Source organism: Methylophaga sp. UBA2496 (genome assembly GCF_002341635.1).
In the GTDB taxonomy this organism is placed as follows: Bacteria; Pseudomonadota; Gammaproteobacteria; order Nitrosococcales; family Methylophagaceae; genus Methylophaga.
This window is the reverse complement of sequence record NZ_DDOK01000003.1, coordinates 1-57,671: the sequence shown is the minus strand read 5'-3', so window position 1 is coordinate 57,671 and position 57,671 is coordinate 1. Positions and strand designations below refer to the sequence as shown.

The 57,671-nt window shown below is 45.5% G+C and carries 62 protein-coding genes, 1 other RNA gene, 1 pseudogene and 1 riboswitch (1 of these 65 running past the window's edge); of the genes and pseudogenes, 28 read left to right on the top strand and 36 right to left on the bottom strand.

Annotated elements, in window-relative coordinates; all coding sequences use genetic code 11:
- The 9 genes in view from ftsW to mraZ are tightly spaced (at most 9 nt apart) and all read right to left on the bottom strand, a layout consistent with a single transcriptional unit that may run on beyond the window.
- On the bottom strand, positions 1-240 hold the 5' end (the start) of the coding sequence (gene ftsW / locus B2W60_RS01080; protein ID WP_292361884.1) for a putative lipid II flippase FtsW. Its footprint begins 900 nt before the window's first position; the window shows 240 of its 1,140 coding nt (coding positions 1-240); the start codon lies at positions 238-240; the stop codon falls past the left edge of the window.
- Positions 237-1,592: a UDP-N-acetylmuramoyl-L-alanine--D-glutamate ligase gene (murD, locus tag B2W60_RS01075; RefSeq protein WP_292361883.1), complete on the bottom strand. Its 1,356-nt coding sequence runs from the start codon at positions 1,590-1,592 to the stop codon at positions 237-239. The genes ftsW and murD overlap by 4 nt, the downstream gene beginning before the upstream one ends.
- A complete protein-coding gene (gene mraY / locus B2W60_RS01070) occupies positions 1,589-2,671 on the bottom strand; it encodes a phospho-N-acetylmuramoyl-pentapeptide-transferase (RefSeq protein WP_292361882.1) in 1,083 nt (360 codons plus the stop codon). The genes murD and mraY overlap by 4 nt, the downstream gene beginning before the upstream one ends.
- On the bottom strand, positions 2,671-4,026 hold the full coding sequence (locus tag B2W60_RS01065) for a UDP-N-acetylmuramoyl-tripeptide--D-alanyl-D-alanine ligase (RefSeq protein WP_292361881.1): 1,356 nt from the start codon (positions 4,024-4,026) through the stop codon (positions 2,671-2,673). Before B2W60_RS01065 ends, mraY begins: the two co-directional genes overlap by 1 nt.
- Positions 4,023-5,543: a UDP-N-acetylmuramoyl-L-alanyl-D-glutamate--2,6-diaminopimelate ligase gene (locus tag B2W60_RS01060; protein WP_292363954.1), complete on the bottom strand. Its 1,521-nt coding sequence runs from the start codon at positions 5,541-5,543 to the stop codon at positions 4,023-4,025. Before B2W60_RS01060 ends, B2W60_RS01065 begins: the two co-directional genes overlap by 4 nt.
- Complete coding sequence (locus tag B2W60_RS01055) at positions 5,540-7,249, bottom strand: peptidoglycan D,D-transpeptidase FtsI family protein (protein ID WP_292361879.1); 1,710 nt, start codon at positions 7,247-7,249, stop codon at positions 5,540-5,542. Before B2W60_RS01055 ends, B2W60_RS01060 begins: the two co-directional genes overlap by 4 nt.
- Positions 7,246-7,539 (bottom strand): cell division protein FtsL, encoded by a 294-nt coding sequence (ftsL, locus tag B2W60_RS01050; protein ID WP_292361878.1) that lies wholly within the window; start codon positions 7,537-7,539, stop codon positions 7,246-7,248. Before ftsL ends, B2W60_RS01055 begins: the two co-directional genes overlap by 4 nt.
- Positions 7,536-8,474: a 16S rRNA (cytosine(1402)-N(4))-methyltransferase RsmH gene (gene rsmH, locus B2W60_RS01045; protein ID WP_292361877.1), complete on the bottom strand. Its 939-nt coding sequence runs from the start codon at positions 8,472-8,474 to the stop codon at positions 7,536-7,538. The genes ftsL and rsmH overlap by 4 nt, the downstream gene beginning before the upstream one ends.
- A gap of 9 nt (positions 8,475-8,483) precedes the next feature.
- On the bottom strand, positions 8,484-8,936 hold the full coding sequence (gene mraZ / locus B2W60_RS01040; RefSeq protein ID WP_292361876.1) for a division/cell wall cluster transcriptional repressor MraZ: 453 nt from the start codon (positions 8,934-8,936) through the stop codon (positions 8,484-8,486).
- A gap of 153 nt (positions 8,937-9,089) precedes the next feature.
- On the opposite strand from mraZ, the gene B2W60_RS01035 reads away from it, so the two are divergent.
- Positions 9,090-9,224, top strand: coding sequence for a hypothetical protein (locus B2W60_RS01035; protein WP_292361875.1), 135 nt, complete (start codon positions 9,090-9,092; stop codon positions 9,222-9,224).
- Here the strand turns inward: B2W60_RS01035 and rnpB are convergent.
- Positions 9,218-9,584, bottom strand: an RNA gene (gene rnpB, locus B2W60_RS01030) — RNase P RNA component class A. The genes B2W60_RS01035 and rnpB overlap by 7 nt on opposite strands.
- 24 nt (positions 9,585-9,608) lie before the next feature.
- A complete protein-coding gene (rsmI, locus tag B2W60_RS01025; protein ID WP_292361874.1) occupies positions 9,609-10,454 on the bottom strand; it encodes a 16S rRNA (cytidine(1402)-2'-O)-methyltransferase in 846 nt (281 codons plus the stop codon).
- 92 nt (positions 10,455-10,546) lie between these two features.
- Here rsmI and B2W60_RS01020 point away from each other — a divergent pair, with 92 nt between their 5' ends.
- From B2W60_RS01020 to B2W60_RS01010, 3 genes are read left to right on the top strand one after another with little or no spacing between them, the layout of a single operon-like run.
- On the top strand, positions 10,547-12,406 hold the full coding sequence (locus B2W60_RS01020) for a penicillin-binding protein activator (RefSeq protein WP_292361873.1): 1,860 nt from the start codon (positions 10,547-10,549) through the stop codon (positions 12,404-12,406).
- A 6-nt stretch (positions 12,407-12,412) separates the two neighbouring features.
- Positions 12,413-12,769, top strand: coding sequence for a YraN family protein (locus B2W60_RS01015; protein WP_292361872.1), 357 nt, complete (start codon positions 12,413-12,415; stop codon positions 12,767-12,769).
- Positions 12,770-12,810: 41 nt separating this feature from the next.
- Entirely contained in the window at positions 12,811-13,386 is a 576-nt protein-coding gene (locus B2W60_RS01010; protein ID WP_292361871.1) for a BON domain-containing protein, read from the top strand.
- Positions 13,387-13,428: 42 nt separating this feature from the next.
- On the opposite strand, the gene hemJ is transcribed toward B2W60_RS01010, so the two are convergent.
- Entirely contained in the window at positions 13,429-13,860 is a 432-nt protein-coding gene (gene hemJ, locus B2W60_RS01005; RefSeq protein WP_339612297.1) for a protoporphyrinogen oxidase HemJ, read from the bottom strand.
- A 57-nt stretch (positions 13,861-13,917) separates the two neighbouring features.
- Between hemJ and B2W60_RS01000 the strand changes: the two genes are divergently transcribed.
- Positions 13,918-14,295 (top strand): PilZ domain-containing protein, encoded by a 378-nt coding sequence (locus B2W60_RS01000; RefSeq protein WP_292361869.1) that lies wholly within the window; start codon positions 13,918-13,920, stop codon positions 14,293-14,295.
- 12 nt (positions 14,296-14,307) lie between these two features.
- On the opposite strand, the gene radA is transcribed toward B2W60_RS01000, so the two are convergent.
- The 9 genes and pseudogenes from radA to B2W60_RS00955 form a co-directional block, all read right to left on the bottom strand.
- On the bottom strand, positions 14,308-15,696 hold the full coding sequence (gene radA / locus B2W60_RS00995) for a DNA repair protein RadA (protein ID WP_292361868.1): 1,389 nt from the start codon (positions 15,694-15,696) through the stop codon (positions 14,308-14,310).
- Positions 15,689-16,777, bottom strand: coding sequence for an alanine racemase (gene alr / locus B2W60_RS00990; protein WP_292361867.1), 1,089 nt, complete (start codon positions 16,775-16,777; stop codon positions 15,689-15,691). The genes radA and alr overlap by 8 nt, the downstream gene beginning before the upstream one ends.
- Positions 16,774-18,186: a replicative DNA helicase gene (gene dnaB / locus B2W60_RS00985; RefSeq protein ID WP_292361866.1), complete on the bottom strand. Its 1,413-nt coding sequence runs from the start codon at positions 18,184-18,186 to the stop codon at positions 16,774-16,776. The genes alr and dnaB overlap by 4 nt, the downstream gene beginning before the upstream one ends.
- Before the next feature lie 207 nt (positions 18,187-18,393).
- Positions 18,394-18,837, bottom strand: a pseudogene (gene rplI, locus B2W60_RS00980) (50S ribosomal protein L9); the annotation flags it as partial.
- Between the two features lie 47 nt (positions 18,838-18,884).
- Entirely contained in the window at positions 18,885-19,793 is a 909-nt protein-coding gene (locus tag B2W60_RS00975; protein ID WP_292361865.1) for a DUF2232 domain-containing protein, read from the bottom strand.
- Positions 19,794-19,830: 37 nt separating this feature from the next.
- A complete protein-coding gene (gene rpsR / locus B2W60_RS00970; RefSeq protein ID WP_292357806.1) occupies positions 19,831-20,058 on the bottom strand; it encodes a 30S ribosomal protein S18 in 228 nt (75 codons plus the stop codon).
- A 15-nt stretch (positions 20,059-20,073) separates the two neighbouring features.
- On the bottom strand, positions 20,074-20,418 hold the full coding sequence (gene rpsF, locus B2W60_RS00965; RefSeq protein WP_292361864.1) for a 30S ribosomal protein S6: 345 nt from the start codon (positions 20,416-20,418) through the stop codon (positions 20,074-20,076).
- A gap of 103 nt (positions 20,419-20,521) precedes the next feature.
- Complete coding sequence (gene rlmB / locus B2W60_RS00960; protein ID WP_292361913.1) at positions 20,522-21,250, bottom strand: 23S rRNA (guanosine(2251)-2'-O)-methyltransferase RlmB; 729 nt, start codon at positions 21,248-21,250, stop codon at positions 20,522-20,524.
- Between the two features lie 37 nt (positions 21,251-21,287).
- Positions 21,288-21,968, bottom strand: a complete 681-nt coding sequence (locus B2W60_RS00955) for an OmpA family protein (protein ID WP_292361863.1) — start codon at positions 21,966-21,968, stop codon at positions 21,288-21,290.
- Between the two features lie 94 nt (positions 21,969-22,062).
- On the opposite strand from B2W60_RS00955, the gene moaB reads away from it, so the two are divergent.
- From moaB to B2W60_RS00930, 5 genes are read left to right on the top strand one after another with little or no spacing between them, the layout of a single operon-like run.
- Positions 22,063-22,578 (top strand): molybdenum cofactor biosynthesis protein B, encoded by a 516-nt coding sequence (gene moaB, locus B2W60_RS00950; protein ID WP_292361862.1) that lies wholly within the window; start codon positions 22,063-22,065, stop codon positions 22,576-22,578.
- Positions 22,575-22,826, top strand: coding sequence for a glutaredoxin family protein (locus B2W60_RS00945; protein ID WP_292361861.1), 252 nt, complete (start codon positions 22,575-22,577; stop codon positions 22,824-22,826). The genes moaB and B2W60_RS00945 overlap by 4 nt, the downstream gene beginning before the upstream one ends.
- A gap of 54 nt (positions 22,827-22,880) precedes the next feature.
- On the top strand, positions 22,881-23,771 hold the full coding sequence (locus B2W60_RS00940; RefSeq protein ID WP_292361860.1) for an alpha/beta fold hydrolase: 891 nt from the start codon (positions 22,881-22,883) through the stop codon (positions 23,769-23,771).
- Between the two features lie 38 nt (positions 23,772-23,809).
- The gene (gene rnd / locus B2W60_RS00935; protein WP_292361859.1) at positions 23,810-24,958 is read left to right on the top strand and encodes a ribonuclease D; all 1,149 of its coding nucleotides are present in this window, start codon (positions 23,810-23,812) and stop codon (positions 24,956-24,958) included.
- 6 nt (positions 24,959-24,964) lie between these two features.
- Positions 24,965-25,900 (top strand): carbohydrate kinase family protein, encoded by a 936-nt coding sequence (locus tag B2W60_RS00930; RefSeq protein WP_292361858.1) that lies wholly within the window; start codon positions 24,965-24,967, stop codon positions 25,898-25,900.
- Between the two features lie 36 nt (positions 25,901-25,936).
- Here the strand turns inward: B2W60_RS00930 and B2W60_RS00925 are convergent, their stop codons facing one another.
- The 7 genes from B2W60_RS00925 to B2W60_RS00895 all read right to left on the bottom strand — a co-directional run bounded on the left by B2W60_RS00925 (position 25,937) and on the right by B2W60_RS00895 (position 31,457).
- Complete coding sequence (locus B2W60_RS00925; RefSeq protein ID WP_292361857.1) at positions 25,937-26,425, bottom strand: phosphatidylglycerophosphatase A family protein; 489 nt, start codon at positions 26,423-26,425, stop codon at positions 25,937-25,939.
- The gene (gene thiL / locus B2W60_RS00920; RefSeq protein ID WP_292361856.1) at positions 26,406-27,383 is read right to left on the bottom strand and encodes a thiamine-phosphate kinase; all 978 of its coding nucleotides are present in this window, start codon (positions 27,381-27,383) and stop codon (positions 26,406-26,408) included. Before thiL ends, B2W60_RS00925 begins: the two co-directional genes overlap by 20 nt.
- 46 nt (positions 27,384-27,429) lie before the next feature.
- The gene (nusB, locus tag B2W60_RS00915) at positions 27,430-27,891 is read right to left on the bottom strand and encodes a transcription antitermination factor NusB (protein WP_292361855.1); all 462 of its coding nucleotides are present in this window, start codon (positions 27,889-27,891) and stop codon (positions 27,430-27,432) included.
- Positions 27,892-28,374: a 6,7-dimethyl-8-ribityllumazine synthase gene (gene ribE / locus B2W60_RS00910; protein WP_292361854.1), complete on the bottom strand. Its 483-nt coding sequence runs from the start codon at positions 28,372-28,374 to the stop codon at positions 27,892-27,894. It lies immediately after the preceding gene.
- Between the two features lie 70 nt (positions 28,375-28,444).
- The gene (locus B2W60_RS00905) at positions 28,445-29,320 is read right to left on the bottom strand and encodes a symmetrical bis(5'-nucleosyl)-tetraphosphatase (RefSeq protein WP_292361853.1); all 876 of its coding nucleotides are present in this window, start codon (positions 29,318-29,320) and stop codon (positions 28,445-28,447) included.
- A gap of 12 nt (positions 29,321-29,332) precedes the next feature.
- A complete protein-coding gene (locus tag B2W60_RS00900; protein ID WP_292361852.1) occupies positions 29,333-29,815 on the bottom strand; it encodes a DUF934 domain-containing protein in 483 nt (160 codons plus the stop codon).
- Positions 29,799-31,457, bottom strand: coding sequence for a nitrite/sulfite reductase (locus B2W60_RS00895; protein ID WP_292361851.1), 1,659 nt, complete (start codon positions 31,455-31,457; stop codon positions 29,799-29,801). The genes B2W60_RS00900 and B2W60_RS00895 overlap by 17 nt, the downstream gene beginning before the upstream one ends.
- A 286-nt stretch (positions 31,458-31,743) precedes the next feature.
- On the opposite strand from B2W60_RS00895, the gene B2W60_RS00890 reads away from it, so the two are divergent.
- From B2W60_RS00890 to B2W60_RS00870, 5 genes are read left to right on the top strand one after another with little or no spacing between them, the layout of a single operon-like run.
- Complete coding sequence (locus tag B2W60_RS00890) at positions 31,744-33,189, top strand: FAD-linked oxidase C-terminal domain-containing protein (RefSeq protein WP_292361850.1); 1,446 nt, start codon at positions 31,744-31,746, stop codon at positions 33,187-33,189.
- Positions 33,189-34,244 carry a glycolate oxidase subunit GlcE gene (glcE, locus tag B2W60_RS00885; RefSeq protein WP_292361849.1) on the top strand — a complete coding sequence of 352 codons (1,056 nt, stop codon included), beginning with the start codon at positions 33,189-33,191 and terminating at the stop codon, positions 34,242-34,244. The genes B2W60_RS00890 and glcE overlap by 1 nt, the downstream gene beginning before the upstream one ends.
- A gap of 2 nt (positions 34,245-34,246) precedes the next feature.
- Positions 34,247-35,467 carry a glycolate oxidase subunit GlcF gene (glcF, locus tag B2W60_RS00880; protein ID WP_292361848.1) on the top strand — a complete coding sequence of 407 codons (1,221 nt, stop codon included), beginning with the start codon at positions 34,247-34,249 and terminating at the stop codon, positions 35,465-35,467.
- Positions 35,460-35,903, top strand: a complete 444-nt coding sequence (locus tag B2W60_RS00875; RefSeq protein ID WP_292361847.1) for a DUF3465 domain-containing protein — start codon at positions 35,460-35,462, stop codon at positions 35,901-35,903. The genes glcF and B2W60_RS00875 overlap by 8 nt, the downstream gene beginning before the upstream one ends.
- Before the next feature lie 43 nt (positions 35,904-35,946).
- Positions 35,947-36,483, top strand: a complete 537-nt coding sequence (locus B2W60_RS00870) for a DNA-deoxyinosine glycosylase (protein ID WP_292361846.1) — start codon at positions 35,947-35,949, stop codon at positions 36,481-36,483.
- On the opposite strand, the gene B2W60_RS00865 is transcribed toward B2W60_RS00870, so the two are convergent.
- From B2W60_RS00865 to B2W60_RS00845, 5 genes are all read right to left on the bottom strand, one after another.
- Positions 36,463-37,230, bottom strand: a complete 768-nt coding sequence (locus B2W60_RS00865; RefSeq protein ID WP_292361845.1) for an EAL domain-containing protein — start codon at positions 37,228-37,230, stop codon at positions 36,463-36,465. The two genes, B2W60_RS00870 and B2W60_RS00865, sit on opposite strands and share 21 nt — an antisense overlap.
- Before the next feature lie 253 nt (positions 37,231-37,483).
- Entirely contained in the window at positions 37,484-38,911 is a 1,428-nt protein-coding gene (cysN, locus tag B2W60_RS00860) for a sulfate adenylyltransferase subunit CysN (protein ID WP_292361844.1), read from the bottom strand.
- Between the two features lie 116 nt (positions 38,912-39,027).
- Positions 39,028-39,930 (bottom strand): sulfate adenylyltransferase subunit CysD, encoded by a 903-nt coding sequence (gene cysD, locus B2W60_RS00855; protein ID WP_292361843.1) that lies wholly within the window; start codon positions 39,928-39,930, stop codon positions 39,028-39,030.
- Between the two features lie 274 nt (positions 39,931-40,204).
- The gene (locus tag B2W60_RS00850; protein WP_292361842.1) at positions 40,205-40,906 is read right to left on the bottom strand and encodes a phosphoadenylyl-sulfate reductase; all 702 of its coding nucleotides are present in this window, start codon (positions 40,904-40,906) and stop codon (positions 40,205-40,207) included.
- A gap of 33 nt (positions 40,907-40,939) precedes the next feature.
- Positions 40,940-41,740, bottom strand: a complete 801-nt coding sequence (locus B2W60_RS00845; RefSeq protein WP_292361841.1) for a sulfite exporter TauE/SafE family protein — start codon at positions 41,738-41,740, stop codon at positions 40,940-40,942.
- A gap of 250 nt (positions 41,741-41,990) precedes the next feature.
- On the opposite strand from B2W60_RS00845, the gene B2W60_RS00840 reads away from it, so the two are divergent.
- From B2W60_RS00840 to pnuC, 6 genes are all read left to right on the top strand, one after another.
- Positions 41,991-42,335: a hypothetical protein gene (locus tag B2W60_RS00840; protein WP_292361840.1), complete on the top strand. Its 345-nt coding sequence runs from the start codon at positions 41,991-41,993 to the stop codon at positions 42,333-42,335.
- 82 nt (positions 42,336-42,417) lie between these two features.
- Positions 42,418-43,338 carry an HTH-type transcriptional regulator CysB gene (cysB, locus tag B2W60_RS00835; RefSeq protein WP_292361839.1) on the top strand — a complete coding sequence of 307 codons (921 nt, stop codon included), beginning with the start codon at positions 42,418-42,420 and terminating at the stop codon, positions 43,336-43,338.
- Positions 43,339-43,425: 87 nt separating this feature from the next.
- A complete protein-coding gene (locus B2W60_RS00830; protein ID WP_292361838.1) occupies positions 43,426-43,995 on the top strand; it encodes an SRPBCC family protein in 570 nt (189 codons plus the stop codon).
- A gap of 113 nt (positions 43,996-44,108) precedes the next feature.
- Positions 44,109-44,215: riboswitch (TPP riboswitch) on the top strand.
- 61 nt (positions 44,216-44,276) lie between these two features.
- The gene (locus B2W60_RS00825) at positions 44,277-46,433 is read left to right on the top strand and encodes a TonB-dependent receptor (RefSeq protein ID WP_292361837.1); all 2,157 of its coding nucleotides are present in this window, start codon (positions 44,277-44,279) and stop codon (positions 46,431-46,433) included.
- Positions 46,434-46,477: 44 nt separating this feature from the next.
- Positions 46,478-46,735, top strand: coding sequence for a YkoF family thiamine/hydroxymethylpyrimidine-binding protein (locus B2W60_RS00820; RefSeq protein WP_292361836.1), 258 nt, complete (start codon positions 46,478-46,480; stop codon positions 46,733-46,735).
- Positions 46,735-47,358: a nicotinamide riboside transporter PnuC gene (gene pnuC / locus B2W60_RS00815; protein WP_292361835.1), complete on the top strand. Its 624-nt coding sequence runs from the start codon at positions 46,735-46,737 to the stop codon at positions 47,356-47,358. Before B2W60_RS00820 ends, pnuC begins: the two co-directional genes overlap by 1 nt.
- On the opposite strand, the gene B2W60_RS00810 is transcribed toward pnuC, so the two are convergent.
- Genes B2W60_RS00810 through mtnA form a run of 3 tightly spaced genes read right to left on the bottom strand, consistent with a single transcriptional unit; the run spans position 47,355 to position 49,973 of the window.
- Positions 47,355-48,242 carry a phosphotransferase gene (locus B2W60_RS00810; protein WP_292361834.1) on the bottom strand — a complete coding sequence of 296 codons (888 nt, stop codon included), beginning with the start codon at positions 48,240-48,242 and terminating at the stop codon, positions 47,355-47,357. The genes pnuC and B2W60_RS00810 overlap by 4 nt on opposite strands.
- Positions 48,236-48,910, bottom strand: a complete 675-nt coding sequence (locus tag B2W60_RS00805) for an SDR family oxidoreductase (protein ID WP_292361833.1) — start codon at positions 48,908-48,910, stop codon at positions 48,236-48,238. Before B2W60_RS00805 ends, B2W60_RS00810 begins: the two co-directional genes overlap by 7 nt.
- Before the next feature lie 10 nt (positions 48,911-48,920).
- Positions 48,921-49,973 carry an S-methyl-5-thioribose-1-phosphate isomerase gene (gene mtnA, locus B2W60_RS00800; protein ID WP_292361832.1) on the bottom strand — a complete coding sequence of 351 codons (1,053 nt, stop codon included), beginning with the start codon at positions 49,971-49,973 and terminating at the stop codon, positions 48,921-48,923.
- A gap of 37 nt (positions 49,974-50,010) precedes the next feature.
- On the opposite strand from mtnA, the gene B2W60_RS00795 reads away from it, so the two are divergent.
- The 7 genes from B2W60_RS00795 (at position 50,011) to B2W60_RS00765 (ending at position 57,180) form a co-directional block, all read left to right on the top strand.
- Entirely contained in the window at positions 50,011-51,330 is a 1,320-nt protein-coding gene (locus B2W60_RS00795) for a TRZ/ATZ family hydrolase (protein ID WP_292361831.1), read from the top strand.
- Positions 51,327-52,028: a bifunctional 2-polyprenyl-6-hydroxyphenol methylase/3-demethylubiquinol 3-O-methyltransferase UbiG gene (gene ubiG / locus B2W60_RS00790; protein ID WP_292361830.1), complete on the top strand. Its 702-nt coding sequence runs from the start codon at positions 51,327-51,329 to the stop codon at positions 52,026-52,028. Before B2W60_RS00795 ends, ubiG begins: the two co-directional genes overlap by 4 nt.
- The gene (locus B2W60_RS00785) at positions 52,028-52,687 is read left to right on the top strand and encodes an HAD family hydrolase (protein ID WP_292361829.1); all 660 of its coding nucleotides are present in this window, start codon (positions 52,028-52,030) and stop codon (positions 52,685-52,687) included. The genes ubiG and B2W60_RS00785 overlap by 1 nt, the downstream gene beginning before the upstream one ends.
- A complete protein-coding gene (locus B2W60_RS00780; protein ID WP_292361828.1) occupies positions 52,678-53,964 on the top strand; it encodes a DNA recombination protein RmuC in 1,287 nt (428 codons plus the stop codon). The genes B2W60_RS00785 and B2W60_RS00780 overlap by 10 nt, the downstream gene beginning before the upstream one ends.
- A gap of 37 nt (positions 53,965-54,001) precedes the next feature.
- Positions 54,002-54,847 (top strand): squalene synthase HpnC, encoded by an 846-nt coding sequence (hpnC, locus tag B2W60_RS00775; RefSeq protein ID WP_292361827.1) that lies wholly within the window; start codon positions 54,002-54,004, stop codon positions 54,845-54,847.
- A 321-nt stretch (positions 54,848-55,168) separates the two neighbouring features.
- On the top strand, positions 55,169-56,263 hold the full coding sequence (locus B2W60_RS00770) for an endonuclease/exonuclease/phosphatase family protein (RefSeq protein ID WP_292361826.1): 1,095 nt from the start codon (positions 55,169-55,171) through the stop codon (positions 56,261-56,263).
- Between the two features lie 533 nt (positions 56,264-56,796).
- Positions 56,797-57,180 (top strand): cupin domain-containing protein, encoded by a 384-nt coding sequence (locus tag B2W60_RS00765; RefSeq protein ID WP_292361825.1) that lies wholly within the window; start codon positions 56,797-56,799, stop codon positions 57,178-57,180.
- Positions 57,181-57,671 lie beyond the last annotated feature (491 nt).

Genomic DNA, 57,671 nt, shown 5'->3' with positions numbered 1-57,671 from the left:
CATCAACAACATTGGCGCCATTTGTTGCCAATGAGATAAACGGATAGAAATAACACACCATGCAAAGAATAATCCCAGCATCGCAAAAGCGGCCTGACGGATAAAGAAATATAAGGGTTGGCCGGTTTTATTCTCAGCAATAGTAATTGATGCTGAACAGACCATAATAAGGCCAATAAGCAGCAAAGCTAATGTTGCCATTATTAGCTTGGAATCAAAGTGGGCACTTACACGACTCATGCCGCCAACTCCCTTACAGCCTGTTCAAATCGTTCACCGCGATCCACATAATTGGCAAACTGATCAAAGCTGGCACAAGCTGGAGATAACAATACTTGCTGGCCTGACTCTGCTGAACTGTTTGCCAGCTGTACAGCCGCTTTCATATCTGCAGCAAAATGTACCTGCACCGATTTCGGCACATTCCTGGCAATTTCTTCAGCAGACTGGCCAATTAAGATAATCGTACTGACATACTCGTTTAAGGTTGATGCCAATGGGGCAAAATTCTGACCTTTCCCTACACCACCTGCAATCAAGACGATCTTGCCATTGTCAGCCAGGCCTTCAATTGCTGCGATACTGGCACCTACATTGGTCGCTTTTGAATCATTGAACCAGCGCACACCATGTAATTCACGTACAAACCGACACCGGTGCGGTAAACCTTTAAATTCTCTTAATGCTTTGAGCATGGCATCCATGGGCAAGCCCATGACGGAGCCTAATGCCAACGCTGCCAAGGCATTAGCAATATTATGTCTGCCAGCAATTTTCATTTCACTGACCAGCATTAATGGCGCATCCCCTTCGGCTAGCCACAAATGGCCGCGCTGAGTAAGTACGCCAAATTCATAACCCTGTGATTCATGCAAACTGAAGCCAAGCTGATTACGCCCAGGAATTGCCATCGATGAAACGATAGGATCGTCGCGGTTGATAACCATGACACCATTTCCCTGATAAACCTTTTGTTTCGCCCGCTGGTAATCTTCAATTGAATCATAACGATCCAGATGATCGGCACTGACATTCAGAATCACCGATGCAAAAGCGTTCAGTGACTTTACGGTTTCCATTTGGAAACTGGATAATTCGAGTACATAAAAATCGGGGGCAGGATCAGTAAGCAGATCCAACGCCGGGATACCCAGGTTACCGCCAATAGCCACGTTTTTACCGGCCATTTTTGCCATCAATCCGACTAAGGTTGTGACGGTACTCTTACCATTTGAACCGGTAATCGCGATAATCGGCGCATTTGCATGCCGGGCGAACAACTCAATATCACCAACGATTTCAATACCTGCTTCAGATGCCTGGCGAATTTGCGGTAATCGTGGGTCGACCCCTGGACTCAATACAATACTATCTGCACGCATCAGCCAATCGGCAGGAATACCTCCCGTTTTCACAACCACTTCCGGGAAGTCTTTTTGCAACGCGTTCAGGCAGGATGGCTTTTCACTGCTATCAATTACCGCCACCGCATTGCCCTGCTGCAATAAAAATCGAGCGCACGACAAACCAGTCTGGCCTAATCCAATGATCAGGCTGTAATGTGAGCTATGCTGTTGTAATTCTGCTGTCATCGTATTTTCAACGTCGCTAAACCGACCAATACCAAAAACACGGTAATGATCCAGAATCGAACAATAATGCGAGGTTCAGGCCAGCCCTTTAATTCATAATGATGATGAATCGGTGCCATTAAAAACACCCGCTTACCACGTAATTTATAGGATGCCACCTGAATCATTACTGATAGCGTTTCAATAACAAATACGCCGCCCATAATCAGCAACACCAATTCCTGACGTACTAACACCGCTACGGTTCCAAGCGCCGCCCCTAATGCCAACGCCCCGACATCCCCCATAAATACTTGTGCCGGATAAGTGTTGAACCAGAGAAATCCTAATCCCGCTCCAACCATGGCCGCACAGAACACGGTTAATTCACCTGCTCCCGGTATATGCGGGATTTGTAAATAACGGGCAAACTCAAAGTGACCGGCAACATAACTGAATAAGCCTAATGCGGCGGCAACCATGACCGTTGGCATAATAGCCAAACCATCTAACCCATCTGTCAGATTCACAGCATTACTGCTGCCAACAATAACCAGATAGACCACCAGCAAATACCAGGCGCCTAAAGGAATAACGATTTCTTTAAAAAATGGCACGATAAGCTGTGTTTCAGCAGGTGTTTGCACTGTCATATAAAGAAATATGGCTGCGCCTACCCCGACCACGGATTGCCAGAAATATTTATATCGGCTTAACAATCCTTTCGGATCCTGACGAACCAGTTTGATATAGTCATCAATAAACCCGATGAGCCCAAACAGCAGCGTCACCAGCAAAACGACCCAGACATAACGGTTAGCTAAATCGGCCCACAGCAATGTGCTGACAGCAATGGCTACCAGAATCAATGAACCACCCATTGTTGGGGTGCCCGTTTTACTGAAGTGTGATTCAGGTCCATCATTTCTGACGACTTGACCGATCTGCCTGAAGCTCAAGTGACGAATCATTGTCGGTCCGACAATCAAGGCAATACCCAATGCGGTCATCACCCCGAGAATGGCGCGTAATGTCAGATATTGAAAGACATTAAAGCCGGTGTAATACTGGCTTAAATATTCACTCAGCATTAACAACATCAGGCTTCTCCTCCAACGGCAAGCGCATCCGCCAGCTGGTCCAGCTTCATAAAACGTGAACCTTTAATCAGACATGCCACATCCTTGGTTAGGATGCGTTTTAGTTCAGCTTCCAGTTCTGCTTTATCATTGAAATGCCTGGCGTTATCACCAAAGGCTGCTGAAGCCAGCTTACTTTGCTGCCCCACAGTGAATAATCTATTCACTCCCGCCGTTCTGGCATCACGACCCAATTGCTGATGAATGGACGTGCTTTCCGGTCCCAGCTCTCCAAAATCTCCCAATACCAGCCAATGTTCTCCGGGAAACTGCATTAACGTCTTTAACGCCTGGCGAAAGGAACCCGGATTAGCGTTATATGTATCATCAATTACTAATGCATTATTGACCGCCTGACGCAGTTGCAAGCGATGCGGCACTGATTTGATTGAGGCCAAACCTTTGACAATGGCTTCAGGAGCAATCTTCAAGGCTGAACACACGGCAATAGCCGCCAGTGCATTACTTACATTATGAATCCCGGGTAACGGTAAAAAGATAAAATGACAGACACCTTCCAGACGCACCATAAAGTGACTTCCGGTAATTGCTGGCTGTAGGTCAAGTGCTGCAATATCTGCCGGTTGCTGAAGACCGAACGTCAGGGACTGGCGGGCACCAAGTATGTGTTTCCATAAATCAACGTAGGGCATATCCGCATTAATGACGCCGATACCTTCCGCTTTAAGTCCGGCAAAGATTTCACCTTTTGCTTCAGCTATACCCTGTAATGATCCGAATCCTTCTAGATGCGCAGCCCCAACGTTATTTATTACCGCTACATCCGGTTCCGCCATGGCAACCAGAGTGGCTATTTCACCAGCATGGTTAGCGCCCATTTCGATGACAGCAAAATCATAATTTTCATTGAGCCGTGTCAGCGTAAGTGGCACACCCAGCTCATTATTCAAATTACCAGCTGTTGCTAAAACTTTTCCGCATTGCCCGAGAATGGAAGCGATCATTTCTTTAAGGGTTGTCTTGCCATTACTGCCTGTTACAGCAATGATTCTGGCCTGACTTTTTTCACGACACAATCTGGCAATTTGCCCATAAGCACTGATCACATTCTTCACTACAATCTGTGGTAATTCGCTGGGTATATATCGATTGACTAATGCCCCACAGGCTCCTGCCTTATAGGCTTGATCGATATAATCATGGCCATCTGTATTTTCTCCCGGCAATGCTATAAACAAATCACCTGCTTCAATTTTACGACTATCAATTTTGCTGCCCGTCATAATGGCATCATTGCCATGCAACTCTGCATTCAGCAGATCAGCAATTTCGGTCAGGCGAATGTTCCACGTCATACTGTTACCCTTGTTGCTGAATGGCGTTTCTGTAAGGCTTGCATAGCTATCTCATAATCATTAAAAGGTGTCTTCACACCGGAGACTTCCTGATACTGTTCGTGACCTTTTCCTGCAATTAACACCATGTCTTCCAGCGCGGAATCAAGAACGGCATACTCAATCGCCCGCTGTCTGTCTGCTTCAATATGAATGTCAGTACCTACAGGACAACCGGCCTGAATCTGTTCAATAATCTGCATGCTGCTCTCGCCACGCGGATTATCGTCCGTCAGCACGATTTTATCGGCCATCTCACTGGCGATTTGCCCCATCAATGGCCGCTTACCACTATCACGATCACCTCCACAGCCAAATACACACCACAGTCTGGAAGTGCTATCCATATGCTGTCGCATACCATGTAAAGCTTTGGAAAGTGCATCCGGGGTATGAGCAAAATCAATCACTACGGAAGGTTTCAGACTGCTCGCCAACAGTTGCATACGACCATTCACACCAACTAGTTGGTTGAGTCCCTGAGCAATTTCGCTCGCTGACCAGCCAAGTAGTGATAACACCGCGGCAGTTGCCAACATATTTTCGACATTGAATTTGCCGAGCAATCGACTTTGTATGGATAACTGTTGCTGCTGGATATGCAGGTTAAATTGCAAACCACGGGCAGTTGACGTTATATCGGTTGCATAAAGGTTTGCCTGCGCGTCTTTGCAGCTATATTCAATACATGTCATTTGATGATTATTGAGATATAGCAGCAAGGCCTGACCGAATTCATCATCTGCATTGACCACAGCAGCCTGTAGCGAAGTAAAGCTGAATAAACGTTGTTTAGCGGCAGCGTATTCCGCCATATTTTGGTGATAATCAAGATGATCGCGGCTTAAATTAGTCAGGATGCCGTAATTGATATCGACGAAATTCAACCGGCCTTGTTCCAGTGCGTGTGAAGAAGCTTCCAACGCAATATATTCAATTCCGGCATCGCGCATTTCCGCTAATGTGGCCTGTAAGGAAACCGGATCAGGCGTTGTCATGCCATTGTGTTTAAGCTCAGTTACTCTTCCACAGCCCAAGGTTCCAATCACACCACATGGCTGACCGGCATTTTCCAGTGCCTGTGCAATAAACTGGGTAACAGATGTTTTGCCGTTGGTTCCTGTGACCGCAATAACCGTCATAACCGCTGATGGATATTGATAAAAAGCAGCGGCCAGACGAGCTGTTTTGTCTTTTAAGTTAGTGACAGCAACCCTTTCAATATTCCGATCTTTCAGCTGTTTGCTGAGTTCTGGATCCAACGATAATTCAGCTGAATAACAGACCGCGGCAATACCTGACGCCATAGCCTGCCTGATATGCTGTTCACGGACTGTCGGGGTCGTCGCTAAGGCTATAAACAAATCACCCGGCTTAAGCTGGCGACTGTCCAGGCTCATGCCGGTGATTTCAGTAGTTGAAACCGTGTCACTTTCAACCAGACTCATTATGTCAATAAGGCGCATTTGATATTTCATTGATGCGCCACCTGTAATTGCGTTTGCGGAAGGGCATCCGGGGCGATATTCAATAACCGCATTGCTCCCACCATGACATCTGCAAATACTGGTGCCGCTACCGCACCGCCGTAATATTCTTCACCAGTAGGATTATCCACAACCACGACCATTGCCAGTCGGGGATTACTGGCAGGAATCAAACCAGCAAATAAAGATTGATATTCACTTTCGGTATACCCACCCGCCATGGCTTTTTTTACGGTTCCGGTTTTTGCAGCAACACTGTAATTTGGCACCGCTGCACGTTGTGCCGTTCCGCCTGGAAGCACGACCAGTTCCATCATGCCGCGAACGGTTTCCATCAGATCTTTGGAGAACACTCGACGGCCTTTAGGTGTTTTATCCTGTTTGATAAAAGTAACATCGCGCATGATGCCACCATTGCCGATAATGGTGTAGGCTCTGGCGAGCTGCAGGGTGTTGGTTGCCAAACCATAACCATAAGCGAGCGTTGCTCGATCCAGGGTCCGCCATGTACGCGGGTCCGGTAAACGCCCCATTGCTTCGCCGGGGAAATAGGCACCACTGTCAACGCCCATACCAAAACTGGCAAAATCCTGCCATAACGCCATCGGTTCTAGTTCCAGCGCAATTTTGCTGGCTGCCACATTACTGGACTTTTGAATCGACGTTGCCAGGTTGATGATGCCGTAATCGCGGAAATCGCGGATATTATGCCCACTGACCCGCATCGTGCCGGGGTGCGTATTGATCATGGTTGTAAGATCAAATTTGCCTGATTTCAAACCGCTCACCACCGTGAATGGTTTGACTGTTGAGCCGGGTTCAAACAAATCGGTAACTGCACGGTTACGCAAATCAGTTGAGCGCACGCCATTACGGTTGTTTGGGTTAAAAGCAGGCTGATTAACCATCGCCAGTACTTCACCAGTCTGTACATCCAGAATAACCGCAGAGCCAGATTGCGCCCCATGCTTTTCGACCGCATTTTTCAGTGCGTTATAGCTGAGATATTGCAAGCGTAAATCAATACTCAATTGAATATTTTCACCCGCTTTGGCTGCGCGTATCGGGTCACCTCCGCCGACAAAATTGCCTTTACTGTCCCGCACCATTCGGCGCAGTCCGGGAACACCGGTCAATAATGGTTCATAAGTTAGTTCAAGACCTTCCTGACCAATATCATCAATATTGGTAAAACCGACTACGTGGGCAGCGACTTCACCTGCAGGGTAATAGCGTTTGTATTCACGTTGCAGAGCTACACCGCCAATATTTAATTGTTTCACCTGCACGGAAATTTCGGGGGCTACCCGACGTTTTAAATAAAGAAATTCACGTTCGGGATTCTGATAAATCCGCTCACGAACGTTATTAACATCAATACCTAAAATGGAGGCCAGTTTTGCAAGTTGCGGATGATCTGGATCCGTGGCTTGTGGATTCAACCAGACGGAATGAACCGGCGTACTGATCGCCAGTGGTTCACCCTGACGATCGAGGATCATGCCGCGATGTGCCACAATCGGCACATTACGTAAATGGCGTGCATCACCCTGATTACGCAGAAAGTCTGGATTTAACACTTGAATATCTACCAGACGCCATAACAGTCCCAGTCCAATCAGAATAAAGGACAGCCTGACCAGATTCAGCCGCCAGCCGCCCGTTTGCTGATAACCTCGTTGCTGACGACGACTCATGGTTTGACCACCACAGTCTGTTCATTGTTGGGGACCTGCATATTCAGTCGGGTACGAGACTGAAGTTCTACACGAGCAGGGCTAGCCCAGGTACTTTGCTCGAGCAATAATTTCCCCCATTCTTCATTCAGTTGATCACGTCTGTTTTCCAACTGCTGTAATGCAACGAATTCGCTACGCCCCGCATGCTTGGTGTAAACCACTGCAACGGATGAAACCAGAACCAGTAACGTCATCACCAGCACCGGAAAATCAATACGCATATGCTCAAAAAACGTTGGCCAGCTCATGCCAGTTTCTCCGCAACCCGCAACACGGCACTGCGCGAGCGAACATTCACTGATAATTCAGCTGCATCCGCTTTAATGGCTTTGCCGATAATTTTCAGACGGGGGTTTAATTGATCGGCGGTTATAGGGAAATGGGCTGGTAAATCATCGCCTTTAGCCTGATCACGGAAAAAACGTTTTACGATGCGATCTTCCAGCGAATGAAAACTGATAACGGCCAGTCTGCCGCCTACAGCCAGTACTTCCAATGCCTGTTCAAGTGCGCTGGTTAATTCTTCCAATTCACTGTTGATAAAAATACGGATGGCCTGAAAAGTCCGGGTCGCAGGATGTTTGAACTTGTCCCGAGTTGGACTGGCCTTATCCACCAAATCAGCCAGTTGTTTAGTGGTGGTAATCGGTGTATGTTCGCGGGTTTCCACAATAGCGCAGGCAATACGTTTGCCATAACGTTCCTCGCCCAGTGTTTTGATTACCGTGGCAATTTCATTCATCTCGGCGCTGGCAAGCCATTCGGCTGCACTCATTCCGAAAGTCGGATCCATCCGCATATCCAATGGGCCATCATGTTGAAAACTAAATCCGCGATCAGCTTCATCCAGCTGTGGAGAAGACACACCGATATCCATCAAAATACCGTTTACCTTTCCCTGCCACAGCCGTGAATGAATAACGGTTGAAAGTTCAGAAAAAGCACAATGTTCAATGGCAAAACGTTGATCACTGGCCGCCAGTGCCTCGCCTGCTTTTACAGCAGCTGGATCACGGTCAAGGCCTAATAATCTGCCATTTTCAGAAAGTTTTTCAAGAATAGCTCGGGAATGTCCGCCACGACCAAACGTCGCATCCACATAAAAACCATCTGGCTGAATAAACAGCGCCTCGACGGTCTCTTTGAGAAGAACCGGTTGATGTGTTGGGAGTTGGTTCGTCATTACTCCTCCCTATATCGATAGCGTTTCGAGTTCAGCTGGCAGTATTGCGTCGAAGTCTTCCTGCAAACATTCGTCCATCAAGGTGTTCCAGGTTTGCTCATCCCACAGTTCAAACTTATTCCCCTGACCTATCATCACGATATTTTTATCTAATCCTGCAAATTCACGTAATTTAGCTGGTAATAAAATACGGCCATTACTATCCATTTCACATTCTGTGGCATATCCAAGCAGCATGCGTTTTAAACGACGAACCTGAGGATTCAAACTTGGTAATGCGGATAATTTTTGTTCAACTGCTTCCCATTCAGGCAATGGATATAGCTGTAAACAGTGATCTGAGTGATCGATGGTAATGACCAAACGGCCTTCGCAGCAGACATCAAGATGCTTACGGAACTTGGCAGGAATGGCCATCCGTCCTTTTGCATCCAGATTGAAAGTTGCTACGCCTCGAAACACTGTTCGTCCTCAAATTGAAGGATCCACAAAGATCCACTTTTCCCCACTTTCCGACACTATAGGAGTGCAACATAACGAAGTCAAGCACGAAAATTAAGTAAATCCTCTTTTTACGACAAGGACTTAGCGCATTTTCATAAAAGTGGGAGAAATGTGGATCAAGGTAAAAATGAGGACTTATTTCTTATCAAAAAACTGGCATCGGAAGTTAAAGTAGATTCTAGAATAAAGGCAGAATTTGACTCGCAGAAAAAATATTTTCAGATGGGTGAAACAGAAAAAGTTTGAGATGGCCGATAAGCCGGGTTCTGTCGTGGACAATCATTCATCTGGGACAGATGTCACCATCTGCCTCAAGCAACCTACCCGGGAACCATGCGGGCCGCATGTCATGCCGAAGCATTTGTTCCTCTATTTGGTCTTGCTCCTGGTGGGGTTTACCATGCCACTTCTGTTACCAGAAGCGCGGTGCGCTCTTACCGCACCCTTTCACCCTTACCTGAACTTTCATTCAGGCGGTTTACTCTCTGTTGCACTGGCCGTGGACTTACGTCCCCCAGGTGTTACCTGGCACCTTACCCTGTGGAGCCCGGACTTTCCTCACTCTGAATCCTTACGGACATCAAGCGCGATTGTCTGGCCATCTCAACCGACCATTTTACCGGAGCAGCTTTATTTTTGCTGAAGTTTCAACGCCATGTCATAGGCTTTATTTTTTTTGATACCCAGAATGGACGCTGTGATGCTCGCTGCTTGTTTTAAAGGCACTTCGTTAAGCAAAATTTGTAACACCCGAGCCTGCTCCGTTTCATCGGTGTCAGCCACCGTAGATTCTCCTTCAACAAGCAAAACTATTTCACCTTTTTGATGATTGGTATCCATGATGACAATCTCAACCAATTCCGCTAATGGCAGCGTAACAATGGTTTCAAACATTTTTGTCAGTTCACGTGCCAAACAGGCTTTACGCTCCCCTCCAAATACGGCCAGCATATCCTGCAAGCAACCGACCATCCTTTTAGGACTTTCGTAAAAAATCATCGTCCGCGGCTCGCTCACAAGCTTTTCCAAAGCCTGGCGGCGAGCAGTCACTTTCGGTGGCAGAAAACCTTCAAAAGTAAAGCGTTCAGCAGATAATCCAGAAGCGGATAAGGCGGTGATAACGGCACAGGCACCAGGAATAGGAACGACCTTAATACCCTTTTCACGTGCCATATTGACTAACCGAAAACCCGGATCGCTGATTAATGGTGTGCCAGCATCAGAAATCAGTGCAATTGAATTACCATCCACTATTTTTGATAACAATAATTCACTGCGCTGCTGCTCATTATGTTCGTGTAATGAAATAGTTGATGTTTCGATACCATGATGTTGCAACAGAAATTTGCTATGACGAGTGTCCTCAGCGGCAATTAAATCGACTGAAGACAGAACGTCAATAGCGCGCGCTGAAATATCGGCGAGATTGCCGATTGGCGTGGCAACAATATAAAGTGCGGCTGTGGCGTCTTTCACGGCGTATATCCTGAAAAGAAATATTGATTCTGGTCGTAATATACGCGAACAGGTAAGATGATGCCTTCTCCGAACTAAATTTGATGTAACTTATGACGCAACGATTTTCCGCCCTGCTTATATTGTTGACCTTACTGACATTATCAGCCTGTCAGCCGATATCTATGGAAACAAAACCATCAGCTCCTGATATGACGTCCTTGGTATCCGAGGCAGAAAAACAAGGCGATTATGCAGTGGCCGCTGAACAATATATAGCCAAAGCGGCGGAATCAGAAGGCGCACTCAAATCAGCATTTCAATATCGCGCTGCAATGATGCACTATGAATTAGGTGAGTTGGCAGAAGCAGAAGCTCTGCTCGCTGAAACCAACCTGCAGCAACTGACATCACGTGAACAACTTACAGCGAATCTGTTACGTGCCGATATTGCGCTTTTGGATCTGGATGGCCTAAGTGCATTACAACATCTGGATAAAGTAGACTTTGATTCCGCCAATGCAGCTCAACAAAAACGTATTCTGGAACTGCGGATAACAGCTTATGATCTGACTGAAAACTGGTTGGAAAAAGCCTTGGCACATATCCGACTGGATCCAATGCTGGCGGAGAATGATCGTGAAAATAATCATTTAGCATTGTGGCAGACATTGATGAAAATGACACCACAGGCTTTGGATTTATATAATCCCGGTCAGCCTCCGGCGGAAGATAGTGGCTGGTTTGCCTTGGCCTATGCTGTTAAAGCCTATGAAAATAATCCAGAAGCAATGGAAGTTGCCATTGAAGATTGGGAATTCAGCTATCCAAATCATCCAGCCAACGTCGAACAACTGAAGAAATCGATTAAAACGCCTATTCGCCTTCCTGAGCAACTGGAATTGATTGGAATTTTATTGCCTGAGTCCGGTCCTGCAGCAAATGCCGCCCAGGCAATCCGTCAAGGCATCATTGCGGCACATTTTAATGCCCGTTCCAACGTTCGCTTGCAATTCTATGATGTTCGCACCGGTAATACGCCTGACTCTAAAAATGTTATCTCACAGTATGAAAAAGCGGTGGCGGACGGGGCCAATATTGTTATTGGACCGTTAGATAAGGTATCAGTTGAATTACTGGCAGCACATCAGACCTTATCAGTTCCGGTATTAGCACTGAATCGAATCAGTCAATCCAATGATCATTCAAATTTCTTTCAATTTGCTCTGGCACCAGAAGATGATGCACGTAGCCAGGCTGAGCATGCTAATAAAATGGGATATAAACGGGCCATCGTGTTGAGCCCCCGCAGTGAATGGGGTGACAGGGTGGCAGCCGCTTTTGCCGAAGAATGGCAAACCTCAGGCGGCCAGCTGGTTACCCGTGCAAAATATGATGAAGCAGAGAATGACTATTCGCATATCCTGACACCAATCCTGGGAGTCGAAAGCAGTAATCAGCGTTATCAGAACCTGCGACGCACATTAGGACAATCTCTGGAGTTTGAACCGAGAAGACGCCAGGATGTCGATTTTCTGTTTATGGTCGGCAGACCTTTGAAGGCACGTCAGCTGGTAACGCAACTTCGTTTCCATCGTTCAGGTCAGTTACCGATACTTGCCACCTCACATGCGTACGGTGGTGAAGCGAATGCCCAGCAAGACATTGATTTGAATGGTTTGATTTTTACTGATATTCCCTGGATGTTTACGGAACAGTCGGAACAAGATCCTGCCTATTCAGCTGTTCGTCGGCAAGCGAGTGGTGATATAGGCTCATTCCTGCGTTTGGCCGCGCTGGGTGTTGATGCTTATAGAATGATTCCTTTCCTGACCGCCATGAGTAGCTCTGAAGATGAAAAATATCAGGGAGCGACCGGTGAACTGACAATTAATGAGCAAGGTCAGATTGAACGTTTGATGCCAATCGCCACTATCCGCAACGGCTTGATTGAACCGCTACAAAGAGATTAAGGGCGAATGGCAAAGCATCTCCAGTCTGGAAAGCAGGCGGAGCAATTAGCTTGTGATTATTTACAACAGCAAGGTTTAAAGCTGATTCAGCGTAACTTTCATTGTCGTCGTGGTGAAATTGACCTGATAATGCAGGATGAACAAACCCTGGTTTTTGTTGAAGTTCGATATCGCCGCAATCACTCACATGGTGGCGCGCTGGAAAGTATTACAAGCTTTAAACAATCACGTATCATCATCACAGCTCAACATTATTTAATGCAATCCGGATGGTCACACAATTGCCGCTTTGATGTCATCGCCATCACTGCCGGCACAGCAGATAAAATTGTGTGGATTCGGGATGCATTTCAACTAAACTAAGCAACACTTTTATCTGCGCTCATTCAACGAGGAACAAATCCATGTACCAAATTAGACTGGTTTTTATGTTACTGATACCCATAATGTTGTTGCAAGCCTGCGCGGCTGTTGTGGTCGGTGGTGCAGCAACCACTGCAGCGGTCGCCTATGATCGCCGAACAGCTGGAGCAGTTTTAGACGATCAAACTATTGAAGCAAAAGCCAAATATGCCATTTTTCAGGATAAAGACATTCACAGCCAAAGTAACATTAACGTGACCAGTTACAATGGCTTTCTGTTGCTGTCTGGTGAAACGCCTACTGAGGCTCTCAAGCAAAAAGCTGAAAACCTGGTTAAAGATATTCCGAAAGTACGTAAGGTGTTTAACGAGCTGGCTATCTCTGGCCCGAGTGCGTTAACTTCACGCAGCAGTGACAGTTGGATCACTACGAAAGTAAAAACCAAAATGACCCAGGATGAAAATGTTGATCCTTTCTTTGTCAAAGTCGTGACTGAACGCGGTGTTGTTTATCTGATGGGTAAAGTTACCCGTGAAGAAGCTGACCAGGCCGTTGCTGTTACACGAACGACTAAAGGTGTTTTACGAGTAGTGAAAATTTTTGAATATATAGATTAACTGTCAGATTGAAGAAAAGCCCCTCTCGCAGGGGCTTTTTTTTTAAAAAGGTTTCACCACAGCCAGAATCATCACGGCAATCAAAATTAATACCGGCATTTCGTTAAACCAGCGGTAAAACACGTGACTACGTTGATTGTTATCCGCAGCAAATTGTTTGAGCATGCGACCACACATTCCATGATAAACAAACAGTAACAACACCAGCGTCAGTTTAGCGTGTAACCAGTACATAGTTTTTAATTGTTCCAGCGTGTAATAACTCATTAACCAGATACCTAATAACAGGGCAATAACAGCACTTGGTGTCATGATGCCCCGGTATAATTTTCGCTCCATGATTTTAAACCGTTCGTTACCAGCCCGGTCATCGCACATGGCGTGATAGACAAACAACCTTGGCAGATAAAATAAAGCGGCAAACCAGGTGACAACAGCCATTAAATGAAACGCTTTTACCCACAACATCTGCAATGACTCCTTATTTGAAATAATGATAGTATCAGTCTTACTATAAACAGGAGACCACCAATGTCGGAGGAACGCAGATATTTCAGTCGCATTCCATTTGCTGCCAACGCACATGTCATTGCGCCCCATGGTGATGTCTATTTAAATTGTACGGTTATTGATATCTCGCTGAATGGATTATTGATTGGCCGTCCGGACAATTGGTCAGCAAAGTTGGCTGATGTCTTTAATGTTGATCTATTGCTCGAAAATGCTCAAATTGTGATTAAGATGCAGGCTGAGGTAGCGCATATGGATACACAGAGTATCGGCTTTCACTGCCAGCTGATTGACCTTGACAGTATTACCCATTTAAAAAGGCTGGTTGAACTGAACCTTGCCGATGAAGGCTTATTGCATCGGGAGTTATCCGCCCTGCTGGACATGCCGGATAACTAGAACCAATAATGATCACTGCCAGCCTTCTTTAAGCGCCTCAATAGCCTGTTGTAAATGATGCACGGCTATCACTTTCAAACCTGAAATCGACTTACGCGGTGCATTGGCAGCGGGCACCAAGGCCACTTTAAAGCCGTGTTTACCCGCATCGCGGATTCGTTCTTCGCCTGCCTGAACCGGACGAATTTCCCCCGTTAATCCGACCTCTCCGAAGACCACCCAGTCTTGTGGAATCGCTTTATTACGCAAACTGGAAATAACGGCTGTTAATACCGCCAGATCGGCACCGGTTTCACTGAGTTTAACGCCCCCCACCACATTGATAAAGACATCCTGATCATGACAGGTAATACCGCCATGGCGGTGCAAAATAGCCAGTAACATCGCCAGACGATTTTGTTCCAAACCTACCGAGACACGCCGTGGATTGCCCAATGGACTTTCATCGACCAATGCCTGCACTTCCACAAGCATCGGACGACTGCCTTCGCGAATCACCGTGATCATGCTGCCGGGAACGGCCTGTTCTCCACGAGATAAAAAGATGGCTGAAGGATTACTGACTTCTTTCAATCCAAGTTCTGTCATGGCAAATACGCCCAGCTCATTAACCGCGCCAAAGCGGTTTTTAACTGCACGTAAAATACGGAATCGTGTCGAGCTGTCACCTTCAAAATACAACACGGTATCGACCATATGTTCCAGAACACGTGGTCCTGCCAATGCACCCTGTTTAGTTACATGTCCCACCAGAATCATGGTGATACCGCTGGATTTGGCAAAGCGAACTAATTGCGCTGCACTTTCCCTTACCTGCGCCACAGTGCCAGGTGCCGATTGCAGCAACTCGGTAAATACTGTTTGAATCGAATCAATGACCATGACCTGAGGCTGGCGTTGCTGGGCAATGGCCATCATTTGTTCAGCATGGGTTTCCGCCAGCAGATCCACCGGCGTTTCCTGCAATTGCAAACGTTCAGCCCGCAGTCGAATTTGCTGCAGGGATTCTTCACCACTGATATACAGCGGATTAATACCGCTTAACTCTGCCATACTCGCCATGGCTTGTAATAATAAAGTCGACTTGCCAATACCGGGATCACCACCTATTAACACCACGGAACCGGTGACCAGTCCCCCACCCAGCACGCGATCCAATTCCGGCAATCCGGTTGACCAGCGCACAGCCTGCTCTGATGTAATGGTTTTTAATGCCTGAACAGTGTTTTGTTGCTGGCCGGCGTAGCCAGTATGTTTATTCATTGCAGTGGTTGGTTTGGCGCTGCTCTGCACTGATTCTTCAAGACTGTTCCACGCACCACAATCCGCACAGCGTCCCGCCCATTGTGGTGTCTGAGCACCACATTCCCGGCAAACATACACCCGCTTGGCTTTAGCCATCAAGATACTCCCGGTTAACCCTGGGTGTCACACAGGTCAGTAATTCGTAAGGTATCGTTCCGGCTCTATTGGCTAGCCATTCAACTGCCAATGTATCGGCTCCCCAGATAATGACTTCATCATCCAGTTGTGCCTGTGGACAAGACTCCAGATTCACACAAATAGTATCCATAGATACGCGACCAATAACAGGAATGCGTTGACCTCGAATAATGACCTCACCAGCATTGGATAAATGTCGACTGTAACCATCACCATAACCAATACTGACTACCCCCATGCGTATGGGTTTGTCTGCTGACCACTGACCGCCATAGCCGACTTGATCCCCGGGTTTTAATTGCTGGGTAGCAATCAGTTTTGAGATCAATTGCATGACCGGTTTGAGTCCAACATCAGCCCCTGATTTATCGGCAAACGGCGAAGCACCATACAGCATCAGACCGGGCCGTATCCAGTCATAATGGGATTCAGGCAGACTGATTATCGCAGCTGAATTAGCCATACAAACGGGCAATCCAGTTGTTTCAGCCAGATTTTTCATAACCGTTAACTGTTGGATATTACGTGCATCATTTAACAAATCCGAGTTGGCAAAATGACTCATCAAACCAAGCTTATTCACCAGATCTGCACGTTTTTCCAATGCATCTATAATCTGTATTACGTCCTGTTGCGGTAAACCAAGACGGTGCATGCCGGTTTCCAGCATCAACCATATTAATGGTAGCGGCTGACTGGTTTTCGCTTTCAATAACAACTCAAGATGCTGTTGCTGATGCAAAACCGGCGTCAACTCAAATTCAGCAGCCAGCTGCCATTCTTCAATTGTGCTGACACCTTCGAAAATGGTAATGGGCTGGTCAAATCCATGTTTCCGGAGCGTTAATGCTTCACTAAATCGGGCCACGGCAAATGCATCACTTTGCATGAGTGCATGCGCAACCTGAATAACACCATGTCCATAGGCATCGGCTTTAATCACCGACATCACTTTACTATCTGGGGCGTATTGACGAACTTGCTGCAGATTATGTTTCAGTGCTGCCAGATCGATTCGGGCAAACGGATAACGACTCACGATTCATTATCACCGTAATCTTGATAATAAGCAGGGGCAAAATTTTCAAACCGGGTGTATTTGCCCTGGAAGGTTAACGCCACCGTACCGATCGGACCATTACGCTGTTTACTGATAATGATCTCCGCTTTACCCTTTTCTGCAGAATCTTCGTTGTAAACTTCATCACGATAGATAAATACAATGATATCGGCATCCTGCTCAATCGCTCCTGACTCACGCAGATCCGACATAACCGGGCGTTTATTCGGTCTCTGCTCAAGTGAACGGTTTAACTGAGATAACGCAATCACCGGCACATTGAGCTCTTTGGCCAGTGCTTTTAATGAACGGGAGATTTCAGAAATCTCGTTGGTACGGTTTTCAGCCTGTCGACCATTGGAACTGCCACTCATTAGCTGCAGGTAATCAACAATGATAAGACTAAGGCCATGCTCACGTTTTAAACGTCTTGCCCTGGCCCTGAGTTCAGATGGTGTTAACCCACCGGTATCATCAATAAATAAAGGTGCTTCATTTAATAACGCTATTGCCGATGTCAGTCGTGGCCAGTCATCATCATTCAATCGACCGGTACGTAAACGATGCTGATCGATACGCCCTAATGATGACAACATACGCATAGCTAGTGAGTCAGCAGGCATCTCCATACTGAATACCGCAACGGGCTGTTTACTGTGAATCGCGGCATTTTCAGCAATATTCATGGCAAAGGTGGTTTTACCCATCGATGGACGGCCCGCGATAATGACCAAATCAGCAGGCTGTAAACCTGAAGTCTGATCATCAAAATCAATAAAACCGGTCGGTAAACCAGTGATACCACTATCCTGTTCAAACAGCGTATCAATTTTATCAACGACTTTACTCAGGACATCTTTGACCTGAATAAACCCGCCGCCACGTTTTGCACCTTTTTCAGCGATTTCGAAAACGCGACGCTCAGCGGTGTCGAGCATTTCTTCACTATTTCGCCCTTCCGGCGTAAAGGCCATATTGGCAATATTATTACCAATCTGAATCAGCTGACGCAGAATCGAACGTTCACGCACGATTGAAGCATACGCTTTGATATTGGCTGCACTGGGAGTATTGCGCGCGAGGGCGCCAAGATAAGCGAGTTCACCGACTTTATCGAGCTCGCCACGTTGATTATGCCATTCGGCCAGCGTGATGACGTCAACCGGATTAGCCTGTTCCATTAACTCGGCGATGCCGCGGAATATAAGCTGATGATCGTGGCGGTAGAAATCCTGCTCGACCAATAAATCAGAAACCTGCTCCCAGGCACTGTTATCAAGCATTAGTCCGCCCAACACTGATTGTTCAGCTTCAACAGAATGCGGAGGGACCTTCAGGGCCTGAGTTGCGCTGTCTTGATAGCTTTCTGGATAAGTTATCTGTTCCACAGCAATTGTCCAAGCTGATTAAACAAGCATTTGATTCAATATACCTGAATCACAAAAATAACAGGGGCATAGATTTTACTATGCCCCTGTCGTTCAAACTTCTTACTCTTGTTCTTGCGCTTTAGCGATCGCTTCAGCTTCTTCACGTGAAGCTTCACGTGCTTTACGCGCTTCTTCTGCAGCAGCAATGGCTGCAAGTTCAGCTTCTGAAGTGATATTTACTTTCACACTGACGACAACATCAGCATGCAATTGCACATCAATGTTGTATTCACCTGTGTGACGCAAAGGACCTGTTGGTAAACGAACTTCGTTACGATCTACATCAGCACCTTTTGCATTTACCGCATCAGCGATATCCGCAGCAGTGACTGAACCGAACAGTTTACCTTCAACACCAGCATTAGCCATGATATCAACATCACCAGCTGCAACCAGTTTTTTCTCACGTTCTTGAGCTGCAGTAAGTAATTTGGCCGCCGCCGCTTCTAATTCAGCACGACGTTCTTCAAATTTTTCTCTGTTATTCTTGTTGGCAGGCAATGCCTTACCAGCAGGAACCAGATAGTTGCGACCATAGCCAGCTTTAACGCTCACTTCGTCACCCAAATTACCAAGCTTTTGAACTTTTTCCAGCAAAATTACTTGCATCGTTCTAACCCTCATTCGCAGTCAAAGACTGCTTATAAATAACCGCATTACGCTATTGAGCGTTTGCGAAAATTAAACCATTGTTCCAATACACCCAGTGAGGCGGTCAAAATCAACATCTGCGGCAGCATAAGCACCATCAGCACATACATAACCACTAACCAGGCCACCGATTTCTGTTTAGTCCGAACGATTGCATGGGCTACCGCAATACCTTGTATTGCAAACAGCACCAGCAGGACCGGTAAACAATCTATCAATAGCGTCAGCGAGCTGGCTATTGGTGTTAATGACAAGCCCATCAGCACCGCGGTGATTATTGCCAGCGTTTTACCCAACGAAATCTGAGTAAATTCACTGCCAAAAGCACCTTCGTTATAAAGCGCAGCTTGCCACGCACGACCGATCAAAATACCCAGAATAATATTGACGCTTACTGCAGCGGCCATCAGCCCCGTCATCATGCCGGCCATTTGGACCAGGAAGTTTTGGGTTTCTGCCGCATTCAGTTGCCATCCAGATTGCTCTGACAGTAATTGTACGAATGGTGCCAACATTTCCTGCCACCATAATGCCGGACTGGACAGGAAAATATGTGCTATCAGTACTACCAGGATACCTGCACCTGCTGCCGCCAGAAGTGCCCGCTCCAGTGAACGACTATATCCTAATACCAGCGTCACCAAATAAGCCGGTAACCAACTGGTCAGCAATAGTGCCAAAGCAATCCAGATCTGACCTAAAAGCAATCCGGCTACAATAGCAAATACCACCAAAGTTGCCGCCATAACACGAAGCCCTTCTTTAGGGCCTACACGTAAAGTGGCTAACACAATTACCCCGCTAGCGAGATAATTCAGTGGTGGTAGCAACATTGCAGCAACCGATAGCAAAGCCGCTGCAAATGCAGCTTGCCAGCGACCTTTCATTGCAAAATCAGCTATACCACGCAACATATTATTTTGATCTTAACCTTACAACTGGGAAGCTGAATTACTTGTGCATATCACAGTAAGGCAGCAATGCCAGAAACCGTGCACGTTTTACACAAGTTGACAGCTGACGCTGGAAACGAGCTTTTGTACCGGTAATACGACTTGGGACGATTTTACCTGTTTCAGTAACGAAATTTTTAAGCAGGTTTACGTCTTTATAATCAATTTGTTTCACACCTTCGGCAGTGAAACGACAAAATTTTCTACGTCTGAAAAAACGTGCCATCGTGATATCTCCTGATTAGGCTTGTGAAGCGGGTTTTTCGTCGTCTTTGCGCATCATTGGTGAAGCTTCAGTAACAGCTTCGTCCATGCTGACAACCAGGTGACGAATAACGGCATCATTGAAACGGAAAGCAGTGGTGACTTCATTCAATTGCTCAACATCACATTCAACATTCATTAACACATAATGTGCTTTGTGAACTTTGTTGATTGGATAAGCTAATTGACGACGGCCCCAGTCTTCCAGACGGTGAACCTGACCACCAGCAGTAGTCAATGTTTGGGTATAGCGCTCGATCATACCGGGCACTTGTTCGCTCTGATCAGGGTGGACCAGAAACACGATTTCGTAATGTCTCAATTTGAGCTCCTCACGGTTTATACAGCTTGCTGAAAAATTTCAGAAAGCAAGGAGTTTTACCTATGAAAGGCAATCTGGCATTTTACTTTATTTTACTACCTGCTCACAAGCGTCGTTGACGATCCGCTTCAAATAAGCAAACACCAGCGGCTACAGATACGTTGAGACTTTCGGCACCACCTTGCATGGGAATGTGTATAACCTGATCACAGTGGTCTCTGGTTAAACGACGGATGCCCTGACCTTCGGCGCCAAGGATAATCGCTAAAGGCCCTTTAAGATCTGCCTGATACAGACTCATTTCGCTATCACCTGAGGTGCCCACTAACCAGATACCCCGTTGCTGCAAATCTCTTAACACGCGCGCAAGATTAGTGACCTGAATAAAGGGTAAGCGTTCAGCAGCACCACTGGAAATTTTAATTGCGGTCGGCGTCAAACCAGATGCACGATCTTTGGGTGCAATCACCGCATGTGCTCCGGCCGCTTCTGCCGTTCGCAGACAAGCGCCAAGATTATGCGGATCCTGAACACCATCCAGAATTAATAGAAATGGCGTTTGCTGCAAATTATCCAGCAATACATCCAAATCTGTTTCATCAAGAACAGCCAACGGATGACAACGGGCAACACAGCCCTGATGTCGATTTTCCGGAACCATATCATCCAGTTGCTTACGCTGGGTTTTATGTAAACGTATTCCCAAATCACCCGCTAGCTTATATATAGTTTCAACACGTTGATCATGTCGCTCATCCGAAATCCAGATTTCGGCCACGCGTGAAACAGGCGACTCAAGAGCCGCCTGTACTGCATGCAAACCAAAAATCAGGTCTTGCGATGGTGCCTGGTTTCTATCTGATGGGCCTTTACGGCGTTTGGTAGGCTTCAGCTTCCTGTCCCTCTACAATAGGTTTTACAATTATTTCCACACGACGATTCAACTGTCGCCCGGCTTCGGTATCATTTGTGGCACGCGGTTCAAGTTCACCACGTCCCATTGGTACCAGACGTTCTTTCAGCACACCTCGTGCCGCAAAATAGTTGGTTACGGATTGGGCTCTACGTTCAGAAAGTTGCTGGTTATAACTTTCTGACCCTTTGCTGTCTGTATGTCCGATGACATGAATTATGGTCTTGGGATAACGCTGCAGCACATCAGCGACTTTATTCAACGTCGGTTCAAACGCGGGTTTGATGGCTGAGCTATCAAAATCAAAAGATACTTCGTTTGAAATATCAATTTTCAATGATTCGTCCTGCAGTTGCTGAATTTGCAATTCATTACGGGCTTGTTCCTGAGCCAACGCCTCATTCATTTCACGTTGCTGGTTATCCATATAACGTCCCACACCGGCACCGGCCAGCGTACCGACAGCAGCACCGGCTATTACGCCACCGGCACCATCATCAATGGCATATCCGATAATTGAACCGGCAGCCGCACCAATTGCTGCACCTCTTTTAGTTCGCATATTGGGATCGTCTGCCGCACAGCCTGACAAAATGATCGCCGATGATATGGCTGAGACTAATAAGATTTTTTTCATTGTTATGACTCCTCACTATTGCGTAGCATTCTAGACCCTAAGCGATATGCTGACTATACTTGTTTTCTAACTTCCTATGCGAGAAACACTGCTCATGGATCGTGAATTTATTGCTGTCAAAATTGCCATTTTGACGATTTCTGATACCCGCACAGAAACCGACGACATATCCGGTAAAACGTTAAAAGACCGCTTGCTCTCTGCGGGTCATGAACTTGCCGACAAACAGATTGTTACTGATGATATTTATCAGATTCGCGCCATTGTTTCGCGATGGATTTGCGATGAGCAGGTTGATGTCATTATCACTACCGGCGGCACCGGGCTGACCGGAAGAGATGGCACCCCGGAAGCCGTTCAGGTACTGTTTGATAAAGAAATTAATGGGTTTGGTGAGCTGTTCCGACAAATCTCTTATGACGTTATCCGCACATCAACCATACAATCAAGAGCCATCGCCGGCGTAGCAAATGGTACGTTTATCTTTTGTCTTCCGGGGTCATCCGGCGCGTGTAAAACGGCTTGGGATGACATTCTACAACATCAGCTGGATGTCCGGCACAGGCCTTGCAACTTTGTTGAACTGATTCCTCGATTGCGCGAAAAATGATTAATCTGCAATTATTTTCCACGGCTGGATGCCATTTATGCGAGCTTGCAATTGAACAGGTCATTACGCTCGCCATCGCCGAACAGATAAATTTACATGTCGTTGAGATCGGTGACGATGATGATCTGGTAGAACAATATGGCGTTCGCATTCCAGTCATCAAGTTTTCTGATAACAGTGAAATAAACTGGCCATTTAATCAAAATGATATTCTGCAGAAAATTGCCTGGGAGACTACGGAACTTTAACGCTTATTTCATCTCTTAATTTAACTGTTAAGTTAACTGCATCGGAGCCAATGAATGAAAGCGTTGATCTGGCCTTTTTTAGTATTTTGGTCTGTTTCCGCACCATTAATTGCTGCTGAATTTCCAGCGATTCCCGGAAAACGTTTCGATGTTGGCGGCTATCAGTTGCACATTAATTGTACTGGCTCCGGCAGTCCCACTGTTATTGTGGATGTTGGTCTTGGCGATGATTCCACTGACTGGCAGCTTATACAGCAAGCCGTTTCAAATCATTCAAAGATATGTGTTTTTGATCGACCGGGTTACGGTTGGAGTGATTTTGGTCCATCGCCAAGAACCAGTAACAGAATTGCCGATGAATTAGAGACATTACTTGAACAGGCCGATATTCCTCCGCCATATATACTGGTGGGCCATTCATTTGGTGGATACAACATCCGTATTTTTGCAGCGAATAACCCTCAGATGGTCGCGGGCATGGTGCTGGTTGATGCCTCTCATGAAGATCAATACAAACAATTTCAAATCAAACTACCCAACAATTTCAATCGACGTGGCACCATCATGATTTTGCCGAAATCCACGGATAGTATGGCACATGCGAATAAACCTCCAATATTACGTGAACGTGCCTTTCATGCCGCCAGAGCAGAAATTTCAGCTCTGGATGAAAGTTCAGTGCAATTACAGAAAAATTCAGCTTTACCGGTCGTACCATTAATCGTAATCAGCCGTGGAAAACCAGAGTGGTATGGTGATTTAAGCCAACAGCAACGTGAAAAAACCTGGATTACTTTGCAACAGGATTTGTCGCGTTTATCTCCTATCAGTACACATATGTTTGCCCATCAAAGTGGTCATGCTATTCCTCATGAACAGCCTGAGATTATTATTGAAGCCATTGAACAAATAGTGAGTCAGGTGCACGCCCGCAACACCCTCTAAAAACAGTTATACTGGTTGCTTTTTTTCAGCTGGATAACATGACTGTTCTTTACATTGATTCGGATGCGGCGTTAACACAATTTTGCCAGGATATTCAGGACAGCCATTGGCTGGCTATCGATACAGAGTTTCTGCGTGAAAAAACCTACTACCCCCAACTATGCCTGATCCAGATTGCCAACGATGATGTTATTGCCTGTGTTGATCCTATCGCTGTAAAAGATCTGACACCATTACTTGATCTACTTTATCAACCGCAAATAACCCTGGTGTTTCATGCTGCACGACAGGATCTGGAGCTACTGTATTTGTTAAAAAATGCACTTCCACAAAACCTGTTTGATACGCAGTTGGCCGCGACTATTCTGGGTGATGGTGATCAGATTGGATATGGCAACCTGGTTAAGCAGCGACTCAATGTCAATCTGGATAAAGCGCATTCCCGTGCGGATTGGACACAGCGACCTTTAAGCGCTGAACAACTGGAATATGCTGCTGATGATGTGCGTTATCTGCGTGAACTTTATCATCAGATGTCTGCCGATTTGGAAAAGCAGCAACGCACTGAATGGCTCAAAGAAGATTTTTCAGCCCTTGCTAACGCTGATAATTATATTGCAGACCCTGAAACCATCTGGCGCAAAATCCGTGGGGCAGGTAAATTGAAGGGCGTTCAGCTGGCCATACTTCAACAACTGGCAGCATGGCGTGAACAACGGGCAATCGATCGTGATCGCCCGAGACGCTGGATAATCAAAGATGAAGTCATGTTGGATCTGGCACGATTTGCACCGGAAAAGATAGAAAAACTCAGTCAGATTCGCGGTCTTGAAGCCCGGGATATTGAACGTAATGGCCGGGCCATTATTGACGTAATCAGTAAAGCCAAACAAACGCCGCCTGAAGCGTGGCCGATTTTACTTAAACCTGAACCACTGAGTAATCAACAGGAAGCTCTGATTGATGCACTGATGGCTTTATTACGTAAATTCTGTGATGAACAATCCGTCACGCCCATTGCTGTTGCCAGTCGTAAAGATATAGAAAAGCTTGTTCGCGGTGAAACCGAACTGGCTTTATTACAAGGATGGCGTTATCAGATTGTGGGACATCACCTGACTGCATTTATTGACGGTCATTTGTCTGTCACGGCTGATATACAACAGATTCATACAAAAGAGGTATAAATAAAGATGTCGGTACTTATCTGTGGCTCATTTGCCTACGACAATATTATGGTGTTTCCGGATCAATTCAAAAATCACATTCTGCCCGACAAAGTGCATATGTTGAATGTAGCGTTTCTGGTGCCGGAGTTACGTCGTGAGTTTGGTGGCTGTGCCGGCAATATCGCTTTTAATATGAAAATGCTGGGTGATGAACCGGTACCGATGGGAACAGTCGGCAGTGATTTTGGTACGTATGCCGCATGGATGGATAAATTTGCCATCAATCGCCGGCATGTACATGTCAAAGACGATCATTTCACAGCACAGGCCTATATCACCACTGATATTGATGATAATCAGATCACCGCTTTTCATCCCGGAGCCATGAACCTGGCCCATGAAACTAAAATCACCGAAGCGCAAAATATCAGGCTGGGCATTATCGCTCCGGATGGTCGTGACGGTATGATTCAACACGCTCAGCAATTTGCGGATGCCGGCATTCCATTTATTTTTGATCCGGGCCAGGGGTTGCCGATGTTTGATGGCGAGGATTTGCTGCAATTTGCCCGGCAGGCAACCTATATCGCCTTGAATGATTATGAAGCGCAGTTATTTGAAGATAGAACCGGCCTGCCACCCGGAGAAATTGCCAAACAGGTTGAGGCGCTTATCATTACTCGTGGCGCCCAGGGATCGCATATTTATACCGCGGGAAAACGTATTGATATACCCTGTGCCAAAGCCGAAAAAGTCGTGGATCCAACAGGTTGCGGCGATGCATATCGTGCCGGATTATTACATGGCATTTTGCACGGCAAGGATTGGGAAATGACTGGACGTATTGCGTCATTATTAGGTGCCATCAAAATTGAACAGCATGGCACTCAGAATCATCAATTTACCGCTGAAAGCTTTGCTGCACGATTTGAACAAAACTTTGGCATGACTTTAAGTTAGATTTTGTATAAAGCTCTGAGACTGCCCTTAGCAGTTTCAGAGCAAATAATGACAAAGCTGTAATACCATCGCGGCAAAAACTCCGGCGATTACATCATCCAGCATAATGCCAAAACCACCATGTAACTTGCGGTCGGCCAATGAAATCGGCCATGGCTTCCAGATATCAAATAATCTGAATAACACAAATCCCAAAAGCATCCACTGCCAACCGGCCGGGGCAGCAATCATTGTGATCAGATAACCGACAATCTCATCCCAAACCACGGCAGAGGGATCGTCCTGTTTCAACCAGTTAACAGCTTGCTGACAAATCCAGATCCCGGCAAAAAATGCGATGAAAGTGATGAGTAAGTAACTCAGCATCCCGACATCGTGGATCAGCCAATAGATTGGTAATGCGGCTATTGTGCCCATCGTACCAGGCGCTTTCGGGGATAATCCGCTTCCAAACCCATAGGCAAGTAAGCATGCCGGTCGTTTAAGCAAATCCAGCAATGTAACCTTATTTGGAGAAGTGGTCATAACCTGCCCTGATATTTAAGAATGGCTTCCAGTGACCCTGCTCGCCTTGATAATAAATGCCGGTATCGTCTGTGATTTCACCAATCACATGGATCAGGTTCGGAAACTGTTGTTTGAGCCCCGCCACTTTGTCTGCAGTTGCGGTAAAACATAATTCGTAATCGTCGCCACCGGTCAACGCCAGTTGTGTAGCAAGTTCCAGGGGTAATTTTTGCAACACAGCAGAAAACGGTAAAGCCGATAAATCCAGCTTTGCCCCTTTATTACTGGCGTTAAGGATATGAGTTAAGTCAGCTAATAAACCATCCGAAATATCAATGGCTGCATGTGCCTGACCAGCCAGTTGCTGACCGATTTGATTTCGTGGGGTCGGCATTTCCAGTCGCTGCAACAGATATTCGATATCTGTATCGCTTAACGCTGATTTATCTAACTGCCCTAACTTATATTGTAAAGCGGCAGCGGCATCACCAAGACAGCCTGTAACACATATCAAATCAGCCGGTTTAGCGGCATTACGCCGAAGCATATTTTCAGCCTGAAGATGACCATGCACCTGAATGGTGATGGATAACGGTCCTCGTGTCGTATCACCACCAACCAATTGAATTCGATGCTGTTTAGCGATTTCAGCTAAACCGGCTGAAAACTGTTTAAGCCACTTGTCGTTTATCTCCGTCAACGTCAGAGCGAGAGTAAACCATGCCGGCTCCGCACCCATTGCAGCAAGATCACTGAGATTGACCGCCAGCGCTTTAATGCCTAATCGATAGGGATCAACATCGGCAAAAAAATGTGTACCTTGCACCAAGGTATCAATGGAAACTGCCGTCAACGTATTTGCAGGAGTGTATAAAACAGCGCAATCATCTCCAATACCGACTACTACATCATCACGCTCCGCAGTTAACGTATTGAAATAGTGGTGGATAAGTGAAAATTCGGGTGATAAATTCATTTAAAAAAGCCCCGTCAGGATGGTTGCATCTTTTCGGGGCTGAGAATCAATTCGATTTTTTCTGGGCTCGAGAGACCTTGGCGGCCTGGTATTCTGCCTGGCGCAGACGAGCACCCATTTTATCCAGAACACCATTAACATACTTATGGCCTTGTTCTCCACCAAAGGACTTGGCGAGCTCTACAGCTTCATTCAATACCACCCGATAAGGGATATCCGGACGGTGCATATATTCAAAAACAGCCAAACGCAAGACCGAAACCTCAACAGGATCCACAGCGGATAAACTTCTATCCACCGCATGAGCCAGTTCAGCATCAATGGTATCAATTTCTTTGGTCACGCCGTCAACCAGCACTTGAAAATAGTTTTTGTCGATTTTATTGGCGTACTCGGCCATAACAAAATCCATCGTGTCTTTTTCAGGCGCCTGATTGTTGACAAGTGATTGATAAAGCGCTTGCACAGCAGCACGTCTAGCCTGGGTCCGGGGCAGTCCACCAGCCATTTACTTGGCATCTCCGATTTGACGTAATACATTAACCATTTCGATAGTGCTCATTGCCGCTTCAGCCCCTTTATTGCCAGCTTTAGTACCTGCACGCTCAATCGCCTGTTCAATTGTATCCACCGTCAACACACCAAAGGCAATCGGAATATCCAGTTGCAATGTCAGCTGACCCAGGCCTTTCGAACACTCACCTGCGACAAATTCAAAATGTGGTGTACCACCACGAATAACCGCGCCTAAGGCAATGATGGCATCGTATTTTTCAGTTTTGCCCATACGTTGTACGGCTAATGGAATTTCTACTGCGCCTGGAACACGGGCGATTTCAATATCTTTTTCCGCTGCTCCGTGACGTAATAAAGTATCGACTGCACCTGCAATCAGATTATCAACGATAAAGTCATTGAAACGGCCAGCAACGATACCTACTCGTATGCCTTTTGCGGAAAAGTCACCTGAAAAGGTTTTGATATTGCTCATATTTCAGAAATGTCCATTAGAGATAAAAAAGGTATTGTACTGTGTTTAAAAATGAATGCCTAACAGTCAGTTACAGCCAGCGTTGCTTTTCTGCAGCCGTTTTATTGCGTGCATGCGGCAAACCATCCGGATCGGCTTCAACCACTGTCCATTGGTAAGGCGTTTGATCAATGCGTACTGCCGTCAACTGCTCTCCCCACACCGCCCCACTGTCCAATGAAAAGACGTTGTCATACTGGCCTGTTCCTAATTGCGACCAATGACCAAATACAATCCTGTCATTGACGCTGGCGCGATTAGGCATCATGAACCAGGGTTTCTGCTCAGCCGGTTTATCTTCAGGTGCACCTTTGAATTTCAGTGCCAGACTGCCATCTTCATGACAATAACGTAAGCGGGTGAAACAGTTGGTAATAAAGCGTAATCGATCCCAGCCGGTTAAGTCAGCAGACCAGCGTTTGGGTTTATTACCGTACATATGCTTGAAGAAATCACGCCAGTTATCAGATTGAAGCACTGACTCCACTTCAGCTGCTCTGGCTAGCGCTTCATCAATGCTCCATTCGGGTGGTAATCCGGCATGAACCATCGAAAACTGTAATTCACTATCGTGGTAAAACAAAGGCTGATGTCGTAACCAGTAGACCAGTTCATCCCGATCTTCAGCATTCAGCACTGAATCAATCGTATCCAGTCGATGACTGTACTCAACGATGCCGGCAGCATGCGCCAGCATATGCAGATCATGATTCCCCAGCACAACTTTAGCTGTCTGCTCACCCAGGTTGCGAACAAAACGCAGGGTATCTAATGATTTTGGTCCACGGTTAACCAGATCTCCGGCAAGCCATATCTGATCCCACTGAGGATCAAATTGGAGTGTTTCGAGTAACTTGATCAGCTCGTCGAAACACCCCTGAACATCACCAATTGCATAAACTGCCATTTTGCTGGTGAATTAACGGCGACGAAACAATGGTTCAGGCCTTAATACTGTTGCCTGATAGCTTTCACTGAAATCATCAAATGCGGCTAGAGCTTGTGTCAGCCGATTCGGGTTTGCCAGTTCAAAACTATTGATACCGCACTGCGACATGTAAAACAGCTGGTCGTATAACACATCACCCTGAGCGCGGATTTCACCTTTAAAGTTATACCGGTCACGCAACAAACGGGCATAGGAGTAACAACGTCCGTCTGTAAATGCCGGAAATAACAATACAACGAGTTGAAAGCGGCCTAAATCCGGAACGATTTCCTCTAATGGATCATCCCCGGATAAACGAATGCCCAAGCCACCTTCGTGATGACTTAATGTCTCGTGCTGTTCCTGCCAACGTGTTATTGAAACCGTAATATTTCCAGCAACCAGAGCCGCCTCATCATCCAGATGCTGCCAGTTGTCTTCAACGATCTCGCGATCTTTAATGATCTGCTGCATAAACACGCTCCTTGAATGGATCTACGCCAATCCGGCGTACAGTCGCGAGGAAACTCTCATCTTCATAGCGTAAATCGATATAGGCATCCAGTAAGTGCGCTACCGTATCGACCACCTCATCTTTTGGAATAGCCCGACCAAGACGCTCACCAAGCGAAGCATCAGCCTCGGAACTGCCGCCCAGAGTAAATTGATACCACTCCTCACCTTTTTTATCGACGCCCAGAATACCGATATGCCCGACGCTCTGATGGGCACAGCCATTCATACAGCCTGAAAATTTGATTTTGATATCGCCCAGATCATGCAGGTAATCCAAATCATCGAACCGTTGGGCAATACCTTTGGATAATGGGATGGATGTGGCATTGGCCAGACCACAGTAATCCAGACCGGGACAGCAGATAATATCTGTCAGGGTATTGATATTAGGTGTGGCCAGATTTTCTGCATTCAAACGTAACCACAGGGCATACAAATCCGCTTGTTTTACATCGGTATAAACCAGGTTTTGTGTATGGGTGGAGCGCACTTCGCCAAAACTGAATTCATCCGCCAGGTCTGCGACGACTTCAAGCTGTTCAGAGGTAATATCCCCAGGTGCCTGGCCCGGTTTTTTCAACGAAACATAGACTGCACGGTAGCCTGAAACTTTATGGTCCGCAGTATTTTGCTTGACCCAAAGTGCAAATTCCTTGTCCTGTGCTAACAGATCCGCATAACTGCTGTCTGAATCAGCTGCATCCAATTCATAAGCAGGCTCGGTGAAATACTGTTTTACCCGTTCGACTTCTTTTTTATCCAGTTTCAACTGGTCACGGATATGTACCCACTCCGCTTCAACCAGTTCACGGATATGGTTGATACCGTGTTCACGAACGGTAATTTTGATACGTGCTTTATATTTGTTATCACGGCGACCCAAACGGTTATAGACACGCAGAATCGCTTCAAGATAGGACAACAAATCCTGTTTTTCCAGGAAAGGACGAATCTGTTCACCAATGATTGGGGTACGACCCAAACCACCACCCACCAGCACTTCAAAACCGACGTCACCTTCGTGATTTTTCACCAGATGCAAGCCGATATCATGCAACTTGGTTGCCGCGCGATCTTCATGGGATCCCACAACGGCAATTTTGAATTTGCGTGGTAAGTAGGCAAATTCCGGATGGAATGTTGACCACTGACGAATGATCTCAGCCCAGGGCCGTGGGTCTTCAATTTCATTGGCATTAACACCAGCCAGCTGATCTGAAGTGGTGTTACGAATGCAGTTACCACTGCTTTGAATCGCATGCATTTGCACGCTGGCCAATTCGGCCAGAATATCCGGTACATCCTCCAGTTTGGGCCAGTTCATTTGGAAATTCTGCCGCGTGGTGAAATGGACAAAACCTTTATCGTACCGACGTGCAACTTCAGCAATTTTACGAACCTGGCGGGATGACATCATCCCGTAAGGTACTGCAACACGGAGCATCGGCGCATGGATCTGAATGTATAAGCCATTCATCAGCCGCAGTGGGCGGAATTGTTCTTCGGTTAATTCACCAGCAAGGAAACGACGTGTCTGATCACGGAATTGCGCTACTCGCTGATCAATCATCGTTTGATCATACTTATCGTATTGATACATTTATGGTCTCTAAACGGTTTCAATGGAACCGCATATTATAACGATGACGGCTTATAACAGGAAATTATAAATGGCTATATCAATATTATTAAACACTTAAAAATCTGTCTAAAGCTCATTAAATCCAGTCGCTATTTCATCAACAGGAATCTGCGGATGAAATGCCTCAGAACTTCTGCAGACACGGAATTCGCGGCAACCGGCATCGTCCTCAGCTAACTAACAATAATTATTATGTGAAGATGTCACATGATTTGAAATATGCCATATTACGCAAATGAAAAAAATGCAATTAATTGCAGCGTTGCAAGCCATTCTGCCGGAATCAGCGATTCTTTCCAGCAAAGAATCCCAAAAACCTTTTGAATGCGATGGACTATCTGCTTATCGGCAATTACCTTTATTGACGGTATTGCCGGATACCATTGAGCAAATTCAGGCTATCTGTAAGCTCTGTAACCAGCAGCAGATTCCTCTGGTTGCCCGTGGCGCAGGTACCGGATTATCTGGCGGCGCAATGCCTCATGAAGAAGGTATTCTGCTCAATCTGGCCAAGTTCAATCAAATTTTATCAATAGATATTCCAAACCGCAGTGTCCGGGTGCAACCCGGCGTGCGTAACCTGGCAATTTCAGAAGCAGTGGCCCAGTACGGTTTGTATTACGCCCCGGATCCATCCTCACAGATTGCCTGTACTATCGGAGGCAATGTCGCCGAAAATTCCGGTGGCGTACATTGCCTGAAATATGGTTTAACGGTGCATAACATTCTGGAGCTCAAAGTAGTCATGGCTGATGGGGAACTGCTCACCATCGGTTCACAGGCTTATGACAGTGCGGGTTTTGACTTACTGGCGCTAATGACGGGTTCGGAGGGGTTACTGGGTATTATTGTTGAAGTCACGGTAAAGCTGTTGCCTAAACCTGAACGTACCCAAGTGATCCTGGCCGCCTTTGATGATGTAGCCAAAGCCGGCCGCGCCGTTGCCGATATTATTGCCGCAGGGATTATTCCGGCGGGTCTGGAAATGATGGACAAACTGGCCATTCAGGCTGCTGAAGCCTTCGTTCATGCAGGCTATCCACTGGAGGCTGAAGCCATCTTACTATGTGAAATTGATGGCAATAATGAAGAAGTTTCAGAGCATATTATGAAGGTTCATCACGTTCTGGAAAACAGTGATCCGATCAGCTTTGCGACAGCAGAGTCTGAGCAGCAGCGGAATTTGTTCTGGGCCGGACGCAAAGCGGCATTTCCTGCGGTTGGTCGACTTTCACCGGATTATTACTGTATGGATGGCACCATTCCCAAACAACATTTAGCTGCAGTGCTGCAGGAAATTCAGCGCTTATCCAGACATCACGAATTGGCGGTCGCTAATGTATTTCATGCGGGGGATGGCAATTTGCATCCATTGATTCTTTATGATGCTAATAACGCTGGGGAATTGGTTAAAGCAGAACATTTCGGTGCAGATATACTTAAATTGTGCGTTCAGGCAGGTGGCAGTATTACCGGCGAGCACGGCGTTGGCATCGAAAAAATCGATCAGATGTGCAATCAATTTGCTACGGATGAACTGGCACAGTTTCATTCGGTAAAAGCAGCCTTTGATCCGCAGGGTATTCTGAATCCGGGAAAAGCTGTCCCGACCCTGCATCGCTGTGCTGAACTGGGCGCAATGCATGTGCATCATGGTGAGCTTCCCCATCCGGAATTAGAGCGTTTCTGATGGCAGATATAAGTAAAACTATTCAACAGCAGATATTAACGGCCGTTGAAACTCAACAGCCAGTTAATCTTCGAGGTGGAAATACCAAGTCATTTCTGTATCACGCAAAACCTGGCGAAACGTTGTCATTGCAAGCACATCAAGGCATCGTAAATTACCAACCAACCGAGTTGGTTGTTACCGCTTATGCCGGGACTAAACTCAATGACTTGCAGAGTACACTGGCAGAACACAATCAACGCCTGCCATTTGACCCACCGCATTTCGGCGACGATGCCACGCTGGGTGGCGCCATCGCGACGGGATTATCAGGTTCCATCAGGCCGTTCACCGGCAGCGCCCGTGATTATGTGCTTGGTTGCCGGATCATCAATGGCAAAGGCCAGATAATGCAGTTTGGCGGACAGGTGATGAAAAATGTAGCGGGCTATGATGTCTCAAGACTCATGGTCGGAGCCATGGGCAGTTTAGGTGTATTACTGGAAATCAGTCTTAAAGTTCTGCCGATTCCCGCCAGCGAATGTTATCTATCACAGTCGCGCGATACGCAGGATGCATTACGAATGATGCAAACGCTGGCTGCGCAAAATCTGCCACTCTCAGGACTGGCTTATGATGGTAAAGCTGTGCATATTCGGCTGGCAGGCGCTGAAGCCGCTGTACGTGCAGCCCGACAGAAGCTCGGTGGTGAACATCATAAGGCGGATGTGTTCTGGACTCTGGTCAATGAACAACAATATCATTTCTTTGATGGTGAAATACCTTTATGGAGAGTTTCAGTACCACCCGCCACAGTCAATTTACCCATTTCAGGTAAACAGCTAGTCGATTGGGCAGGCGGTTTGCGCTGGGTGAAAACCGATGAAAGTGCTGAAAAAATCTTCACATTAGCTGCCCGCCATCATGGCCATGCGCAACTGTTTCGTACCGCAAAATTAACAGAAATACGTCGGCAACCATTAAACAGTGGCTTAAAACGATTGCATCAACAATTGAAACAAAGCTTTGATCCGCACGGTATATTCAACCGCGGCCAGCTTTATCCAGAGTTTTAATTATGCAAACCAGACTCGCAGCAAAATACGCCAATACTGAAAAAGGCCTGACTGCTGAATCGATTATCCGCAACTGTGTGCATTGTGGATTTTGCAATGCTACCTGCCCTACCTATCAGTTACTGGGTGATGAGCGCGATGGTCCTCGTGGCCGAATTTACCTGATAAAACAGGTGTTTGAGGGGGTATCGCCAACACGAGAAACACAAGTTCATCTGGATCAATGTCTCACCTGTCGCGCCTGTGAATCAACCTGCCCTTCAGGAGTGGAGTTTGCCAAGTTGGCGGATATTGGTCGCATGGAAGTGGACACATTGGTCAACAGACCTTTTGTAGATCGCCTGATAAGAAAATTATTGCTTCAGACTGTACCTTATCCCGCCACATTTCGCCCATTGTTAAAGACGGCCAATCTGTTCAAACCACTACTCCCACAAAGCGTAAAAGCCAGATTAATACCTGTACAAAAAACCAGACCGCTCATCCAGCAAACTCACCAACGCTTTATGCTGGTTTTAGCCGGTTGTGTGCAATCGGTCAGTAGTCCGAATACCAATCAGGCCGCAGCAAACGTTTTAGATAAACTGCAGATTAGTCTGCTGGAAGCACCCAAAGCGGGTTGCTGTGGTGCATTGGCACAGCATCTGTCCGCGGAAGAAAAAGCATCCAATCAAATGAAACAGAATATTGATGCCTGGTGGCCGTTTATTGAACATGGCTGTGAAGCGATAGTGATGACCGCCAGTGGTTGCGGAAGTACAGTAAAAGACTATGGCTATTTGCTGCGAAATGACAAAGTCTATGCAGAAAAAGCTGCCAAAGTCAGCGAACTCAGCAAAGATATCGCTGAAGTGATTGCTGCTGAAGATTTATCTGTATGGCAAAATCTGGGCGTTGGCAGCACTATTGCGTTTCAATCTCCCTGTTCGTTACAGCATGGGCAGCAACTAACAGGACTCGTGGAAACGATTTTGCAACAACTTGGATTCACCACTCCGGTTATCAATGATGCACATATCTGCTGCGGCTCAGCAGGCAGTTATTCGTTATTGCAGCCCAAATTATCCCAGTCGTTACGTTTACAGAAATTGTCGGCTTTGGAAGCATCACAACCGGATAAAATTGTTACGGCCAATATTGGTTGTCAGCTATACCTTTCAACACCGAGTCGTCCTGTGAATCATTGGATTGAAATGCTTGCGGAGCGAATTGAACATGGCTAATACAAAACGTATGAAACAGCGTATCTGGATCCTGTTCGGCTTTGCCATTTTGATCTTTCTGGGAAGCTTTTATGAGCCTGAGCCACAACGTAATCAAATCTCTCCTGCTGGAAGTGTTGAACAATTATTTGAACAGCGGCAAAGTGATGTTCAAATCGAGGTGGCCGGAACCGTTACCAGGCTGTTAGCAGATGATAATAAAGGCAGTCGTCATCAACGGTTTATTATTGAACTGGCCAGCGGGCAGACCTTATTAATCGTTCACAATATCGATTTGGCACCCAGAATTAATGAGATTAAAGAAGGCGATGATGTCCGTGTTTATGGTGAATATATCTGGAATGATAAAGGTGGCTTAATCCACTGGACGCATCATGATCCAGCCAACCGTCATCCTCATGGCTGGATAAGGCATCAGGGCAGACTCTATCAGTAATGCTGTTGATGAGAGAGATATTTCAACTCAGGCTGATACGGTTATGAAAGATAAACTCACACTGCAACCCGCATCCAGCTTTCCACCCATCGTTGGCCATGAACCACGGATTTTGATTCTCGGTTCCATGCCTGGTATTGAATCATTAAAACAACAACGTTATTACGCCCATCCACGCAATGCTTTCTGGCCAATCATAACGTCATTTTTTGGGCAATCTGTTAAGTTGGACTACCCACAACGCTGTGATTTATTAATACAAAAACGGATTGCCGTATGGGATGTATTGAAAAGCTGCCGCCGCCCGGGAAGTCTGGATCAGCATATTGAAACGGAATCGATGGTTGCCAATGATTTTGTGGAGTTACTGCAGCGTCATCCGTCAATAAGACAGATCTTTTTTAATGGTGGCAAAGCGGAACAGGTATTCAAACGTTATGTAATAAAACAGTTGGAAGCCGCCGACATATTATTAAACTACCAAAGGCTACCCTCAACCAGCCCGGCGCATGCCGCTATGAAATTTGAAACCAAACAACAGCTCTGGCATCAAGCGTTATCAGCGCCACCAATCGGATGAGACTGTTGCCAAAGACTCAAAACTTGGTTTGGCAAAATAAAATCCCTGAAACAACTCAATCCCCATCTCCTGTAAAACATAAAGTTCATCTGCAGATTCGATACCTTCGGCTATCACGGTAATATCCAAATCATTACAGAAAGCGATGATGCCTCGCGTAATGGACTGCCTGACTTTATCATTATGGATATTGCGTATTAACGCCATATCCAATTTTACTAAATCAGTCTGCATATTTGCCAGCAGGTTCAACCCCGCATAGCCAGCCCCAAAATCATCTATGGCAGTTGAAAATCCCTGCTGCTGATAAGACTGAATAATGTCCTGCAAGTGAACATGGTCAGTAATCTGCTCACCTTCAGTCACTTCGAAAATAATGCGTTCAATCGGGAAGTTATAGATTTCAGCAGCCTCGAGTGTCGTCCTGATACACAACTCAGGTTTGTACACTGCATTGGGCATAAAGTTGATGCTGAGTTTAGAATCGATGTTAAGTTCTGCAGCAAGTTTAATCGCTTTAACCCGACAGGCCTGATCAAAACGATAGCGGTTACTCTGATTTACATTATCAAAAACATGGGCCGCACCTTGCCCATCCACCCCCCGAACAAGTGCTTCCTGCGCATACACCGTTCGGCTGTTTGTATTCACAATCGGCTGGAAAGCCATGGAAAAATCAAATCCAAGTAAACCGCTGTTGAAACACTCGCCACAACCAATCTTTCTAAAATCTGCTTGTTCTTTCATTATTCACCATCCCGGTTTCGCAGAATGTAACCTAAATCATTGTCCGCTACTCAAACCGGTTCACATAATTCGCTAAATTTTTAAAATTTACCCTAACAGCTTTCAATAAGATGACAAAACAGCAGTATTGCCTCAATAACATAAAGCAAAGCATTCACAAGATTTAATGAAATAAGAATGGAATCTCGAAAAGTTATCGAGTGAAAACCGGATGGTAAAATCAGGCCGCGAACACGGCCTGATTTATTTAGATTTACTTCAGTAAATCACTGATATCCTTAGCATCCCAATGAGGGAAATGTTTTCGGATTAATGCATTTAATTCGACTTCAAATGCAGAAACATGAGTTGTTGTATCTTCATTTATCATACCGGTAATCGCTTCGGTAATCATGCCCGCACCAATGGTGACATTAGTCAGACGATCAATCACGATAAAAGCACCGGTAGTGCGATTACGCTTATAAGCATCAAACACAACTGGTTTATTTAATGAAAATTCACATAAACCGATTTCGTTCAGTTTCAGTTCTGTCACAACGTTATGGGCCAATGTATTCACATCAACCTGATGATCAACCTGAGTCATTACACCTGTACTGTCAGAAACGCCAACCTTGATGTTGTATTGTTTGTTTGCCACCAGCGGTTGCTCTGTCATCCATACCACCATGGCTTTAAAACGGCTGGACACATGTGGCTGATGATCCCGATGCACAATCATATCGCCACGGCTTACATCCACTTCATCCTGCAGGGTAACGGTTATCGATTCACCCGGAACGGCATGATCCAGCTCACCATCATAGGTTACCAGTGCTTTGACTTTGCTTTCTTTGCCTGAAGGCAAAACGGTAATTTCATCCCCCGGCTTCAGAATACCCGCAGATAATGTGCCGCAGTAGCCGCGGAAATTCAGGTTCGGGCGGTTAACGTATTGCACCGGGAAACGGGCGTCTTCGGTATTGGCATCCTTCCCAATCTCGATGTTTTCCAACAGCTCCATCATTGTGCTGCCCTGATACCAGGGCATGTTTTCACTTCTGTTCACCACATTATCGCCGTTCAAGGCAGACATCGGTACAAAGTGAATATCTTCGATTTCCAGTTCACGGGCAAATTCGCTGTAGGCTTTACGAATATCATTAAAGACCTGTTCGCTGAAATCCATCAAATCCATTTTATTAATGGCAACAATAATGTGCTTGATACCCAGTAATGAAGCAATAAAACTATGGCGGCGGGTTTGTGTCTGCATTCCGTAACGAGCATCAATCAGAATAACCGCCAGCTGACAGGTTGATGCACCGGTGGCCATGTTACGGGTGTACTGTTCATGACCTGGCGTATCAGCAATGATAAATTTACGTTTGGTGGTGGAGAAATAACGATACGCTACGTCAATGGTAATACCCTGCTCACGTTCCGCCTGCAACCCATCAACCAGTAACGCCAGATCCACCTGATTTCCTGTGGTTCCGGATTTCACACTATCGCGGGTCACCGCTTCCAACTGATCTTCATAGATCATTTTGGAATCATGTAACAGTCGTCCAATCAGCGTACTTTTTCCATCATCCACATTACCGCAGGTCAGAAAACGCAGCAGTTCCTTGTTTTCGTGTTGCTTGAGATAGGCTTCGATATCGGTCGCAATCAGCGCATCAGTTTCGTATGTCATGTTGAGTGCCTGGTTTAATTATCTTTAACGGGTCAAGATGCCCAGCAATTTGAGCATCGTATTCAATTCTTTTTGCTGCCGGATGAGAGATTTGAATCACGCTCTCGTCCTGAATTTTAGAAATAACCTTCCTGTTTCTTTTTCTCCATCGAGCCAGCTTCATCGTGATCGATGGCACGCCCCTGACGTTCAGAAGTCGTTGTCAAAAGCATTTCCTGAATGATTTCTGGCAAGGTATCGGCATCCGATTTCACCGCACCGGTCAGTGGATAACAGCCCAGGGTACGGAAACGGACTTTTTCCATACGGATTTTCTCACCTTCCGGGATACGCATACGGTCATCATCAACCATGATGGTCAGACCATTGTAGTTAACAACCGGACGCTCAGCGGCATAGTACAGCGGCACAATCGGGATTTGCTCCAGATAGATATATTGCCAGATATCCAATTCTGTCCAGTTCGATAGCGGGAAAACACGAATACTTTCACCCTTGTTCACTCTGCTGTTATAAATATTCCATAACTCAGGGCGCTGGGCCTTAGGATCCCAGCGATGATTTTTATCACGGAAGGAATACACCCGCTCCTTGGCACGGGACTTTTCTTCATCACGGCGGGCACCACCAAATGCCGCATCAAAGCCATGTTTACTCAGAGCCTGTTTCAACGCATCGGTTTTCATAATGTCGGTATAACGGGGATGGTCAAAAGGATTAATGCCGGCTTCAACGCCTTCCTGATTGGTGTGAACAATGAGCTCCAGCCCCAAGTCTTTGGCGCGTTGGTCACGAAATCTGACCATCTCCTGAAATTTCCAGGTAGTATCGATATGCATTAATGGAAATGGTGGTTTGCCCGGGTAAAATGCTTTCATTGCCAGATGCAGCATGACAGCGGAATCCTTACCAATCGAATACAGCATAACCGGATTTTCAAACTCAGCGGCCACTTCACGCATGATGTGAATACTTTCAGCTTCGAGTTGTTTTAAGTGCGTCAGTTGTTTTTCAGTCATAATTTTCTCTGTTACTTAGGTTCTGTTGCTCTTTCAGAGCCACCACTGCTGGAGGCTATTTTTTTGTCTCACAAGGCGGAAATGATGCGATGTAGTTGCTCTACATAAGTCATTTCCAACGCCGTGAGGCGGAAAAATAGTCCCAGCCCTGCGGGTTGTGGCTGAAAATACACCACTCCGCGTTACTAGTCGTTTATTTAGAATAACTAAACTGCTCTCCTCGCGCCTTGATTGGTGTATTTTCAGTCACAACAGAGGCGGCTATGAAAGAGCATCAGACCCTACCCTTTACGTGTAAGCCACATTCTTTGGTTTCCGGGTTTTCCCACCACCAGCGGCCCGCCCGAATATCTTCACCCGGGGTAATCGCTCTGGTGCATGGCGCACAGCCAATACTGGCGTAGCCCTGGTTGTGCAGTTCATTAAAAGGAACATCAAAGGCGCGGATATATTTCCATACTTCGCCATTGGACCAGTCCGTCAGTGGACTGAATTTTTGCAACTCATGATCAGCATCCCATTCAGATACCGGCAGTTCATTTCGCGTCACCGACTGTGATCGGCGCATGCCTGTCAGCCAGGCTTTTTTGCCGGTTAAAGCACGGTTTAATGGTGCTACTTTCCGGATACCACAGCATTGTTTGCGTAAGTCAACACTGTCATAAAAGGCATTCGGGCCATTGTGTGTGACAAATTGTTGAAGGCTCAATGCATCCGGATAATAAACCTCAACCTCAAGCTGATAATGCTTTTTAGCCTGCTGCATTAAATCATAGGTTTCCTTGGGCAGTCGACCGGTATCTAGCGTAAAAATACCGATTTCTGGTGCGAATTTAGCAATCATATCCATCAGCACCATATCCTCGGCACCATAACTGGTCGCTAATACCGCAGGACTATAGTCCGTCACTATCTGCTCCAGCAGTTGTTTTGCTGTATCAATTTTCAGTTGAAGTTTTTCACTAATATCTGTCATGTCGAATTACTTTTTTATTCATTTATTTATGTTTTACAGTAAACATTTAATACCCACCATCAGTAAAATGACGGCGAGTAATGGCCGTAAAATCTTGTCTGAAATCCGTATCCCCAAGTGAGAACCAATATATATACCGGGCAATGATCCCATCAGCAAATAAGATAACAGTGACCAATCAACGGTACCCACTGCGGAGTGCCCCAGTCCGGCTACGGCTGTCAGTGGTACAGCATGAGCAATATCGGTTGCCACAATTTCCACACCACGCATTCGCGGATACAGAAACAATAAAACGACAGCTCCCAACGCTCCAGCTCCCACTGAAGAGAGTGTCACCATCACCCCCAATAAAGCCCCGACAATAACCGTAGCTGGCGCTTTTATGGTTTCATCCTGGCGTAACCGGTAAAGGTAATTTACAAAGGGGTGCCCTTTTCGCGCTTTCAGAATACCAGCCAGCCAGTCTTTCAAAAGCAGGGCACTGGAAGTCAAAATCAACGCCACCCCCAGTGCAATGGTAATTAGCTCATTATGCTTTCCTTCATGCACACCCGTTGCACTGAGAAACCATAACGTTAACAGTGTCGCCGGCAGACTGCCCGCTGCAAGACGCCAAACTACACGCCAATGCACTACACCGTGTCGCCAGTACGCCCAGATCCCTCCCGCCTTGGTCACCGCGGCAAACAACAGATCCGTTCCTACTGCAACGGCAGGCTGAATACCAAAACCAAAAATCAGAATGGGTGTCATTAAAGACCCTCCACCGACTCCTGTCATACCGACCATAATACCTACACCGAGGCCTGCCAGTAGAAAACCCCATTCCATCTATTAATTTAACCTTCTAACCTGCTTCATTGCGGCAAGTTTACCATCTGGCAATATTCAATCAATGAATATTATTTTTTATCTATATAAAAAATTAATATATAAAGACTTCTATGGCTAAAGGTTGAATTATCGCAGCGTTAACACAGCCTTAACCTCTTGCGATAGAGACTGTTTACTGTTCACATTTCTTTCACGGTATTTAACCGATGCTCTAACTCCAAATCCACTCTAGGATGAGAGGCTGAAAATGACAACTTATCGAATTTTGTTAGTTATAACAGCAGTATGTTCTGCGCTTATTACTGCAGTATTTATAAATCCGGTTAATTCCAGCGGTTCGCGCCAGCCGTTACAATTCGAGATCCCACATATTCCTTACACTCTCGACAATGAGCGTAATCTGACGGCTGATCCATTAACTCTGGCGCTCAGAATGTGTACTGCAGATGGCTGTGAATATATCGCTTTGTCACCAGATGATTCACAACATTTTTTAAGCACCGAAAACGAAGCTGAAACGCAAAACAGTGATTTCCAACGCACAGTCCCTTTGCACTTACCGCAACGGGGTGTGCCGATCATTGAAATGTGACATTACCCAGAAATGTGTTGATTGATTTTTTATCTATTTTTTTTATATCTTTACCTTTTCTAATAACTAAATCGGATAAACCATGAAGTTGCAGCAACTCAAATATGTTCGCGAAGTCGCGCGCCGGGGCCTCAGCATATCCGCCGCAGCACAAGCGCTTCATGCTTCTCAGCCAGGTGTCAGTAATCAGATACAATTGCTGGAAGATGAACTAGGTTTATTAATTTTCGAACGACATGGAAAACGCTTATCCGCCATTACCCCTCTGGGTGAATCCGTGATAGCCATGGCTGAGCGAGTATTACAGGAAGTCGACAATTTACGAGAACAAGCCGCAGACAGTCGTCATGAAAAAAAGGGCACACTTTCAATCGGCACCACGCATACTCAGGCACGCTATGCCCTGCCAAAAGCAATCAAAGCTTTTTCAGAACAATATCCAGATGTTCATTTGAATATGGTGCAAGGCACTCCTCCCGAAGTAGCAGAGATGGCAGCCACCGGAAAAGTTGATTTAGCGATCGCAACAGAAGGGTTGTCCAAATTTGATAATCTGGCAATTCTGCCATGCTATGAATGGAATCGAACCGTCATTACACCACCCGGTCATCCACTTTTAAAGGAAAAAAAACTAACGCTTGAAGCTATTTCGCAATATCCCATCCTGACTTATGTGATGGGGTTTACCGGACGTGCTCAGCAGGACCAATCTTTTATTGAACGCGGCCTAAAGCCCAATGTCGTCTTCACCGCAACTGATGCCGATGTTATCAAGACCTACGTGGAACTCGGTCTTGGCATAGGCATTATAGCCAGCATGGCATTTGATCCTGTAAAAGATGCGCCATTGCAGGCAATGGATGCCAGTGGTTTATTTAAACCAAGTACAACCCATATGGGGATACGCAAAGGCAGCTACCTTCGTGGTTACAGCTATGCTTTTATTGAGTTTTTTGCCCCACATTTACAACGTGACACGATCCGGAACGCCATTGCATTGTGAAATTTTCCCTTTGGCATTTTGGAATGTAATGGTAGTTTATTTGGGCTGATTTTTAGCATTTCAAATGAAATATAAGAAGGAAATATAATGAAAGCTGTATTAAAAGGCCTTTTAACAGGCTTGTTCCTATTGCCAGCATTAGTATTTGCCCATGGTGCTTCACGTTTACAAGTTGAAGAAACAGTGCTGATTAATGCTGATGCTGACATCGTCTGGGAAATGGTTAAAGATTTTGACAGTCTGCATAAATGGCACCCGGCCATTATTTCTACCGACGCGCAAGGTGGAAATGAAGTGGGTGCCACTCGCATTCTAACGTTGAAAAATGATTCCACCATCACTGAAACGTTGAAAAAGTTTGATGAAGAAACCAAGAGCTTTATGTATGAAATCAATGAAATGAGCTCTGTGGGTCAAGTGGATATCGAAGGTGAAATGCATGATATCCCTGCGGTTCCGGTCAGCAAATACAAAGCCTGGGTGACGGTTGAAGCAGAAGGCGATCAAACCAAGGTCATCTGGTTAGCCAAATTTTTCCGTGGTTATACCGGCAATCATCATGAACCTAAAGAGCTGAATGACGAAACGGCAACCAATGCCATTCAGGGCATTTTCCGTTCAGGTCTGGATACTTTGAAAGCTAAAATCGAAAACTAAGTTATTCATCACTTGAACATTTAAGGCATCTTCGGATGCCTTTTTTGTATGTGATAGAAAATATTAATGATGGGAAAAAAGCATATTTTTCTGTATATTTACTCTACTTGCTAATACAAGCCTCGGGGTGGTCGCAAGGCCTGAGATTCACCAGTTTGGTGGAGACCCGATGAACCTGATCCAGGTAATACTGGCGTAGGGACAGGCGGCAACACCTTCTTGCTAGATCAATGCAAATGGCGTGATCCCCTGTCCTTTTTATGAAATTAAAAAGGATAGTCATGAAACCCACCCTGCTTTCCATTGCAGTTACCAGCGCGCTTTTTTCACCATGCGCAGTTGCTCAGAACAACAGTACCGATCTACCCTCCATGCTAGTTAGCGCTGACTTTCGTCCGGCCGAAGCACAGGACATTCCCGTCAGTCTGACCACATTTGATGAAGATATTATTGAATCGCGTGGCGCTCAGCATATTGAAGATGTGTTGAATCTGGCACCTAATGTAAACCTTTCCAGCGGTGCGTCTCGTGGCCAGTTTTTTCAGATCCGCGGTATTGGTGAACGAAGTGAGTTTCTGGCGCCTCTTAATCCATCAGTCGGCCTATATATTGATGGTATAGATTTTAGCCGCAGTGGCGGCGCAGCTACTTTATTTGATATTGAGAAAGTAGAAGTATTACGCGGCCCACAGGGTACGTTGTATGGTGCCAATGCATTAGCTGGCGTTATTAATATGCAAAGCAAACAGGCGACCAATGATCTGGATATGAACTTTCAGTCCACTATTGGCAATTACAATACGCGCAGTGTTGGTGTTGCCGTTGGCGGCCCACTGATTAAAGACACATTACTGGGACGGATAGCCGTACATACCCATCGTTCAGATGGTTATATGGATAACGATTTTCTGGGTCGGGATAATACGCAAAATCAGGATGAACTGACTGCCCGCGGACATTTAAAATGGCTGGTCAGTAATGATCTGACCATTGATCTTAATTTACTACATTTGAATATTGACAATGGTTACGACGCTTTCACACTGGATAACAGTCGAAACAGCCTGTCAGATCAGCCTGGTAAAGACAAACAGCATACCAATGCGTTTGCATTGAATACTGACTGGCGTGCCAACAGTAAAGTGCAATTGCAATCAACCTTGACCTATTCCAAATCTGATTTGGAATATAGTTACGATGATGACTGGTCATTTAAAACACAATTTCCTGTTGATGCTACCTGTGTGGATGCCGATGAAGACAATGATGCATTTAACTGTCCTTATAGTGGTTTTGATCAATATAAGCGTGAACGGGAAAATTATTCATTTGAATTCAGGGCTCTATCAAATGAAGATGGTCGTATTTTTTCTGATACAACCGATTGGTCCGTTGGTATTTATCTCGCCGATCAACGTCAGGACTTAAAACGCACCTATTTTGCGAATGCCATTGATAGTGATGCAGTTTTTCCGTTTGCTTTAGATAATACTTATAAAACGTTTAATAGCGCCATTTATGGCCAACTTGATACTGCCTTAACCGATAAGCTGACTTTAATAACCGGTTTACGCGTTGAACATTGGGACGCTGATTATGAGGATTCGCAAGGATTGGATCTCGATGACAACGATGTATTATTCGGTGGCAAAGTCGGTCTGAATTATCAGTTCCGCCCACAACACCTTTTATACACATCATTATCCCGCGGCTACAAAGCTGGGGGGGTTAATACGGAAGCAGATCTGGCTTCCGGCTTACGCAAATTCAATAATGAATATTTATGGAATCTGGAAGCCGGCATGAAGTCATTGTGGCTGGATGGCAGTCTGGTGACCGATATCACCGCATTTTATGGTTTACGAAAAGATGCCCAGGTAAAAACATCTGTCAGTGTTCCTCGTGATGGTGGCGGCACCCGTTTTATCGATTATCAGGATAATGCAGCCAAAGGTCGTAATATGGGCATTGAAGCAAGTGTTGACTGGTTGATCAATGAACGAATAAGAACCTTTGCAGCATTAGGTCTTTTACACGCGACATTTGACGAATACAACAACCCTGAACTGGATGAGGCTGGTTTAAATATTCAGGGCAGAAGGCAGGCTCATGCTCCAGCCTACACTTTCAGTGTTGGCAGTGAAGTCTATCTGACCCCGCAATGGACTCTTCGCGCCAATGTTGAGGGCAAGGATGAGTTCTATTACTCCAACAGCCATAATGCGAAATCCAGTTCTTACGCCATTACCAATGCCAGTTTGCAGTACCAGCAGCAAAACTGGACATTTACCTTATGGGGACGCAACCTGTTTGATAAAGATTATTACACTCGCGGCTTCTTCTTTGGTATCGATCCTTCCACGGAATATGAAGATCGGGTTTATACCCAGTATGCCGATCCTCGTACTTTTGGCATGACTGTTTCTTACGACTACTAATTTATACGGGGCACAGTAGTGCCCCACTTTTTCCGGAAATCATTATGCGAATTTCAGTTGATATCAGCCTTTATCCGCTGACAGAACAATTTGTCGAACCAATTCTGGCGTTTATTGCCAAGTTGGAAAACAATCCGAAACTGATTGTGCATCGTAATACTTTGAGCACCCAGATTTTTGGTGAATATCGTGATGTAATGGATGCAATGGACAGCGAAATTGAAGCTGTATTTGCCCAACTGCCTCATAGTGTTTTTGTGTTGAAACTGATTGGTAACGATCGTCATCAAGTTAAAGACTGATGTCTGAGTCAGGTTGGTGGGATATTACGCTAGCTGGATTGGTGTCCATGAGTGGCTGGGAAGTATTTGCCGCGCTGCTTGGCATCGGTTATATCCTGTTTGCTGCCCGTGAATCCCAATGGTGCTGGCCATTAGCGTTTATCAGTACCATTATTTACACCATCCTGTTTTGGGAAAATCAGTTACCAATGCAGGCTCTGCTCAACCTGTATTACATCGGTATGGCGGTCTATGGCTTTATTCTCTGGCATCGTCATGAAAACCAGACGGCAGAACTGAATATTCACAGCTGGCCGTGGCAATATCATCTTATCTTTATTGCCACTGGCGGGTTTCTCAGCCTGGTATTTGGCTATTACCTATCGGCACACGCCACGCAATATCCCTATCTGGATGCTGCAGTGATGGTGTTTTCAGTGATGAATACCGTTTTGATGGCGCGTAAAGTTCTGGAAAACTGGCTGTATTGGCAAGTTATCAACAGCTCGGCGATTGTACTTTATGCATTGACCGGTTTTTACGCCACCATTGTCATGTTCAGTATTTATCTGTTTCTCGCCATGGCCGGGTATTTTAAATGGCGTCAGTTATTAGCAAAACAACACCAGACCCAACAAGCTTAACTGAACCGTTCAGGATGATTGAGCCACAAATTCAAATCTGTCTCACCTAGCACATTCATTAAAAAAAGTAATAAACGGTATGGCAGCCGAACAGCCGTCAGATTAGGAATGGTCTGATGGTTCAGATATTCAACTGCAAAAAGCTCAGCCTGTTGTTGATCCAATAAATATTCCAGCAAAACAAATTCTAATGTTTGGGGGCCATAGACAATCGCATCCAAATCGACCAAGGCAGAGAGCTGGTCCTGCTGCATCAGAAATTGATCCCATCGCAAATCAGGCATTATGGGTACAAACATCTTTTCACAAAGCTGTTCAGCTTGGATAAAGACCTGCTGTAAAACAGCCTGATCAATTGCAGGCTTTTGTTGCTGTATCAGTAATTCTATCGTTGATTTCAGGCGTAGCGGCCACTCTGCAGCGGTAAATTGCGGCTGTTGCACATTCCCCCACTTTGAATGCTGCTGTTGATGCACCGATCCAAGGTGTTTTGCCAGGGACTTAATCGTATGCTGATTTACAGCTAAAGCGTGCACATCATTTCCAGGCAACCAACGGGTCAAAACAAACTCTGCTGCCTCAGCGGCCATTAAGGATGGGACACTTAAAGAACTGATATTTGATATCTGTTGATAAACTTCTGCAATATTTCCCAATGACACTGGGAAATTGATGGCAAACAGGCTATTCATGCCACGCCAGAAAGCCGACTGTTGAATCGTGTCATGATCACACCGCTTCAACACCATCGGTCCATCAACGGTTTCACAAAACCAGAGTTGATGGCTGCTATCGCTAAACTGGACGGGAATTCTGCTTGCCGGTTTTAGCAATACCGGCAAACCTTGCTGCTGCTGATCTGAAAGCGATGGGTAGTTTACCAAGGCAGCACTTCACCATTCATATGCCAGAACGTACCAGTGTTATCAATATTCAACTCAGCCATGCGATCCAGCAAACCTTTTGCCGATTCATCCGCATCAATCAAGCCACCATGCCCTGTCATATCGGTTCTCACCCAACCAGGATGCAGAATTGCCACAGCAATACCTTTAGGTTTCAAATCGATTGATAGCGACTTGCCCGCCGCATTTACAGCCGCTTTAGACATGCGGTAAGCATAACTACCACCGGAATCATTATCCGCAATTGAGCCCATTCGGCTGGTGATGATACCCACCTTGCTACCCTGAGACAGATGATTCACTAATGACTGGGTAGTCAATAACGGACCAAGACTGTTTACATCAAACATGCTTTTAAAACTTTCAATAGCATTCGAATCAATATCATTGAGCCCTAAACCTGCGGCGATACCGGCATTATTTATCAGCCAATCAATTTTACGATCGCCGAGTTTTTCCGAAAGTGCTTTCAGACTGATAGGATCGCTGACTTCCACATCTTCAATAATTTCCACATCCAGTTCGGCCAATGCCGGAGAGCGATGACGACAAGTCGCAATCACATCAAAGCCACGTGCTTTTAATTGCCGGCAGAGTTCAAGCCCGATGCCTCTGTTGCTGCCGGTTACCAGTGCGGTTTGTGACATATCCTGCTCCTTAGTTGTGCTTACGAAGGTTTTTCATTGTAGTCGCTGATGGCGACAACACAACGCCTGCTTCAGTAACAATAGCGTTTATCAGCCCTGCCGGTGTGACGTCAAAGGCCGGATTGGAAACCTGAACGCCATCTGGCGCAATTTGCTGGCTACCAATATGTGTTATTTCAGTTGCTGGTCGTTGTTCAATTGGAATAAGTTCACCTGATTCTGTTTGCCAGTCAATCGTCGATAACGGTGCGACCACCATCACTTTCACCTGGTGATACTTGGCTAAAACGGCTAGAGAGTATGTACCGATTTTATTGGCCACATCACCATTGGCAGAAATCCGATCAGCACCGACAATAACCCAATCAATCTGACCCGAAGCCATTAATGCTGCCGCAGCGACATCGGCCTGCAAGGTACAGGGAATATTGTCCTGTATTAATTCCCAGGCGGTTAATCGCGCACCTTGTAACCAGGGACGCGTTTCGTCGATATAGACATGCTGTATTTTACCATCGGCATATCCCTGCCGAATAACTCCTAATGCGGTACCAAAGCCACCAGTCGCCAATGCACCAGCATTACAATGCGTTAGCACTATGCTGTTAGCATGTATCAAATCTGCTCCCAGCTTTCCCATGGTCTGGTTGGCAACGATATCCTGCTGATGAATCTCAACTGCAGCTTGCAGCAGTTCCGCTTCTGGCGAATAGGTTTCCGGTAAATGAATATAAATGGCTTTCATCCGCTCGATCGCCCAATTTAAATTCACCGCTGTAGGCCGCGATGCTGCCAGTTTTGCCAAAGGTTCATACATGGCTTGTTTCCAGTTCACACCGGCTTTGTTCCATGCTGTACGGGACGCCAGAACCACTGCATAAGCCGCTGTTACACCAATAGCTGGGGCGCCTCTCACCACCATATCCCGAATAGCATGACTGACATCATCAATATGCTCAAAACTGAGCCAGACCTGATGTGTTGGAAGCAAACGCTGATCCAGTAAATGCAGTTGTTGATCATGCCACTTGATGGGCTGAATCATTTCACTGATGCTTTGCACTGTGTTCTCCTGCTGATGGCGGTTATAATCGGACGCTATGGAAAACGTCGATCTGATAATAAATGCCCGCTGGTGTCTGCCGATGACGGCAGATCAACTCATTCTTGAAAATCATTCTATTGTCGTCAATGAGGGCAATATTGTAGCGCTATTACCGCAAACTCAGGCGGAACAGCTTTATATAGCTACTCAGACACAGGATCTCGATGAACATTGCGTGATGCCGGGATTAATTAACAACCATGGCCATACCCCTATGACATTATTCCGCGGTTTAGCGGATGACTTGCCTCTGATGACCTGGCTAAATAACCATATCTGGCCTGCTGAACAACAGTTTGTTGGTGATGCATTTGCTGAGGCCGGATCGGCTTTGGCTATTGCTGAAATGATCCGTGGCGGCACCACCTGTTTCAGTGATATGTATTTCTTTCCAGAAGCAACTGCCCGGGTAGTTGATAGCAGCGGTATTCGGGCAAGTCTGGGCATGGTCGTCATTGAGTTCCCCACTAACTGGGCGAAAGATGTAAATGAGTACTTACATAAAGGCCAGGCCTTACACGATCAGTATCGTCATCACCCGCGCATCACTACCAATTATGCGCCACATGCGCCCTACACCGTTTCTGACAAAACACTTGAAGCCATTATCATTAACGCCGAAGAACTGGATTTGCCGATTCAGATGCATATTCATGAAACGGCGGCAGAAGTCAGCGATAGTCTTTCCCAGTTTGGCAAACGTCCATTGGAAAGACTCAAAGACTTAGGTTTGCTCTCTCCACGATTAATTGCGGTGCATATGACGCAGCTAACGGAAAAAGAAATGGACTGGTGCGCCGAAGCAGGCGTTCACATCGTGCATTGCCCGGAGTCTAATTTGAAACTGGCCAGTGGTTTCACACCCGTTGCCGAACTCATCAAGCGTGGCGTCAATATCAGTATTGGTACCGATGGCGCGGCATCCAATAACGATCTGGATATGTTTGCAGAAATGCGTCAGGCAGCTATTCTGGCAAAAGGTGTCTCTGGTGATCCCAGCGTAGTGCCTGCTTACCAGGCTTTGCAGATGGCCACCATCAATGCGGCCAAGGCTCTCGGTATTGATTCCATCACCGGCACGCTGGAAACCGGTAAAACCGCCGATATTATTGCCATCGATCTCAGCGAGATTGAAACTCAGCCAATATATAATTTGCCGTCTCAATTGGTCTACGCCACCAGTCGCGATAAAGTTTCTGATGTCTGGGTCGCTGGAAAACAATTATTAAAACAACGTCAGCTCACCACATTAAATGCACAACATATTTCTGCCCAGGCACAACAATGGGCAACAAAAATAAGGTCTTCCTCATGACAAAACATAATGTTGATCCAGCCGAAGTCGCTAAATTTGATGCACTGGCATCAAGCTGGTGGGATCCGGAAGGTCAATCCAAACCGCTGCATGAAATCAATCCGTTGCGACTGACCTTTATTAATGAAAGAACCCAGTTGAAAAATGCCCGGGCTATCGACGTAGGTTGTGGCGGCGGTATTCTCACTGAGGCTTTGGTAAAAAGCGGTGCAGATACTCTTGGAATAGATATGGGTGAAATGCCACTCAATGTTGCCAAACTGCATGCGCTGGAAGCTGGCCTGAAAATCAAATATGAACTGACGACCGCAGAAACCATGGCGGAAAATCATCCGGATGAATTTGATGTTGTGACCTGCATGGAAATGCTGGAACATGTGCCCGACCCACAGGCGATTATTACTGCCTGTGCCACCATGGCAAAACCCGGTGGGGATGTTTTTTTCTCAACCTTGAACCGTAATCCTAAGGCTTATTTGTTAGCCATTGTTGGTGCTGAATATATTGCCAACATGCTGCCAAAAGGCACACATGATTATGCCCGTTTTATTCGACCATCTGAGCTGGCGCGTTGCTGCCGTGAAGCCGGTTTGCATGTTTATGATATCACTGGCATTACATACAACCCGTTGACCCGCCACTATAAACTCAGCAGAGATGTGGATGTCAATTACCTTATTCACTGCAGAAAAATCTAGTGTTTATTTCTCCGTTTAATGTGGTGCTGTTTGATTTGGATGGCACACTTGTCGATACAGCACCTGATCTGGGTTTCGCGTTAAATACCCTGTTAGAACAGGAAGGCAAACAACCATTGGATCATGCCCGGATTCGTCCAGTTGCCAGTCATGGTAGTGCTGGATTATTGAAACTGGGATTTGGCATTGAAAAGGAAGATCCCGTTTATCCTGCCTTGCAACAACGTTTTTTGAGCCTGTATGCTGAAAATATTGCCCGTGAATCAGATTTGTTTATCGGTATGCAACAGGTACTAGAGGGCCTCACCGCTAACGGTATTAGATGGGGCGTCGTGACCAATAAACCATCGTTTCTCACGATTCCGCTAATGAAGGCATTGAATTTAGCCGAGGCTGCTGCATGCATCGTCAGTGCCGATACCACTCCTCACAGTAAACCGCATCCGGCGCCAATGCTACATGCCTGTGAGCTGGTTAAGGCTAAACCGGTTGATTGCATTTATATTGGTGATGCTGAGCGGGATATTCAGGCGGCACATAATGCCCAGATGCGCTCTGTCGTTGCTTTATACGGTTATATTTCAGAGACTGATGAACCGGAATCCTGGCAGGCTGACTGTATGATTAACCATCCCCACGAGATATTACAATGGATTTAACTCCAGCGTTCTTTCTGCAACATCAGGACTTATTGATTGTTTTGCTGGTTGGTATTTTACTTGGCATTGTTCTCGGTCTGGTTATTCGTAATGGCAAAATTCGTGTTTTGGAACATAAAAATGCAGAGTTAGAACTGACATTACAACTAGAACAAAAAAACAAACAACAGTTGGATGAAATCCTCGACCATACTCGTGATCAACTTGCTAATACTTTTAATCAGCTTTCTAATGAAGCTTTAACACGCAATAACTCCAACTTTTTGCGATTGGCCGAAGAAAATCTGAAACGTTTCCAAAGTGAAGCCAAAGCGGATTTGGGAACCAAAGAAAAAGCCATTGAGCAAATGCTTAAACCAATTAACGAAGCATTGCAGCAAACCACCAAGCAAATTCAGGAAATTGAGAAAGATCGCAAAGAAGCCTATGGCAGTCTGAACACCACCATCGCTCAAATGAACCTGAACCAACAGCAGTTGCAACTTGAGACCCAGAATCTGGTTCAGGCATTGCGTCGCCCGGAAGTACGAGGGCAATGGGGTGAAATGACGTTACGCCGTCTGGCTGAACTCAGTGGCATGGTGTCACATTGTGATTTTTATGAGCAAACGCATACCACCACCGAAACCGGTAGTATTCGCCCGGATATGATCGTCCGGCTGCCGGAAAAACGTGAAATTATTGTCGATGCCAAGACACCACTTGATGCCTATTTATCGGCCATTCAGGCCAAAGATGATGCCACACGCAAACTGGAATTAAAGCGTCATGCTCAGATTATTCGCGGACGCATCAAAGAACTTTCCCGTAAAAATTACTGGGCGGAATATTCACAATCGCCTGAGTTTGTTGTGTTATTTATTCCCGGTGAGCAATTTCTTTCCGCGGCACTTGAAGTCGATCCTGCTTTACTGGAAGACAGTATGAGCCAGAATATTATTTTGGCCACCCCTACCAACTTTATTGCTCTGTTACGTGCTGTTTCCTATGGTTGGAAACAACAGGCATTAGCCGAAAATGCTGAGATAATTCGTGAACTCGGTGAAACCCTCTATAAACGACTGTCTACCTTCGGCAACCACTTGAGTAAATTAGGCAATAGCCTTGGAAGTAGTGTTAATCATTTTAATAGTGCGGTCGGTTCTCTGGAACGTCAGGTATTACCCGGTGCCCGTAAATTTACAGAAATGGGCATCAGTAGCAAAAATGCGATCACCGACCTGCCTCCTGTAGAACAAATGCCACGCCAGGTTCAAAATCTTAGCGATGAGGAGTAAATCCGAACTCAACAAGGCGTATGCGTTTTGTTTAAAAATGGCTAAATCGCATTACGAGAATTTTCCAGTCGCCTCTATTTTATTGCCAAAAAAATTACGTCGCCCCATTACGGCCATTTATGCATTTGCCCGTACTGCAGATGATTTTGCTGATGAAGATAATTTAACGGCGAAAGACCGGTTGCATCTACTCAATAGCTACAGTCTGCATCTATCTGACATTACTGAACGAAGATATCACGGTAACGATCCCATCTTTATTGCTTTAGAAGATACTGTGCATCGTTTCAAACTACCCGTTCAATTATTGGAAGACTTGTTGACTGCCTTTAGACAGGATGTGGTCAAGACACGTTATGCATCCTTTAATGAGGTGCTCGATTATTGTCGATTTTCGGCCAACCCTGTAGGACGCCTTCTTTTACACCTGCAGGGACAACCGACTGAGCTACAGCTTAAACAATCGGATGCGATCTGTACCGCGCTACAATTAATTAATTTCTATCAGGATATTGTGCAGGACTACACTGAGCAGAATCGTATTTACTTACCGCAAGATGAGCTGGCAGCCAATAGAATTACGGAAGTTTTATTGACTCAATCGGACACCCGTCAATTAGCACCATTAATGCGAAGCATGTATCGGCGAACGGAAAGCATCATGATGGAAGGCTACGAACTGGGTTTAAGCATATCAGGCCGACTCGGCTGGGAAATCAGAGCGATGACTCTGGGTGGAATAAAAACTTTATCCTTACTCAAACGGCAGCCGGATATGGCTCTACTGACAAGACCGCGGCTATCGCGAAAAACATTGGCAGGTATCTTCATGAACAGTGCAGTTAAAACCCGCTATCAACAATTAATTTATAAATTGTCATAATGTTTTAAAACCTGCATCCCGGCGATTTATATGCATATTAGACCAAAGCCAACATAAGGCATGCTCTGTAATAATTAAACTCTTTGGCACGTTTTAATGCTGTTTTCCTCAATAAAACTTTAATTTGTAATTTAATACAGACTGTAACTAACTATTTATAAAAATAAAAAACAAATTACAAATGGCGTAGTCATATATGGTCGCAAACACGTTTTATAACGTTTTTTGCACGAATAAACGCCATAAAATCACTTGATACTACGTTCAAACTTTTTATGTTATGGTCAAAAAATTCTCTTTTAGTACAGCTTTGGAATATTCTTGAACAGCTTAAGCTTATATATATTTATACCGCTAGTACTCTTATTAGTTTGCCTAACTTTTTTTAGCTTATCTAATAGTGAAAAATGGTGGATTCGTGCACTGGATTTCCCTCGAATGCAGTTTTTCATTTTCGCTTTAGTTTTGTTAGCAACTGAAATTTTTTTTCTGGACTACTCAAAACCAAGTTTCTGGATGCTTTTTGGTCCAACTCTGTTAGCGTTTGCCTATCAGCTATGGTGGATATTGCCATACACCAGTTTGTATCCCAAAGAGGTTCAGCAAATTGATCAAGTCGATACTGAAAATAGTATCAAAATCATCACCGCTAATGTCCTGATGTCTAATAAACACGTTGAAAAACTTATAAGTCTTGTTGAACAGAATAAGCCCGATATTCTTGTTACATTGGAAACCAACCAATGGTGGCAATCAAAGCTCAAAAATATTGAAGATGATTATCCTTACAGAATGAGCTGCCCACTAGAAAACCTTTATGGTATGCACATATATTCCAAATACGTTTTGTCAGATTCAAAAACTGAATTTCTGGTTGAAGATGATATACCATCGATGCATACGCTCTTAACATTACCATCCGGGCAGAATATTCGGATGCACTTTCTGCATCCTGCACCACCAAGTCCTACTGAAAATGAAGAATCTTCCGAACGGGATGCTGAATTAATTATGGTGGCTAAAAGTGTTGCGGGTGCAGAAACGCCTGTTATTGTAACCGGAGACCTGAATGATGTTGCCTGGTCAAAAACAACCCGACTATTTCGTAAGATTAGCAAACTGTTAGATCCGCGGATTGGCAGAGGAATGTTCAACACATTTCATGCTGATTTTTGGTTTATGCGCTGGCCCTTGGATCACTTGTTTCATAGTCCTCATTTTAAGCTATATGCAATGCGTCGCTTGTCACCGTTTGGATCAGATCATTTTGCTTTACTCACGCAATTGATTTACAACAAATCTTACATTGATGCTTTACAGTCAGGGCTAACAGCAGATAAAGACGATCAAGCATTCGCTAAAGAAAAGCTAAGCACTGAACGTGTCAGCGAAAATGATGTCCCGTCACCGGGTTAACTGGACTTTTTTAGTGGTTTTATTTATTTAAATATTAAGGACAACCTTTTTGATGTTAAACAAACTTATTTCAACATTTTTCATTGTAGTTATTTTAATGATTTCAGGATGTGGGCACTATAAACATGGTCACGTGCCGCCCGGCCACGATCCATCTGGCCCTGGAAACAGTGAAAATGCTCCGGGACATAATAAATACAAAAAATAAATCGTACTTATAAAAAGGATATTACCCAATCACCGCTTTGCTGGGCGAAGTATTCGTATCAAAAGTCATCGAAAGCTGATCTAGTGTGGAGGAATTTATATTAAGTTCCACGATTCCATGATCCTCGCATGAGAAGTCAACTCGCAAGGCTCGATATGACGTATTAAGTGGTTTTAAACCTTCGGTATAAATAAACTAGAACCCAACACAAAAAAATTTATCCATATTGTCAATTAGCCATTAGGATTAAGACTTAATGTGGATTTATCCCGATACCAGTTTATTGCGAAACTTGACGCTTTGCTTGAATGATTGGAGTCCGGTTATGAAAACAATTACTTTTGGAAAATTCTCGGCGCCTAGCGCAACACCAATTACATCAGACCTTGATGGTTGGATTCCATTTGAAGGCTTGCCGACTATGACTACCTGGCTTGAATATGTCTCTGCAGACGGTAAGTTATTAACGGGTTATTGGGAAGCTACACCGGGGACTTATCGCGTCATCTATAATGCTGATGAAATGGTGCACATGTTCGAAGGCAAGGCCACATTAAAGGATGACAATGGCGAGTCTGTTAGCTATATCGCCGGTGACAGTTTCGTGGTTAAGGCCGGCTTTAAGGGTACCTGGAAGACGGAACAAACCGTACGCAAGATTTTTGCGATCCGTGTACCACAAGATGTAACTTCACCCTTTGGTGAGTAACGTTATCGCAGTAGACTGTTACTAACCCAGTGTACTTGATAACATCCCTTATCTTCAATGGCATTGAGTTCAAACAAGTTCTGAAATATCTTAGTAAAAAGAGCCCGTCTTCTTAATTGAGGAGGGGCTTTTTTATATAAGTTGCCCATAACATACAAAATCAGGATCTTTTTTTGTATAAAGCCTGGCAGTTATTCACATGGATGTGATGTATTCCGATAACGCAGGAGCGGTTATCGGTGACCTACTTTATCAGCCACATCCCTGTGGCAGACCCTACGGGCTCGCTTCGCTCATGCAAAAACGCTTATCTCCATGGATGGAGTGTATGCAGAAGCAATGCTGGGAGCATTGCCTGTCCTGGCGTTTTTGTCACTTCGTTCAAGCAGGTCACCTTGTCTAAACTTCAGATAATAAAAAAGGCCACCCCTATCGGAGTGGCCTTTTCTATTATATTAAAGCCTGGCAGTGACCTACTTTGATGAGATGCG

Coding starts and splice junctions, on each gene's coding strand:
- B2W60_RS00845 (WP_292361841.1), bottom strand. CDS start 41,740: ATGGAATGGGGTTTTCTACTGGCAGGCCTCGGTGTAGGTATTATGGTC.
- B2W60_RS00895 (WP_292361851.1), bottom strand. CDS start 31,457: ATGTATCAATACGATAAGTATGATCAAACGATGATTGATCAGCGAGTA.
- B2W60_RS00840 (WP_292361840.1), top strand. CDS start 41,991: ATGACAACTTATCGAATTTTGTTAGTTATAACAGCAGTATGTTCTGCG.
- glcE (WP_292361849.1), top strand. CDS start 33,189: ATGGCAGATATAAGTAAAACTATTCAACAGCAGATATTAACGGCCGTT.
- B2W60_RS00875 (WP_292361847.1), top strand. CDS start 35,460: ATGGCTAATACAAAACGTATGAAACAGCGTATCTGGATCCTGTTCGGC.
- B2W60_RS01060 (WP_292363954.1), bottom strand. CDS start 5,543: ATGAAATATCAAATGCGCCTTATTGACATAATGAGTCTGGTTGAAAGT.
- moaB (WP_292361862.1), top strand. CDS start 22,063: ATGGATCGTGAATTTATTGCTGTCAAAATTGCCATTTTGACGATTTCT.
- B2W60_RS00900 (WP_292361852.1), bottom strand. CDS start 29,815: ATGCAGCAGATCATTAAAGATCGCGAGATCGTTGAAGACAACTGGCAG.
- B2W60_RS01055 (WP_292361879.1), bottom strand. CDS start 7,249: ATGAGTCGTCGTCAGCAACGAGGTTATCAGCAAACGGGCGGCTGGCGG.
- pnuC (WP_292361835.1), top strand. CDS start 46,735: ATGTCTGAGTCAGGTTGGTGGGATATTACGCTAGCTGGATTGGTGTCC.
- rsmH (WP_292361877.1), bottom strand. CDS start 8,474: ATGACGAACCAACTCCCAACACATCAACCGGTTCTTCTCAAAGAGACC.
- B2W60_RS01010 (WP_292361871.1), top strand. CDS start 12,811: ATGTACCAAATTAGACTGGTTTTTATGTTACTGATACCCATAATGTTG.
- hpnC (WP_292361827.1), top strand. CDS start 54,002: ATGGCTAAATCGCATTACGAGAATTTTCCAGTCGCCTCTATTTTATTG.
- B2W60_RS01065 (WP_292361881.1), bottom strand. CDS start 4,026: ATGACGTGGAACATTCGCCTGACCGAAATTGCTGATCTGCTGAATGCA.
- B2W60_RS00930 (WP_292361858.1), top strand. CDS start 24,965: ATGTCGGTACTTATCTGTGGCTCATTTGCCTACGACAATATTATGGTG.
- ubiG (WP_292361830.1), top strand. CDS start 51,327: ATGACAAAACATAATGTTGATCCAGCCGAAGTCGCTAAATTTGATGCA.
- B2W60_RS00780 (WP_292361828.1), top strand. CDS start 52,678: ATGGATTTAACTCCAGCGTTCTTTCTGCAACATCAGGACTTATTGATT.
- B2W60_RS00890 (WP_292361850.1), top strand. CDS start 31,744: ATGCAATTAATTGCAGCGTTGCAAGCCATTCTGCCGGAATCAGCGATT.
- rnd (WP_292361859.1), top strand. CDS start 23,810: ATGACTGTTCTTTACATTGATTCGGATGCGGCGTTAACACAATTTTGC.
- B2W60_RS01020 (WP_292361873.1), top strand. CDS start 10,547: ATGACGCAACGATTTTCCGCCCTGCTTATATTGTTGACCTTACTGACA.
- thiL (WP_292361856.1), bottom strand. CDS start 27,383: ATGAATTTATCACCCGAATTTTCACTTATCCACCACTATTTCAATACG.
- mraY (WP_292361882.1), bottom strand. CDS start 2,671: ATGTTGTTAATGCTGAGTGAATATTTAAGCCAGTATTACACCGGCTTT.
- B2W60_RS00940 (WP_292361860.1), top strand. CDS start 22,881: ATGAAAGCGTTGATCTGGCCTTTTTTAGTATTTTGGTCTGTTTCCGCA.
- murD (WP_292361883.1), bottom strand. CDS start 1,592: ATGACAGCAGAATTACAACAGCATAGCTCACATTACAGCCTGATCATT.
- B2W60_RS00870 (WP_292361846.1), top strand. CDS start 35,947: ATGAAAGATAAACTCACACTGCAACCCGCATCCAGCTTTCCACCCATC.
- cysB (WP_292361839.1), top strand. CDS start 42,418: ATGAAGTTGCAGCAACTCAAATATGTTCGCGAAGTCGCGCGCCGGGGC.
- radA (WP_292361868.1), bottom strand. CDS start 15,696: ATGGCTAAAGCCAAGCGGGTGTATGTTTGCCGGGAATGTGGTGCTCAG.
- B2W60_RS00830 (WP_292361838.1), top strand. CDS start 43,426: ATGAAAGCTGTATTAAAAGGCCTTTTAACAGGCTTGTTCCTATTGCCA.
- ribE (WP_292361854.1), bottom strand. CDS start 28,374: ATGAGCAATATCAAAACCTTTTCAGGTGACTTTTCCGCAAAAGGCATA.
- B2W60_RS00795 (WP_292361831.1), top strand. CDS start 50,011: ATGGAAAACGTCGATCTGATAATAAATGCCCGCTGGTGTCTGCCGATG.
- B2W60_RS00865 (WP_292361845.1), bottom strand. CDS start 37,230: ATGAAAGAACAAGCAGATTTTAGAAAGATTGGTTGTGGCGAGTGTTTC.
- B2W60_RS00975 (WP_292361865.1), bottom strand. CDS start 19,793: ATGTTGCGTGGTATAGCTGATTTTGCAATGAAAGGTCGCTGGCAAGCT.
- B2W60_RS00850 (WP_292361842.1), bottom strand. CDS start 40,906: ATGACAGATATTAGTGAAAAACTTCAACTGAAAATTGATACAGCAAAA.
- nusB (WP_292361855.1), bottom strand. CDS start 27,891: ATGGCTGGTGGACTGCCCCGGACCCAGGCTAGACGTGCTGCTGTGCAA.
- B2W60_RS00925 (WP_292361857.1), bottom strand. CDS start 26,425: ATGACCACTTCTCCAAATAAGGTTACATTGCTGGATTTGCTTAAACGA.
- B2W60_RS00825 (WP_292361837.1), top strand. CDS start 44,277: ATGAAACCCACCCTGCTTTCCATTGCAGTTACCAGCGCGCTTTTTTCA.
- B2W60_RS00805 (WP_292361833.1), bottom strand. CDS start 48,910: ATGTCACAAACCGCACTGGTAACCGGCAGCAACAGAGGCATCGGGCTT.
- B2W60_RS00905 (WP_292361853.1), bottom strand. CDS start 29,320: ATGGCAGTTTATGCAATTGGTGATGTTCAGGGGTGTTTCGACGAGCTG.
- cysN (WP_292361844.1), bottom strand. CDS start 38,911: ATGACATACGAAACTGATGCGCTGATTGCGACCGATATCGAAGCCTAT.
- B2W60_RS01015 (WP_292361872.1), top strand. CDS start 12,413: ATGGCAAAGCATCTCCAGTCTGGAAAGCAGGCGGAGCAATTAGCTTGT.
- ftsL (WP_292361878.1), bottom strand. CDS start 7,539: ATGAGCTGGCCAACGTTTTTTGAGCATATGCGTATTGATTTTCCGGTG.
- rpsR (WP_292357806.1), bottom strand. CDS start 20,058: ATGGCACGTTTTTTCAGACGTAGAAAATTTTGTCGTTTCACTGCCGAA.
- cysD (WP_292361843.1), bottom strand. CDS start 39,930: ATGACTGAAAAACAACTGACGCACTTAAAACAACTCGAAGCTGAAAGT.
- B2W60_RS01000 (WP_292361869.1), top strand. CDS start 13,918: ATGTCGGAGGAACGCAGATATTTCAGTCGCATTCCATTTGCTGCCAAC.
- B2W60_RS00820 (WP_292361836.1), top strand. CDS start 46,478: ATGCGAATTTCAGTTGATATCAGCCTTTATCCGCTGACAGAACAATTT.
- B2W60_RS00765 (WP_292361825.1), top strand. CDS start 56,797: ATGAAAACAATTACTTTTGGAAAATTCTCGGCGCCTAGCGCAACACCA.
- glcF (WP_292361848.1), top strand. CDS start 34,247: ATGCAAACCAGACTCGCAGCAAAATACGCCAATACTGAAAAAGGCCTG.
- B2W60_RS00955 (WP_292361863.1), bottom strand. CDS start 21,968: ATGAAAAAAATCTTATTAGTCTCAGCCATATCATCGGCGATCATTTTG.
- B2W60_RS00945 (WP_292361861.1), top strand. CDS start 22,575: ATGATTAATCTGCAATTATTTTCCACGGCTGGATGCCATTTATGCGAG.